Below are 55,125 nucleotides of genomic sequence, written 5' to 3' on the forward strand. Positions count from 1 at the left end.
CTCTCACTGCGGTTGCAGCGCAGCCGCGCCTCGTCGTCCCGGCTGGTGGCGGGCGCCCCGGCCGCTGCGGCGGACTCCGTGCAGGACGCGTCGCCGGTGTGCGCGCCCTCGTCGGCCGGCTGAGCGGACTCAGCGGGGCGCGGGCCGGCCCTTGGGGCGGCGCAGGCCCGCCTCCGTGATCCGGCGGACCAGCTCCTTGGAGCCGATCTGCCGGGCGCCGGCCCGTACCGCGTCCTCGTAGCGCGCTTCGGGTACGTCGTAGTGGTCGCGCTCGAAGGCGCGGGGCGGGCAGCCGATGGACGCGGCGAAGGCGTGGAGCTCCTCGAAGGACACATCGCTGACCAGGTGCGACCAGAGCCGCCCGTGCCCCGGCCAGTCCGGTGGATCGATGTAGACGGTCACGGCCGCAGTATTCCGGTCAGCGCACCGACCGGGGCGACCGCCACAGCGGCCTTCGTGCAGACCCAGTGCGGGTCCGGGCCGAGTTCCGGCTCGACGTCGAGGGCGTGCGGGTCGCCCGCGTCGCAGACCGGGCACAGCGGCCAGCGGCCGTACTCCTCCAGCAGCGCGTCCTGGACGTCCTGGGCGACGAGGCCGACGACGAACTCCGCGCCCTCCGGCCACTGCTCGACCCACCAGCGCCGGTGCGTCACCGCGTCCTCGACCATCGAGACGATCTGCGCCTCGGCCACATCTCCGGCGGCGAGGTCGGCCATGACGAGTGCGCGGGCGGTGTGCAGCGCCTGCTCCAGGGGGTTCGGCTCCATGCAGCCATTGTCCACCCGTACACCGATCCCCCTTTCGCGTTCCGCGTTCCGCGTTCCGCCAGAGGTCGGGACCAAAGGGGGGTTGACGGACACCGGGGTTGAAAATATCTTTCAAAGGTGACCAATGACCTGAAGGAAAGTTTCAGCGCCGAATCGCCGCCCGCCCCAGCAGCCCTCGCGGCCAAGGTGCGGACGCTCGCGCCGTCCATGACCCGCTCCATGCAGCGGGTCGCCGAGGCCGTCGCCGGCGACCCGGCCGGCTGCGCTGCCCTCACGGTCACCGGTCTCGCCGAGCTCACCGGCACCAGCGAGGCGACCGTGGTCCGCACCGCCCGTCTCCTCGGCTACCCCGGCTACCGCGACCTGCGCCTCGCGCTGGCCGGTCTCGCCGCCCACCAGCAGTCCGGCCGGGCGCCCGCCGTCACCGCGGACATAGCGGTCGACGACCCGATCGCCGACGTGGTCGCCAAGCTGGCCTACGACGAGCAGCAGACCCTCGCCGACACCGCAGCCGGGCTCGACACCGTGCAGCTCGGTGCCGTCGTGTCCGCCGCCGCCACCGCCCGCCGGATCGACATCTACGGCGTGGGTGCCTCCTCGCTCGTCGGTCAGGACCTGGCGCAGAAGCTGGCCCGTATCGGCCTGATCGCCCACGCCAACATGGACCCGCACCTCGCGGTGACCAACGCCGTGCAGCTGCGCTCCGGCGACCTGGCCATCGCGATCACCCACTCCGGCTCGACGGGTGACGTCATCGAGCCGCTGCGCGTCGCCTTCGACCGCGGCGCGACGACGGTCGCGATCACGGGCCGCCCCGACGGCCCGGTCACGCAGTACGCCGACCACGTACTGACCACGTCCACGGCCCGCGAGAGCGAGCTGCGCCCGGCCGCCATGTCGAGCCGTACGAGCCAGCTCCTGGTCGTCGACTGCCTGTTCATAGGAGTCGCACAGCGTACGTACGAGACGGCGGCCCCGGCCCTCGCCGCTTCCTACGAGGCGCTGGCCCACCGCCACAACCCCCGCACCACCCGCTGACCAGCGGCACACGCAGACACACAACCGCACCCGCACCCGCACCCGCACCCGCACCCGCAGAACCGTACGAGTTCAAGAAAGCAGAGCCGCTCTCCATGACCTCCCTCACCGACGCCGACGCCACCACTCCCGACGGATACGGCGAACTGCGCGCCCAGCTCGCCACCCTCACCACCGAGGCCTTCCGCCCCGAGCTCGCCGAGATCGATCAGCTGCCCACCTCGGAGATCGCCCGGATCATGAACGGCGAGGACCGGACCGTCCCCGCCGCCGTCGCCGAGCGGCTGCCCGAGATCTCCGCCGCGATCGACGCCACCGCGGCCCGCATGGCGCGCGGCGGCCGGCTGATCTACGCGGGCGCCGGCACCGCGGGCCGGCTCGGCGTGCTGGACGCCAGCGAGTGCCCGCCCACCTTCAACACCGACCCGGCCGATGTGATCGGTCTGATCGCGGGCGGCCCGTCCGCCATGGTCACCGCCGTCGAGGGCGCCGAGGACAGCAAGGAGCTGGCCGCCGCCGACCTCGAAGCGCTGGGCCTCACCGCCGACGACACGGTGGTCGGCATCTCCGCCTCCGGCCGTACGCCGTACGCGATCGGGGCCGTCGAGCACGCCCGCGCCAAGGGCGCCCTGACCATCGGCCTGTCCTGCAACGCGGACTCCGCGCTGGGCGCCGCCGCCGAGCACCCCCTCGAAGTCGTCGTCGGCCCCGAGCTGCTCACCGGCTCCACCCGGCTGAAGGCGGGCACGGCACAGAAGCTCGTCCTCAACATGCTCTCGACGATCACGATGATCCGGCTCGGCAAGACGTACGGAAACCTCATGGTCGACGTCCGCGCCTCCAACGAGAAGCTGCGCGCCCGTTCCCGGCGGATCGTCTCGCTGGCCACCGGCGCCTCCGACCCGGAGATCGAGGCCGCGCTGGCCGCCACCGACGGCGAGGTGAAGAACGCCATCCTCACCATCCTCGGCCAGGTCGACGGCCCCACCGCCGCCACCCTGCTGTCCGCATCGGACGGGCACCTCCGCGCCGCGCTCGCCGCCGCCCCCCGCACCACCTGACCTCCCGCTCCACCTCCGCTCCCCCGCACAGCAAGGCACCACGCACCATGGCTACAGAAGACAAGAACCGCGCCACTGCCGCCGCGATCCTTCCGCTCGTCGGTGGCGCCGCGAACGTCAGCTCCGTTGTCCACTGCATGACCCGGCTCCGGCTCGGTCTGCACGATCGTTCGCTCGTCCAGGACGAGGCACTGAAGGCCGTGCCCGCCGTCATGGGCGTGGTCGAGGACGACACGTACCAGATCGTTCTCGGTCCCGGTACGGTCGCCCGCGTCACCCCGGAGTTCGAGAAGCTCGTCGAGGAGGGCAAGGCCTCGGCCCCCGCCCCGACTGCGGCCCCGACCTCCGCCGCCCCGCTCACCGCGGAGGAACTGGCCGCGCAGGGCGCGGAGATGAAGGCGGCACGGAAGGCGAAGAACGCCACGCCGTTCAAGCTGTTCCTGCGCAAGATCGCCAACATCTTCGTGCCGCTGATCCCGGCCCTGATCGGCTGCGGCATCATCGCGGGCCTGAACGGTCTGCTGGTCAACCTCGGCTGGCTGACGTCGGTCACCCCGGCCCTGGCGGCCATGGCGTCCGGTTTCATGGCGCTGATCGCGGTCTTCGTCGGCTACAACACGGCGAAGGAGTTCGGCGGCACGCCGATCCTCGGCGGTGCGGTCGCGGCCATCATCGTCTTCCCGGGCGTCGCGAACATCGAGGCGTTCGGCCAGAAGCTCTCCCCCGGCCAGGGCGGCGTCCTCGGCGCACTGGGCGCGGCGGTGCTCGCGGTGTACGTGGAGAAGTGGTGCCGCCGCTGGGTGCCGGAGGCGCTGGACGTCCTGGTCACCCCGACCCTGACGGTCCTGGTCTCCGGTCTGGTGACGATCTTCGGCCTGATGTACGTGGCGGGTGAGGTCTCCACCGCGATCGGTACGGCCGCCGACTGGCTGCTGTCCAACGGCGGCGCGGGCGCGGGTCTGATCCTCGGCGGCTTCTTCCTGCCGCTGGTCATGCTGGGCCTGCACCAGGCGCTGATCCCGATCCACACCACGCTGATCGAGCAGCAGGGCTACACGGTCCTGCTCCCGATCCTCGCCATGGCCGGCGCCGGCCAGGTCGGCGCGGCCATCGCGGTCTACTTCCGCCTGCCGCGCAACGAGTCGATCCGCCGGACGATCAAGTCCGCCCTGCCCGCGGGCTTCCTGGGCGTCGGCGAGCCGCTGATCTACGGTGTCTCGCTGCCGCTGGGCCGCCCGTTCATCACGGCGTGTGTGGGTGGTGCCTTCGGCGGCGCGTTCATCGGCTTCTTCAACCAGCTCGGCGACGCGGTGGGCTCCACCGCGATCGGCCCGTCGGGCTGGGCCCTGTTCCCGCTCGTGGACGGCAACCACGGCCTGGGCGTGACGATCGCGATCTACGCGGGCGGCCTGGTCGTCGGCTACCTGGCGGGCTTCGTCGCCACGTACTTCTTCGGCTTCAGCAAGGACCTGCTGGCGGAGTTCAACGTCTCCCAGGAACCGGCCGCCTCCACGATCGCGGCCACCGGCCCGGCCACGGTCGGAGCCGGCCCGGAGACTCCCGCGAAGGAACCTGCGGGGGTCTGACGGACCACGGAACCACGAGAACGGCGGCACCCCGGTGGGGTGCCGCCGTTCCGCTGTCCGCCTCGGACCATCAGCGGCGCTGGGCCGCTTTCCTCAGCGCCCCACGATCGTGTGAGCGACGCACCGACCATCGCGCTCTGTTCACCGGCCGGAGGGAACGGGCTCGACGGAACGGCCCCCCACCCGGACGGTGACGAGCCCGATCCCCCCGCAGCACACCGCCAGCAGCAGAAGCTCGGCGGCCGACGGGGCGGACGCGCTGCCCAGGGCCCAGTCGCCGAGCCGGACGGTGAAGGGGGCGGCCAGTTGCACGGCGGCCGTGAAGACCGGGCCGCGGAGCAGGATCAGCCGGTGCTGTACGAGGTAGGCGGGTGCGTAGACCGCGGCGCCCAGCAGCACGATGCCGCCCGTCGCGGCCAAGGTGGGCGGATGCGCGATGAGCGCGGGCAGGGACATGGGGAGCAGCAGACAGGTGGCAGCGGCGAGGAGCACCGGCAGCACGGCGAGCGGCGGCAGCCCGGACAGCCGTTGCCGGTAGAGGAATCCGTACACCGCGAAGGCGACGGTCGCCGCCGCCACCAGCAGTAGCCCCACCGCGTCCAGATCCCCGGCGTCCGCCCCCAGTGCCGCGTATCCGGCTGCCGCGGCGCAGGCGAGGACCGCCCCCGCCGCCTTGCGCGGCCCGGACCGCTCGCCGAAGAACAGCGCACCGACCGCCACCGAGGCGCACGGCATCAGCGCGACGACGAGGTTGGTGAGCGAGGTGCCGATACGCGGGATGGCGAGGAGCGTGCCGGCCGCGTACCCGGCGAAGCCGAGGAGGCCCAGCAGCCACACGGTCCCCGGCCGCGCGGCGGCCCGCCGCAGGTCGGCCCGGCCACTCGCGGACGACGCGGCGACGGCGGTCAGGACCAGACAGCACACGGCGGTACGGCCCACGGCCACGGTCAGCGGTTCGGTCCCGGTGACGAGGGCCCCGGAAAGCAGCCAGGTCCCGGCGAGCAGCAGCACGAGCACGACCGGCATCGGCGGCCTTTCCTTACGGAGAGAGAAGGGAGAAGACAGGAGATCAGCGGCCGTCCGCGGCGGCTTGGTCCCCGACCATCGCCACCAGCGCCTCGTGCGTCTCCCGGTCCGCCGCCGCGATCAGTCCGCCCGCTCCGGTGTGCAGCGGCTGGCCGTGGATGCCCGTCACCACACAGCCGGCGGCTTCGCACAGCGCGATCCCGGCGGCGAAGTGCACACTGTCGCGCAGGTCGCCGTCGGTGACGTACGCGGCCCTGCGGCCGGCGGCGACCCAGGCCACGGCCAGCGTGGTGGAGACGACGCGCGGCCGGAACCGCTCGACGAACCCCGGGGCGGCAAGGAGGTGGACCGCTCTGAAGTCCGGTGCGTTGGGGAACGGCGGGTCGAGGTTGACGTCGACCAGTCGGGAGCCGGGCGAGGGCGACAACTCCTCGTCCACGCCGTCCTGCCGGACGCGGGCGTACGTGCCGTCGGTCCAGAACACCTCACCGCTGAACGGGTCGGCGGATGCGGCCGCCGTGATGCCGGACCCCACCCGCAGGGCGACGTTCACCGCGACCAGCATGTTCTGCACGGCGTAGTTCAGCGTGCCGCACAGCGGATCGACCAGCCACCTGCGCTCCGCGCCCACCGCACCGCTGTGTCCGCTCTCCTCGCCGGTCACGGCGTCATCGGGGCGGGCGGTCCGCAGCACGTCGAGGATGGCTTTCTCCGCCGCGAGGTCCGCGGCGGTCGCGAAGTCACCGCCGGACTTCTCCACGCGCGACAGTGACGTCCCGTACATGTCTCGGACCACCGCCGCGCCCGCCTGCGCCGCCCCGACCGCCAGTTGCGCATCGCTTGCCGTGCCCATGCTCACCATGCCCGCAGGCTATCGGCGGCCCTCCCCGGCAGCGCCCGGGGTCTGCCCCTCTGCTCCCGCCTGTGGCGCCGCCTGCCGCATCACCGCATTATGTCGTTGGCGACATAATGCGGTGCCCGCATGACCGACTTGCACGTGATCGAGGTCGAACCTGAAGTGCGCACCTGGCTTGAGCTTCTCCCCGGCAAGCAATACCGGAAGGTGGAGGAGTATGCCGAACTACTGGTCGCGCTGGGCACTCGGACGCCCATGCCCTTCGCCCGGCCATTGCGAGACGGCGTGTACGAGCTCCACCCGACACTGGCCGGCGAAGACACCAGGATCACCTATGGGTTCGGCCCGCAGCGCCGCATTGTGCTGCTCACAGTGTTCCGCAAGACCCGGATGCGCGAGACGGCGCAAGTAGCCCGTGCAGTCAGGGCCCGTATGGTGTGCGAGGCCGAGCACGGTCCGGCCCACATGACGCACGGCCGCAGCGAGGAAGGAGACGCGTCATGAACCACACCCGCTGGAAGCTGGCCCGCGAAAGGGAGCTCGCCGACGGCAACGCCGAGTCCCCCGAGGTGCAGGCCGAGCGCGCCGACACCCGTCTGGCCATGGCGTTCGCCAAGGCCGTCTACGACAGGCGCAAGGAACTCGGACTGTCTCAGGCCGAGGTCGCCGACCGCGCCGGACTCACCCAGGCCAAGGTCTCCCGGGTGGAGGGTGCCGACGCCGTACCGACCCTGCTGTTGCTGCGACGACTTGCGCGGGCACTGGACGCATCACTGACCATCGCGCTGGACGACGAACACGAAGAGGTCGCGTTCATCGCCCGCTCCGCGGCCTGATCCAGCCTGACCCAAACGAGAGCCCCCAGCCCGCCGGACGCCCCGGCAGCTCCCGGGGCCCGCCCTCCCCCAGGTCAGGACGAGCGGCCGCCGAACTGCCAGTTGTGGACCTCGATGTCGGCGTAGCGGCCCTGGGTCAGGATGCCGCGGGCCGCGTCCGGGTCCGGGGCCCGGACCAGCGCCGCCGTGCCCAGCCAGGTGGCGCCGTCGTCGGACAGCAGCGGCCCGTAAGCGATCAGCTCGTCCCTGCCCGGCGGCACCTCAAGGTCGACGGCGTGCCCGCCCCCGGCGCCGACGCCGAGCACCAGATAGCGGTTGCCGTCGGTCGGGCCGCCGGGGAAGTCCCACATGGTGCGGCCCAGCGCGTTGCGCCAGCGGCGCAGCAGCACGTCGCGGTAGACACCGGCCTGGTAACCGGGTTCGTCGAAGGCGAACGCGCGGGCGGCGGCCGGATCGGGCACGTCGACGATGTGCACGCTGCCGGTGGGTGTGTCGCCGACGAGGGTCGGCCCCCGGGCGATCATCTCCTTCGCGTACCCGTCCATGTATGTCCAGTGCTCTTCCAGCAGTTCGTCACGCAGCGCCATGGAACCAGGCCGGTCGCGGTGGTAGCAGAGAAACTCCATGCTCGAAGGATCCCTTCGGTACGCGGCCAGGTCGAGCGGGTTTCGCCGATGTCAGCGCGGCAGTTGCCCCTCCCGGTTGATCTCGGTGACCCGCGCCCGCAGTGCGAGCCCCGGCGGGGCCGGGCGGACGGCGTCGGGCGGGCAGTCCCACTCCGCGCCGCCTCCGGGGGGCCGCAGCTGCACATACGGGCCGACCCGCCCCATCACCCGGCCCACCCGGCCGTCCCGCATGTCGAGGGCGAACGCCCCCCGCTCCGGCACGGACGCCTCCGGGCCACAGCCGCCCTCACTTGTCATGTCCGGCCACCCTTCCGTACTGCGCCCCTGTCCCGCTCCTTGAGCTTCATGATCCATTCATTCCACGCTGAGTAACCGAAATGCGTACTCAGCGTGCTTATTCTTCCGTGGTCCCGAAATCGCCACAGGTCACGCACCCCGCACACCGAACCGGAGCTCACCGCGCCGGGCCGGACCGGTGCGTCCGCGCCCGGCCGGACCGGTGCGTCCGCGCCCGGCGCACAGGCGCCGCATATCAACCCACCCCCCCTTACGTATCAACAGTCGAGACGAAACGTCCCATTCCTCAAGACGGTTGATATGTTCCTTCCCTCCTCGCGTGCCAGCCGGGCCACCGAGCGGAAGGTTGTGACAGATGCCGAAGACAGTCATCCACGTGTTCCACGACGACGACGCCTCGATCACCACGGGGACCCGCGTGGCCCAGCGCATCCAGGAGGTCGCCGCCGAGCACGGCACGACCGTCGAGGTCCTGTGCTTCGGCCCGGCCCAGCGCCTCCTCGCCGACGCGGCCCCCTCCGGAGCGAGCGAGGTCTTCAACCGGCAGGTCGACGAGTTGATAGCGGACGGCGTGACCGTGGGCGCCTGCGTCAACGCGGCCCGGGCGGACGGGACCGAGGCCGGGCTCGCCGGGCGCGGGCTGCGCCTGCGGGTGGCCCGGGACGAGTTCCTGCGCTTCACGCTGGAAGGCGCCACCGTCATCACCTTCTGACCCGCACACGGCACAGCACCGTCGACCCGGCGGACACACGGCGGGCCGGGGCCGTGCCCGCGGCGACGAGCGGGACACCACGAACGGCTCCGCCCCCGTGGATCGGGGCGGAGCCGCTCCTCGTGTTCCGGCCGGTGCGTCTACCCGGTCAGGCCTGTCCTGCCCTGCGCCGGCGCATCCACCACATCAGCCCTCCCCCGGCTGCCGCGAGCACGGCGGCGATGCCGATGAAGAGGCCGATGGGGGTGTCGGAGCCCGTGTGGGCCAGGTCGCCCTCGGGGTCCCTGGCCGGCGGGGTGGGCCGGTCGTCGTTGCCGCCCGGCGTACCGGAGGGCGCCGGGGTCGACGGGGTGTCGGTCGGCTTGCCGGTGGGCTTGTCCGTCGGCGTGGGCGTCGGGGTGGGGGTCGGGTCCTCGGCGTCGCCGGGGACGTTGCCGGCGGTGTTCCCGCCGAGCATCACGAAGCCGTCCTTGTCCGCGTCGTCGGTCACCTGCCCGACCGCGAACTGCGCGGTGCGGGGCCTGTACGGGTGCTCGGCGCGGAAGCGCATCGGGTCCATGTTGCGCTTGGGCTGCTTGGAGAAGTCGACGCCGCCCACGATGTAGACCATCACGCCCTCGTCGGTGTCCACGTCGTACTCGAACTCACCGTTGAGGAAGATCTTCCGGTACTCCTGGAACAGCTCGTTCTTGTCCCAGTCCTGGTGGGGTGCGCGCAGCGGCCACTTGGCCACGTCGTTGCTGTTGATGACCTTGTGATAGTCGGTGGGCGACTTGGCGTCCTGCTGGCGGATGTACTCGGCGGCGACGCGTGCGGTGTAGACGCGGCGCAGATCCGCGTACTGCGGAGCCTCGTTGATGATCTCCTCGACCTCGGGGACGATCATCCGGTCGATGACCCGCTGTGCCTCGTCGCGCTCGGCCTTCGTCGGGTTGCAGATCTGCTCGCCGCCCGGATCGGTGGTGAAGTCCTGCGGAGTGGACTTCAGCTTCAGGGGGGCGTCGAGGATGTGGATGCCGCCGTCCTGCTCACGCACCGACGCGGTCTTCGGCTCGATCCAGTTGCGGATCCCGGTGAAGCACGGCCGGCCGTCCACCTTGGGCAGGGACGCCCAGAACCGCTTGCCGAGGTCCGTCTTGGGGTCCATCGCCTTGAAGAAGTCGTGCTTCATCTGGAGATCGGCTTCGAGGAGGACCCGCCCGGCGTCGGTCTTCCCGAACCGGGCGTCCATGACCCGGTCGGGCTCGTCCGGGTTCAGGTTCACCCAGAACTTGTCCGGGGTGAGCGCGAGCCAGGTGAAGAACGCGTCCGAGATGAGCTGGGCCTTCTCCTGGCCGCCCCAGCCGGCCGCGTACTCGTCGTCGACCTGCTTCGCGGAGAACGCGTAGTTCAGGCCCTCGCCCTTGACGGGCTTGCCAATGTAGCGCAGGTCCAGGGTGGAGAAGTCGATCCCACCGGGCCCCTTGGGCATCCGGCCCATGGGGTCGTTCGCCTTGACGCGGTCGAGCTGTTCCTTGAGGGTCTGCGGCGTGGGCGGCGACTGCTTGATCACGGTGTTGCCGCCACCGCGGGAACCGGCGTTCTTCCCCGCGCCGTTGGACAGGAACGGGTCACTGCGCCGGTAGGGGCCGTTCTCGGCCCGCTTCGGCGCCTGCGGCTTGTGGTCGGAGTGGAAGTTGTACGACTTCGCCCGGTCACGGCCCGCCGCGTCCTTGCCGGCCGCGTCCTTCATCTCCTTCATGAACGTGCGGGCCTCGCTCTTCTGCGGCTCGCCGAAGACGAAGGTGTACTTGTATGACTTCCAGCCCTTGTGACGGGCCCACGCCTTGTCGGCCGGCTTCTGGGTCTTGTCCGGCTTGCCGTTGGACTTCATCTCCACGATCTCGCGGGTCTGCTTGTTGTAGGCGTCCAGGACCCGCCTGTACCGAACGATTTTCCCGGTGTTGGGGTCACGCTCGCTGAAGTACACCTCCTTCTGGCAGATCCAGTCGGGGCCGGTCAGGCCCATCTCCTTGACGACCTTCTTCTCGAACGCGTCGCCGCGCGGGTCGTTGCCCTGGTTCGGGATGTACTGCTTGGTCAGGTAGTCGTCGAAGTTCTTCCACGCCTTCTGGGCGTTGAAGCGGGCGTAGATGCGGCGTGGATCGGTGTGCGGGTACTGCTTGTAGTTCTTGCCCGCGGCATCGAGTTCCTTCTGCGTGGGGTTGAGCCCGTCGAACTCCATGCCGGGGTTCACGTAGTCGTACTGGTCCCACAGGTTCTTCGCGCGGGTGTCGTCACGCACGGGAAGGCTCTTCGTGGGAGTGCCCTTGAGGCCGAACAGCTCGTCGCAGCGCTGGCCGGGCTTGAGCGGAGCAGGCGCGGCCTCCGCACTGCCGAGAGAAGGCAGGCCCGTCATAGCCATGACAGAAGCGCAGGCCAGGGCGAGAATGCCGCGGGCCCAGACACGCCGGCGCGGCAGTCGTATGAGGTGGGTCATGTGAATTTCTCCTGGAGGGGCCCAGGATGGGATGGCTGGCCGGGTCAGAGGCCCCCGTGGTCGTTGACACCGGCCGCACCAGCCTAGGCCCCAACTCACAGTGAATGCACAGGGATTCGGACGACGGCGTGTTGTCGTACCGTGCCGTTACGGTGGCAGTCATGACGGAGAACAGCTTCTGGACGTGCCCGCCGCAGGCGCAGGTACGGGGGTCGGGTCAGTACACGGTCACGCTGGTGCTGCCGCCGTTCGCGGATGATGCGACAGAACTGCCGCCCAACGACCCCGAGGCCGCACGGGAGTTCGCCGCGTCCTTCGGGACGGTCGACGCGGTGCTGGAGTACGGCGGCGAGCGGAACATCAGCGACGGCTTCGCCCTGACGACCCGTGACGACCTGGAGTGGATCCAGGTCGGGGTGTGGGGGAACGTGATCGGCATCGCGGATCCCGCCCTGGCCGACGAGGGGAACTCCTGGCCGGTCCTGGAGCAGGTCGGGAACCTCGCGAAACGCTTCCCGGGCGCGAAGATCGTCGGTGCGGCAACGGTCGACTGCGGGGCGGTCCACGAGGAGGCCGCGTGGGTGGTGCCCGGCTTCGAGCCGGTGCACTCCGAGGGCTGGCCGGACGGGGACGGGATGCCGCCGTGGACGCTGGAGGGTGACCCGGGCGCCGTTCTGGAGGCCTGCGGGGTGACGGCGCGGACGGCGAAGGATGCCGATGTCCCGTACGACCCGGAGGACCCGGCGGCCACCTACTGGGGCGGCCTCGGGGAACTGGTCCTCGGCGCCCGACACCCCTGGCGCCGGCCGCAGGTGCGGACATCGGCGTTCCGCGTCCGCCACACCCACGCCGCCACGGATTTGATGGAAGAGGTCTGGATCCCCGGCTGAGGGCCGAGGGCCGGAGTGACAGGGCCGGGCCCGGGACGTGAGCCCCGACCCGGCCTCATCCCGGACAGGCGCACGGGGCCGACCGCGAGCGCCCCGCGCCGATGAGCGGAGGGATCCGTGCCGATGAGCGGAGGGATCCGACAACCGGGCCCCGGGACCCTCCGCTCATCACCGCGGTCGCGTCAGCCCCCGACGTACGCCGCCAGGTGCTCGCCCGTGAGGGTGGAGCGGGCCTCGACGAGGTCCGCCGGCGTGCCCTCGAAGACGACCTTTCCGCCGTCGTGACCGGCACCGGGGCCGAGGTCGATGATCCAGTCGGCGTGCGCCATCACGGCCTGGTGGTGCTCGACGACGATGACGGACTTTCCGGAGTCGACGAGCCGGTCGAGCAGGCCGAGCAGCTGCTCGACATCGGCGAGGTGGAGTCCGGTGGTCGGCTCGTCGAGGACGTAGACCCCGCCCTTGTCGCCCATGTGGGTCGCCAGCTTCAGGCGTTGGCGCTCGCCGCCGGACAGCGTGGTGAGCGGCTGTCCGAGGCTGACGTAGCCGAGGCCGACGTCGGCGAGCCGGTCCAGGATGCGGTGCGCGGCCGGCAGGTGCGCCTCGCCCGCGCCGAAGAACTCCTCGGCCTCGGCCACCGACATCGCGAGGACCTCGCTGATGTCACGGCCGCCGAGCTTGTACTCCAGGACCGCCGGCTGGAACCGCTTGCCCTCGCAGTCCTCGCACGGGGTGGCGACTCCGGCCATCATCGCCAGGTCCATGTAGATGACGCCGGCGCCGTTGCACGTGGGGCAGGCGCCCTCGGAGTTGGCGCTGAACAGCGCCGGCTTCACGCCGTTCTCCTTGGCGAACGCCTTGCGGATCGGGTCGAGCAGTCCCGTGTACGTCGCCGGGTTGCTGCGCCGCGAACCGCGGATCGGGCTCTGGTCGACCGAGACCACGCCCTCCCCCGCCGGGATCGAGCCGTGCACGAGCGAGCTCTTGCCGGAACCGGCCACACCCGTCACGACGACGAGCACCCCGAGCGGGACGTCGACGTCGACCTTGCGCAGGTTGTTCGCCGTCGCGCCGCGGATCTCCATCGCACCGGTGGCCTCGCGCACCGTGTCCTTGACGGCAGCCCGGTCGTCGAAGTGGCGGCCGGTGATCGTGTCGCTCGCCCGCAGCCCCTCGACGGTGCCCTCGAAGCAGACGGTGCCACCGCCCGAACCGGCGCCCGGACCGAGGTCGACGACATGGTCGGCGATCACGATCGTCTCCGGCTTGTGCTCGACGACGAGCACCGTGTTGCCCTTGTCGCGCAGCCGCAGCAGCAGCTTGTTCATCCGCTCGATGTCGTGCGGGTGCAGGCCGATCGTGGGCTCGTCGAAGACGTAGGTGACATCGGTGAGCGAGGAGCCGAGGTGGCGGATCATCTTGACGCGCTGCGCCTCACCGCCCGACAGCGTGCCCGCGGGCCGGTCGAGCGAGAGGTAGCCGAGGCCGATCTCCACGAACGAGTCGAGGGTCTGCTGCAGCGCGTCGAGCAGCGGCGCCACCGACGGCTCCTTGATCCCGCGCACCCATTCGGCGAGGTCCCTGATCTCCATCGCACACGCGTCGGCGATGCTGGTCCGCTTGATCTTCGAGGAGCGGGCGCCCTCGCTCAGCCGCGTGCCGTCGCACTCGGGGCAGGTGGTGAAGGTGACCGCGCGCTCCACGAACGCCCGGATGTGCGGCTGCATCGCCTCCTTGTCCTTGGACAGGAACGACTTCTGGATCTTGGGGATCAGCCCCTCGTACGTGAGGTTGACGCCGTTGACCTTGACCTTGACCGGCTCCCCGTAGAGGAAGTCCCGCAGCTCCTTCTTGGTGTACTTGCGGATCGGCTTGTCCGGGTCGACGAAGCCGGACTGGGCGTAGACCTGCACCGTCCACTGGCTGTCCGACTTCCAGCCGGGGATGGTGAACGCACCCTCGGCGAGCGACTTGGTGTCGTCGTAGAGCTGGCTGAGGTCGATGTCGGAGACCGAGCCCCGGCCCTCGCAGCGCGTACACATGCCGCCGGTGCGCTGGAACGTCGCCTTCTCCGCCTTGGTCCTGTCACCCCGCTCGACGGTGATCGCACCGGTCGCCCGGACCGATGCGGTGTTGAAGGAGTACGCGCTGGGCGGGCCGATGTGCGGCTTGGCGAGCCGGCTGAACAGGATGCGGAGCATCGCGTTGGCGTCGGTGGCGGTGCCGACCGTGGAGCGGGGGTCGGCGCCCATCCGCTGCTGGTCGACGCTGATCGCGGTGGTCAGCCCTTCGAGTACGTCGACCTCGGGCCGCGCCAGCGTGGGCATGAAGCCCTGCACGAAGGCGCTGTACGTCTCGTTGATCAGCCGCTGCGACTCCGCGGCGATCGTGCCGAACACGAGCGAGCTCTTGCCCGATCCGGAGACACCGGTGAACACCGTCAGCCGGCGCTTCGGGAGCTCGACGCTGACGTCCTTGAGGTTGTTCACGCGCGCGCCGTGCACACGGATCAGATCGTGGCTGTCGCCCACGTGCGGCACGGCCGACGCCGTGTCCGCCCTCTTGGCCCTGGTCATCGTCTCTCCATCTGTTGGCGGGACCGCTCTCGCGGTCCCGTCGCCATCGTGCGGGTCACGGCTGTGTGGTCGGGGGCCGGCTCAGCGCCGTTCCTGGATGCGGATCAGGTTGCCTGCGGGGTCGCGGACGGCGAAGTCGCGTACGCCGTATGGCTGCGTGGTCGGCTCCTGGACGATCTCGGAGGTGCCGGCCTGCACCTTCTCGAAGGTGGCGTCGAGGTCGGCCGTGTCCAGGAGGACGCGGGCGAAGGTGCCCTTGGCCATCATCGCGACGACGGTGGCCCGCTCCTCGTCGGTGACCGAGGGATCGGCGTACGGCGGCTCCAGCACGAGGGACGTGCCGGGCTGGTCGGCGGGGCCGACCGTGATCCAGCGCATCGCGCCCTGGCCGACGTCGCCCCGTACCTCGAAGCCGAGCACGTCGCGGTAGAAGGCCAGCGAGGCGTCGGGGTCGTCGTGCGGAAGGAAACTGGAGTGAATGTTGATGTCCATGCCCTTCACGCTAATCCGGCTTCCTGACCGGCGCTTCTCGATTCCTGACCGGTCGTGTCACCTGCTTCTCCAGACACGAAGGCACCCCCGCCCCGGCCTGCTCGGCCCGCTCGGCCTCCTCCGCCTCGCGCCGGTAGACGCTGGGCGGCACCCCGACCAGTTCCGTGAAGCGGGTGCTGAAGGTCCCCAGCGACGAGCAGCCGACCTCGAAGCAGATCTCGGTGACGCTGAGGTCGCCGCGCCGCAGCAGGGCCATCGCCCGCTCGATGCGCCGCGTCATGAGGTAGCCGTACGGGGGCTCCCCGTAGGCGCGCCGGAACTCCCGGCTGAGATGCCCGGCCGACATGTGCACGCCGCGCGCGAGCGCCTCGACGTCCAGCGGCTGCGCGTACTCCCTGTCTATGCGGTCACGGACGCGGCGCAGCCGCGCGAGATCGCTCAGGTGCTGCGCGGGATCGGTTCTGCTGGTCACCTGTGAAAGCGTGCCACGACGGGGCGCGGAATGCCTCGCGTTGCCGCAAGACATCCCGCGCCCCGGTCAGGCTTCGTTGTTGTGAAGGCGAAGGATCAGGCGGGGTCGATCGTCGCCACGATCGTCTGGCGCATCGCGGTGAACGGCGAGGAGTAGCCGCCGCCTTCGAGCGCCGTCGTACGGTCCATGCCGTACTCGTTGAAGTTGAGCGACACGATCTCGTCGACGCTGTCACCGTTCAGGTCGGCTACGAGGATCTCGTCGCCGCCCATCGCCTGGACGTCGGCCACGCTGTACGGGTAGTCATTTCCTGCGGTGAGGATCGAGGGGTCGTACGTGCTGGCGCCGCCGAGCTCGCCCGAGACGATGATGCGCTTGCCGCCGGGACCGTTCGCGAAGGCGGCCGTGTGCGAGTCCGCGATCGTGTACACCCGTGAGTCCTGGCCGTTCGGCCCGAAGGTACGCAGGGAGACCCTGCTCACCATGGTCAGACCGTCGGGACCGGTCAGCCAGCCGGTGAGGCCCCACGGGCCGCCGTCGGTGGATTCGTGGAGCAGCTCACCCGTGCGGCCGTCCCGGATCTGCATCATGGTCTTCAGGGCGCCGGTGGCGTCCTCGACGAACGCGGTGAAGACGACCGCGTGCCCGTCCGCGTAGGGAATGCCGGGCGAGGCGAACGTACCGGCCCGCAGCGGGGCGCCGTAGAGGTCGCCGTCCGTTGCGGACCCCGTCTTCGGGGTGACCTCCCAGTCGAGAGCGCCGGTCCTGGCGTTCAGTGCGACGCCGCCGACCACGCTGGGCTGCATGGAGCCCACGTCGCCGGTGTGCGAGGCGAACTGGGCGTAGAGGTGGCCATCGGCGACCGAGACATCCGCGAAGACGACGTCACCGGCGGACGCCGGGGCGGCGTACTCCCACAGCTTCTTGCCGCTGCCGTTGTAGACGCGCACCTTGTCGGTCGCGACGATGATCTCGGCCTTGCCGTCGCCGTTGACGTCGGCGGCCTGCGCGGAGCGGACGAACTGCCCCTGGCCGTCGATCGTGGTGAGGACCTTGCCCGTACGGGAGTCCAGCACCGCGGTCGCGGAGTCGGCGGCGACGATCGTCTCGTCCCGCTTGTCGCCGTTGACGTCGGCCTTCACGAGCCCGTGCACCTGGCCGGGCACGGTGGCCGTCCACAGCTGCTTCGGCGCCCCCGACACCATCGACGGGCCGTCGTAGGCGAAGACGCCGTTGGACACACCGCCGACGATCAGGTCCTGCTTCTTGTCGCCGGTGATGTCCGTGGACACCGCCGAATAGACCGCGGAACGCAGCGGGAGGAGGTTCTCCTGCTTGCCGCTGCCCAGGTTGTACGTGCGGATGTTCTCGTTCGTGTCGACCGTCCGCAGCCGCCAGCCGCCGTTCTTGCGGAACGGCTGCGCCCACATCTGCGAGGTGACCAGGCCGCGCTTCTCCCAGCGCACCGAGCCGTCCCTGCCGGACAGGACCGCCAGCCGGCCGTAGCGGCTTGCGCTGCGGTTGTCGGCGCTCTCGTAGCCGGCGTCGTCCTTGTACGAGGCGACGACCTTGCCGTCCACCACTTCGAGACCCCAGGCGCCGCCACCGTCATGGCCGTTGGCCTCGTCGCGCTTGACCGTGCGCGACCACAGCTCGCTGCCGTCGTCACCGTTCAGGGCGCGCACGGTGTTGGAGTTGATGAACTGCCCTTCATCCACCGTGGACTCGCTGACCGTGTACTCCGGCCTCGAGCTGCCCTGGAGGTCGCCGATCACCAGGTCGATCGGCAGTGCGTTGATGCGCCGGTCGACGGTGGTGCGGGTGCCGTCGGACAGTGCGTACGAGGCGAGCTCGTAGGCGATGCCCTCGTTCGGGTCCGACTGCTCCAGCGCGACGACGCTCTTGCGGGCCGCGTCGTAGTGCAGCTGCCGCGAGTAGAGGCGGTGGGTGGCCTGCCACTTGACGCTGCCGTCTGCCGTGTCCAGCACCAGGGTGTGGCCGGACGGGTCCGCGGTCGCACTCAGCTTGCGCTGGTCCCAGGAAGCGGCGACCAGTCCGTCGCCCAGCGGCTCCAGGCTCGCCCAGCTCGCGCCGAGGAGGGCGCCCGCGTCGTACGACCAGGTGTCGGCGGGGGTGAGTGCTCCGTCGGCGTACGAGAAGCGGATACCCGTCAGCGTCGTCTTCGAGTCCTGGGGCGCGTTCAGGTTCAGGTACGGCGAGTCCGCGAGCACCAGGGTCTTGCCGACCAGCTTGATGTTGTAGACGCCCGTGTAGAGCTTGGTCCACAGCGTCTTGCCACTCTTGCCGTCCAGGACCGTCACGAAGGTGCCGGTCGGCAGCTTCGAGCCGGGAGCCACGAACGGGCGGTAGGGGTAGGCGCCGACGCTCGCGGTGAAGACCACGTCGTCCACACCGTCACCGGTCAGGTCCCCGGTGGTGTAGCCGTTGTCGGACGCGATGGTGAAGGGGCCGACGGCGTTGGAGCCCATGACGATGCGCGCCGGGTAGGGCTCGGTCTGCCACGGACGGGCGTTCGTGATCTTCCAGTCGGCGTACAGCGAGGCGTTGTCGCGCCGCCACACCTCCTTGCCGTCGGCGGACCGCCGCTGGACGGTGCCGAGCGCGGCGAGGGCGAAGTAGTCGCCGTTCGCGCCCGCCACCGGGGCGGTCGCGATCATCCCGTAGTCGCCCTCCACGGACGACTTCTTGGTGACCTTCCAGGCGCCCGCCGCGTCGGCGGTGACGCCGTCGAGCGACGAGCCGCTGCCGCTGCCGCCCGTCGTGTCCGTGGACGGTGCCGTGGCCGCGTCCTCACGGGTGCCGATGTGCTGCGGGTCGTAACCCTGCGCCTCGGCATCGCCGTACGGGTCGAGCTGGGCGCGCGCGGAGAGGTCGGCGGCCTGGCTGTCCGTGAGCGTCAGCAGACCGTTGCTGTCGTCGCCGTCCGCGGCGAGCGCGGCCGGGGCGGCACTCAGCACCAGTCCGGCGGCCACCAGCATGGAGGCGAGGCGTACGCCTCTTCGGTTGATGTTCCTCATCACGCGGCCTTCGGGGAGAAGCGGATCGCGGAGGCGTCCTTGAGGACGGTCTCGTTGAAGGAGTACTGGAGGGCGTCCGTGCCGGCCTGGTTCTCGACGCCGATGGTGGCCGAGGAGCCCCGCTGCGACGCCTTGGTGCCGATCCCCTTGTACTGGAGGGTGATCGCACCGGTCGCCTCGTCGAAGACGGCCTCGAAGCTGAGGCGCACCGAGGTGTCGGAGACGAGCGCGGCGTTGTTCCAGACGATGGCGAAGGTGCGGTGACCGGCGGTGCCCGTGGTGGCGGTCTGGACGCTGGACTTCTTGTCGAGCGTCAGGTCGTCCCAGAAGGCGGCGACAGCGCCGTTGGGCTGGGCGGCGGCGGGCAGCGCGGTGTTCGCGTAGTCGCCGAGGCGCGGCGACAGGAAGTTCACCAGGCCGTTGGTGGTGATGTTGGCGCTGGTGTAGGAGACGCCGTAGTAGTTCACGGGGAACGGCAGGGCGACGCCCTTGGCGTTCTCGTCACCGCTCAGGGCGACCTTCGTCGTCCCGGTGACCCAGTTGTACGCGGCGGGCGCGCAGGAGTACGTACCGGCGGCGTCGGTGCGCGGCGGCAGCGAGGCCGACACGGTCTCGTTCCCGTCGACGGTGAACGCGCCGGTCCAGTCGCCGTTGCACAGCACCGGGGCGGCGGGCTTCACCGCGAGGTGGAAGGCGCCCTCCGCGACGGACGGGAAGGTGTACGTGCCGTCGGCGCCGCTGGTGACCGCGTCGAGCGGGGCGTCGACGATCCTCACCGTGGCGCCCTTGAGCGGCTTGCCGGTGACGTCCAGGACCGTGCCGGAGACGGCGTGGTGGGCGACCGCGTCGAGCGCGGCGTCCAGCGGCCGGGTCTCGCCGACGGCGACCGTCACCGTGTCGGTGCGGGACGCGAAGCCGTAGCCGGTCGTGGTGACCGTGTACGTACCGGCGGGCAGGTGCAGCTGGTAGCTGCCGTCGGCGACGGTGGTGACCGCACGCGAGATGTCGCCGCTCTGCGCGGTCACGGTGGCGGCCGCGGCCTTGCCGGTGGCCCGGTCGGTCACGGTGCCGGTGATGGTGCCCGCGGTGTGCGGGGCGGCGTCGACGGAGGCCTGGATGTCCAGCTTTCCGCTGCCCCAGACGTTGTTCATCGCCGCGGTGCCGCCGCAGTGGGTGTCGTCGACGTCCGCGGAACCCTGGTCGAGCAGGGCGCGGGTCTCGTCGATCTTGCCGATGAGCGAGGGGGCCGCGGACCACAGCAGGGCGACGGCGCCGGCGACGTGCGGGGTCGCCATCGACGTACCGGAGATGGAGTTGTACGAGTTGCCCGGCCAGGTGGAGCGGACGTTGACGCCCGGGGCGGAGATGTTCGGCTTCATCGAACCGTCGAAGACGGAGGGGCCGAAGCCGGAGAAGTCGGCGATCTTGCCGTCGACGTCATAGGCGCCCACGCCGTAGGAGTCGGCCTGCGAACCGGGCGCGTGGCCGGTCGAGCAGGTCGCGCCGTCACCGTCGTTGCCCGAGGCGAACGCCTCGAAGATCCCGGCCGCGTTCCACGCCTTCACGATGTCCTGGTAGAAGTTCGTGTCACCGCCGCCCCAGGAGTTGTTGACGATGTCGGGCGCCATCTCGGGCTTCGGGTTCTGCCCGTTGTGGTCGGTCGGGGCGAGAATCCACTGACCGGCGGCCAGGAGGAAGGAGTCCGAGCACTCCCTGGCCTCGCAGCCCTTGGCCGCGATCCACTTGGCGCCGGGGGCGACGCCCACACCGCCCTGGCCGACCATGGTGCCCATGGTGTGGGTGCCGTGGCCGTTGTTGTCGCAGGGGGCCTCGGTGGTGCACTGGCCGGTCGCGTCGTACCAGTTGTAGTCGTGGCTGAAGGTGCCGTTGCCCAGGTTGCCCCGGTAGTTGCCCACCAGATCCGGGTGGTCGTACTGCACACCCGAGTCGACGTTGGCGATGACGATCCCGTCACCGCGGTCGTTGTACTGGTCCCAGACCTGATCGGCCTTGATGTCCTTGACGCCCCACTCGGGGGTGACTTCGGTGGCACCGGAGTCCGCGTCGGTCTTCGTGCCGGGCGTCGTGGAGGACTCGATCTCGTCGAGCGCGTAGTGCTGCTCCTTGACGATGCTCGCCACATCGGACCGCTGGGCGAGCTCGTCGACGAGCTTCTGGTCGCCGGTCACCTTGACCGCGTTGTTGATCCAGAACGACTCGTGCCCGACCTTCTTCTTGTCGAGGAAGGCCGCCAGCGACTTCTGCGAGGTGCCGGCCTCGGCCCGCAGCGCGGAGAAGGCCGACTTCGCCTTGTCCTTGTGCGCGCGCTTGCCCCGGGCGGCGGACAGGTCGGCCCGCTGCTTCATGACGACGAAGAAGGTCGACTCCTTCCCCTTGCCGACGGCGACACGGAGGGCGGAGTCGACCTTGGCGGACGGGGCGGGGGTGGCGGTGGATCCGGAACCGGTGGCAGCGGTCGCGGACGGCGCCGCGCCGAGCACGGCCAGGGCCGTGAACGCGGTCGCCGCCCATGCGACGCCGCGGCGCCGGGGGCTTCTGGGTGGGTACATGAGGGAGAACTCCTGCCGAGAGGGGGGTGCAGCAACCCGGCCGGGCCTCCGGAAACCGGGGGCGGCACCGCAAGCTCGGCGAGGTGGTGCGTGAACCTAGGAGGAGCCCGTTACTGGGGTATTACTGGCCGCTTCTTCACGGTGGTTGTCACATGCGCGGGCCGGGCGGTGTCTTCATGCCACACAGGCAGACTTCCAAGGAGAAACACCATGGCACTGCGTATTTCCAAGGCCGAGCTCCCCGCCCAGCTCAAGGACAGCATGATCAAGCAGCTCGGGGCCGTACCCGAGAACGTCGAGGTGCTCTGGCACAGCCCCGGCGTCGCCCGGGACAACCTGGAGTTCGGCGGCAAGGTGGGCGCGTGGGACGCGGCCGAGGCGAGTCTCAAGTCGTTCGCGCACATGGCCGTCGCGGCCCAGGTCGGCTGCAGTTGGTGCCTCGACATCGGGTACTTCCAGGCGCAGAACGCGAACCTGGATCTGACCAAGGCGAGCCAGGTGCCGCGCTGGCGGGAGTCGGAGGTCTTCGAGCCGCTGGAACGGGACGTGCTGGAGTACGCCGAGGCCATGACGAACACGCCGCTGACCGTCACCGACGAGCTGTACGCGGGCCTGCTCGCCCGGCTCGGCCCTGCGGCGATGATCGAGCTCACCGCGTTCATCGCCTACGTCAATCTTGCGACCAGGGCGAACGTGGCGAACGGGGTCGAGTCGCAGGGCTTCTCAGCCGCGTGCGAGATCCCGCTGGCCGGGCGCCCGGAGAAGTCCGGCGTAGCGTCGGCGTCATGACCGAGGACCCGTTCGTCGCGCATCGCAACCTGCTGTTCACGGTCGCCTACGAGATGCTCGGCTCGGCGGCCGACGCGGAGGACGTGCTGCAGGAGTCCTGGCTGCGATGGGCCGCCGTCGACCAGGCACAGGTGAACGACCCGCGGGCCTACCTCGTCCGGATCGTCACCCGACAAGCACTGAACCGGCTGCGCACGGTGTCGCGCAGCCGGGTGGACTACGTGGGCGAGTGGCTGCCGGAACCGCTGCTGACCAGCCCTGATGTCGCCGAGGACGTCGAGCTCGCGGAGAGCGTCTCGATGGCGCTGCTGACCGTGCTGGAGACGCTCGGGCCGACCGAGCGGGCGGTGTTCGTGCTCCGCGAGGTCTTCGACATGCCGTACGGCGAGATCGCCGAGGCCGTCGGGAAGTCCGCGGCCGCGGTACGGCAGACCGCGCGGCGGGCCCGCGAGCACGTGGCGGCCCGGCGGCCGCGGGTGCAGGTCAGCCGTTCCGAGCAACAGGCCGTGGTGGAACAGTTTCTGGCCGCGTTGCGCACCGGTCAGGTACGGGAGCTGATGGAGATCATGGCACCGGATGTGGTGCTGGTCGCCGACGGTGGCGGGATTGCGGCGGCCGCGCTCGCTCCGCTCCACGGGGCCGAACTGGTGGCGGCGGTGCTCGGGCGCGCGAACCAGGTGAAGGGGGTGGTCGAGACGATGCCGCTGTGGCTCAACGGCGCGCCTGCCGGCCGGATCGAGGTCGACGGCGAGCCGGCCGCGGTGAGCCTTGTGGTGGAGGACGGGCTGATCACCCGGGTCTATCTGGTGAGGAACCCGCGGAAGCTGACGCGGCTGGACGAACCTGCCGGAATCTCCCGGTAGACCGACGCCCTGACTGCGGCGGCACTCGGCACCCGGCACCCGGCATCTGCTCGATGCCGGGTGCCGCTGGTCTGCCGTTCTACGGTTGAGTGCTTCTACGCGCGCGCCTCACCACGCCCCCGGCGCGGGTGGCGGCACGACCTCGGGCCGGTCGTTGCAGGTGATGGTGTTCGGCAGCAGCCAGGGGGCGAGCCAGTCGCCGTCGTTGCCGCCGAGGTCCGTAAGGGAGAACTCCGAACCGGTCGCGGGGAAATTGAACGACCCGCAGTTGTTGACGCCGACCGCGCCCACGTTGCGCGCGTCCACGTTCTCGAAGGTCGCGCCACCCGCAGCACGGGCGCTCAGTACCGAGGTGCCGGTGCCGTCGACCCTGATGTCCTTGAAGTGGACGCCCTTGATGCCGTACCGGTCCTTCACCGCCCAGTCGGAGACGAGCATGATCGCGTTGTAGGTGCTGTCGAGGTAGTGGTCACCGGTGACCCGGATGTCGGCGGCGTCGATGCTCTTGTCCAGGGCGAAGATCCAGAGCGCGCCGAGCCCGATGTTCCAGTTCAGCTCGTACGTACCGGCGCGGACCGTCGTGTTGTTCGTGAGGTCCAGCTTCCCGGTGAACGGCTCGGCGCCGAACCGGGAGCCGATGTGCAGGGCGCTGCCCTCGCGGACCGGGTCGGCCACGAGGTTGTTCGAGACGGTGATGTCGGTGCCGCCGTAGATCGCGATGCCGTTGGCGAGGACCGGGGTCTGGACGGTGTTGTGGTCGAAGGTGTTGCGGGCGTTCGCGGTCTTCTCGGACCACATGGCGAGGCCGTCGTCGCCGGAGTTGCGTACGAAGGTGTTCGTCACCCGTGAATCGCTCACACCCGTATGGAAGTTGATGGCATCGGCGATCTGGTCGACGATGATGTTGTCGCTGATCCGCAGGTTCTTCATCGGGCCGTCGAACCACATGCCGACCTTGGTGTGGCTGATGTGCAGGCCCTCGATGGTCGAGTCGCTCATCGCGCCCCCGATGGCGTTGACCTGGTCGGTGTCGATGCGGCTCCGTACGTCGCCCTCGATGGCGAAGCGGGAGAGGTGGACGTTGCGGCTGCCGCCGTCGGCTGCGTCCTTGCCGTAGAAACCGACGCCGGTGTGGGTCGAGCCGTCGGCTGCCGGGGTGTCGAGCGCGACCTCCCGGCCCTTGATCTTCGTGTACCAGTTACCGGCACCGGTGATCGTGACGTCGTCGACGACGATGTGCCGGTCGACCCGGTACGTACCCGGCGGGATGTACACCGTGAGGTGGGTGCGCCCGGCGAAGGCGATGGCCTTGTCGATCGCGTCCGCCGCATCGCGCCGGCCGGTCGGATCGGCCCCGAACGCAAGGACGTTGGCGGCGAGAAGCTCGACGTGCGGGCGCCCGACGAGCTCCGAGTCCAGCAGGTCGACCGTCGTCGACGCGGCCCGGCTGCCGGCCGGGACGGTGAGCCGTACGGTGTCGCCCGCACGGTACGTCCGGCCGAGCAGGAGCCGCTGCTCGTCGTAGAAGTGACTGGGCCGGAACGGCTTCTCCACGACCGGGGCGGGGGTCGTGGCGTCGGGCACGCAGGAGCACTCGGTGATCCACCAGTCGGGGTGGAGCAGCCCGGCGCCGGGGTCGTCGGAGAACGGGTACTGGTTGTACAGCCAGGAGTACTGCGAGGTCAGCGTCATGGTGGAGCGCTTCTTGCCGTTCACCGCGACATCGAGCGGTGCGGTGATCCCGCCGCCGCCCGGGGCGTCCGGAATGCTGTAGCGCACGGTGATCGCGTTGGCCGCCGCCGGGAGCGTGAACTCGACGTACTGGCCCGGGGTCAGCTTGACCGCCTTACGGCCGGACGCCTCGGCGGGGAGCGTGTACGCGGTGCGGTCCGGGCCGATGACCGTCCCGTTCGTGGCCGCGTTCTCGGCCTCCTGCTCGACGAACGCCACCTTCGCGCCCCGGCCCGCGACGAGCGCCGGGTCCAGGGCGGCCCGGGTGACGACGGGGGCCGGGGCGGCGCCCGCCGGCGTCCCGGCGAGCACCCCGAGGCCGACGGCGGCAGCAGTCATCGAGGCAACGGCGGCCGCGCACAGTCCTGTTCGGCGCGGTCTTCGCGCTCTCGCTCCGGCAGCGGTGGTCTTCCATGGCATCGCAGGCCCGTTTCTCTGAGGAGTTCCGAGGAGGAGGGGTGGGGTGGGGAGGGGTGAACGACCAGGACGTCCGGGCGGGGCGGCCGCCGAGAAGGTGAGGCGACAGTAGGACCCGCACGTCCCGCCCCACAAGACTCCCGCTAGGAGATTTTCGCGAGCTTGCCGATTAACTGCACACTCTCATCATGTTTTTGCGTTCACCGGGCCACCTCGTTACGGAAGCCGACCTCGCGCTCAGCGGGCGCCTGGCGGACCTCGTGGGCCTTGCCGGTCTCACGGAGGATCAGCAGGCCAGTGATCGCGATCGCCGCCGAGGTCAGGCCGTGGATGCCGAACGCGGCGGCGATGGAGCCGTGGTGGGCCAGGACGTTGATCATGTCGCCGAACGGGGCGACGGCCTCCATCAGCAGGACCCAGCCCAGGGCCCGGCGGTGGCCCGTCACCAGCAGGATGCCGACGACCAGGCCCATCGCGAATTCACGGATGCCCTTCATGACGAGGAATCCGTCGCCGTCACCGGCGGGCCAGTCCGGCAGGCCAACGCCTGGAGTGGACGCCTCGGGGGCCAGGATGAAGGACAGCCCGAGGTAGAGAACGAACAGGGCGCAGACGGCGGCCAGGACGGTGTTGACGTTCTTCAGCAACATGGTGCTTCTCCTTCGACGTTCGACCTGGGAGCTCGGCGGCCTCGACGGCCGGGCATGGCGCATGGATGCGTGACTGCTCGGAGGAGGGCAGGAGTTCTCCGGCCGCCCTCCCCCGGGTACAGCTGCCGTGTCATGCGTCGATCTGCTCGAAGATGTGCGGGTACGACACGATGTCTTCGGGGAACTCGGCCGCCATGCGCTGAAACTCCGGGCTGCCGAACGCCGCGGCGAGCGCCTCGGTCGACTCCCAGACCGCGACGTTCATCAGAAGCCGGCTGTCCGCCGTTCCCTTGTGCATCCGCAGGGAGACGAATCCCGGCTGAGCCTTCATGAACTCCGCCTGCCTCCGAAAGAGGGCCAGGAACGCTTCGGTCCGCTCCTTCGGGACGAAGAAGGTGTTGGCCAGGACGATGGGTCCGGTCTCCTCCTTGAACTGCGCGAACATCGGCGTACTCGGGTCCAGGCTCTGCAGCTTGGCCATCTTCGGCACTCCCTCTCACTGTCGCTGTTCCCACGGCACCGAGGCCGTCCACCGCCGCACTGGATCCAGCGGCACGCCAACGACCGCGGCAAGGCCAACGCTTGTTGGCCAACCAGTGTTGGCAAACGTAGAGCCATGAATCTGGACTGTCAACACGTGTTGGCCTATGTTTGTTGGCATGACCGGCAGCACGGAGAACCAGCAGGCCGCACGGCGTTCCGACGCCACTCGCGCCGCGATCCTCGCCGCAGCCCGCGAGCGGTTCGCGGCGGACGGCTACGAGAAGGCGACCATCCGGTCCATCGCACGCGACGCGAAGATCGACCCGTCGATGGTGATGCGCTACTACGTCAACAAGGCGGGCCTGTTCGCGGCGGCCGTGGCGATCGACCCGGGGCTGCCGGGCCTTTCCCTCGAACCGCGCGAGGAGATCGGCCGCACGCTGGTGCGCCACTTCCTCACCCTGTGGGAGGAGAACGGCGAGCTCACCGCGCTGATGCGGGTCGGCGCCACCGACCAGGCCGCCGCCGATCGCATGCAGAGCGTGCTGCGCGAGCAGTTGATCCCGCTGGCCCGTCGGCTGGGCCACGAGCCGGAGCAGGCGCAGGCGCGGGCGGCACTGTGCGTCTCGACCGTGCTGGGGCTCGCGCTGACACGCTACGTACTGCGGTTCCCGGCGAGCGTCGCGCTCGGCCGCGAGGAGATCGTGGACTGGCTCGGACCCACGCTCCAGCGGTATCTCACCGCGCCCACGCCCTGAAGAACGCGCCGAAGCGCCTACCTGCGGCCCCGGTCGCGGCGCATGCCCTCAACCCGCCCCTCCCTCACCGAGGCAGCCGCCCCTCCCAGTTCACCTCCGTCACCCGCGCCCGGAGCACGAGCCCCGGCGGCGCCGGCCTGACACAGCCGGGCGGGCAGTCCCACTCCGCTCCCCCACCGGGCGGGCGCAGCTGCACATACGGGCCGACCCGCCCCATCACCCGGCCCACGCGCCCGTCCCGCGCATCGACCGCGAACGACCCGGGCTCCGGCGTACACGCCTCCAGCCCTTCAGCATCAGCCGTCACGACCGGCCCTCTTTCCTTCCAGCACCTGCGACAGCCGCAACGCCGTGGCGAGGTTGCAGCGGCCCAGGTCGAGGAGCGCGACCGGCTCGTCACCCGCGAACGAGACCGGGTCGATCCGCAGCGAGGGCAGCACGACCCCGACCCCCGCGAACCCGCCCCGCAACCGCGCCACCAGCTCCTCCGCCTCCCGCATCCTGCCCGCCACCATGTGCCGCTCCGTAGTCGTCATGATCCATTCCTTCCACTCTGAGTAGTTCCGATGCATACCCAGCGTGGCCAATCCCTCGTTAGCCTGGAAGAGGTGCAGTTCCAACAACGGCACGTGTGCCACAGGGAGTTGTCATGCCAGGTCCCAGAAAGCTCGACCCCTCCTCCTCTCCGCGCGCTCTTCTCGGCGCCGAGCTCCGCCACCGAAGAGAGGAAGCGGGCCTCTCCCAGGCCGAGCTCGGCGCCCCGCTCTTCGTCAGCGGCTCGTTCATCGGACAGCTGGAGTCCGGGGTGCGGCGGATGCAGATGGACCAGGCGGAGAAGTTCGACGAGGTGTTGGGCGCGGACGGTTTCTTCGTACGGAACTGCGCGGCGCTGAAGAAGTCGAAGTACCCGGATCACTTCGCCGAGGCAGCTGAGGCAGAGGCCCGAGCCATAACGATCAAGGAGTACGCGCCTCAGCTCATCCCCGGCCTGCTCCAGTCAGAGACCTACGCGCGGGCGGTGTTCCGGGAGTACCAGCCGACAGCCGTCGCCAGCGCGATCGACGACTTGGTGGCGGCCCGGCTGGAGCGCGCACAACTCCTCGCCGATCCAACTCAGCCAATGTTGTGGGCGGTCCTGGACGAGGCGGTATTACGACGAACAGTTGGCGGACCTGGCGTGATGTCAGGAGCCCTTCACCACGTCGCGACGTTGGTCCAGCAGCATCGAATCATCGTGCAGGTCCTTCCGTTCTCAGCCGGCGGCCATGCCGCAATGGGAGGCGGCCTCAAGCTCATGGCCTTCTCCGATGCGCCTCCACTCGCCTACTTGGACGGGCTCGGAGCGGGACAACTCCTGGACGATCCAGACACGGTCAGCAAGTACGAACTGACCTACGATCTGGTGGTGGCCAGCGCGATCTCACCGGCAGCGTCCCTGGCCTTGATCGAGTCGGTGGCGGAGGATTACGAAAATGAAGCTCAGCGATTCTGACTACGACCTGTCCACGGCGACCTGGCACAAGTCCTCGTACAGCGGCGGCAGCGGCGGGGACTGCCTAGAGGTCGCCACTTGGCGCAAGTCCACCTACAGCGACGGCAGTGGCGGCAACTGCCTCGAAGTCCTCGACGGCGTCCCCGAGATCGTCCCCGTCCGCGACTCCAAGGTGCCCGACGGCCCGGCGCTGGTGTTCCGCGCAGCGACCTGGTCGACCTTCGTGGCCGAACTGAAGAGGTCCTGAGCAGAGCACCTTGTGCAGCGGAACACGTACGGCCCGCCGGGCGAATGCTCGGCGGGCCGTGTCGTGTCGGGATGGTTCGGCGTCAGCTCCGGGCCGCGCGGCGGCGGACCAGCAGGATCGCGCCGGCACCGGCGGCAACGATCGCGGCAGCCGCGCCCGCCAGGGGCAGAGTCGAACCGGAGCCGGTGTTCGCCAGCCCGCCACCGGTGGTCGAGGAGCCCGAGGAGCCCGACGTACCGCTCGTCGCGGAGCCGGTCGTCGCGGAGCCCCCGGTAGAACCGGAACCGCCCGTGGAAGCGGAGCCACCGGCGGACGCAGTGCCGGAACCGCCGTTGGAACCGGAGCCACCCGAGGACGCGGTACCGGAACCACCGGTGGAGGACGTCGAGCCGCTACCGCCAGTCGAGCCGTCACCGCCCGTTGAACCGGACCCGCCCGTGGAACCGGAACCGCCTGTCGAGCCAGTGCCGTTGTCCAGCAGAAGCGTGGCGCTGTCGTTCTTCTTGTTCTTGTCGAACGGGCGCGCCTTCGCTTCGAGGGACACCGAAACCTTGGCCCCGGGAACGGCCTTGTCGATGCGCAGCGTGAGGAGGAAGGGATCAGTGGCGCCCGCCCTCAGGGAGCCATGCGTGTAGGGAACGCAGTTGTAGCTACCGGCGCTGACCTTGCGGCAGCGGACATCCTTCTTCGTCACGGTCGTTCCGGCGGGCACCTTGAGCAGAAACTGGGTCAGCGAGGTTTCGCTGTCGTAGTGGTTCACCCAGGCCGGTCCCGCGTTGGTGAACGTCGCCTCCATCGTGAGCGTCTTACCGACGCGCTCCGTCTCCCGCACCGACATCTGGAAGTCGGCCGTGTTCACCGCATCCACCAACAGATCGGAAGAGTCCCACTCCGAGTCACCGGCCCGGTGCGGGTCAACGCCGGCCACCGGAGTGGTCGAGGGCAGCTCGATCAACTTCATCGCAGGTCCACTACCGGGCCAGTTCTGGGCGTCGCTGTCGTCCAGGGGCTCATAGCTGGAGACCATCGCGTGGGCCCGCTCGTTCAGCGCGTGATCGAGGACGTTCAGCGCCAGAGTCTTCTCTGGCGCGTAAATGCCGCCGGCCTTCACCGTCTGATCGAACTCGCAGATCACGATGTGGGCATCGGATTCGGATTCGACGGCGAGCCCTCGGCGATAGCAGTTGGAGGGCAGCCCGTCCCGGAGGTCCAGCCCTCTGCTGAAGGTGTAGCTCAGGAAGATCTTGTCGCGTGCCTCGGCTCCCTTGTTCGCGAAGGTGACGGGCAGCTCGACGCTGCTGCCGGTCTTCACCCCGGCGAGGGACTTCAGTGGCTGTATGAACAAATCTCCGGCCAGGCGGCCGTCCTCTGCGGAAGCGGGTGCCGCAGCCGCGCCCATGGCGATCAGGGCGATGGCTCCGACCGCGGCGGCGGTTCTGCGCAGCGGGCGGAAGCGGTCGGCAGCAGTTCCGAGCATGGGTGATCCCTTGCAGTGAAGCGATGGATACGTACGGACGAACAACGGGGGAACGACGGTTCCGACACATCAGACGCACCATGACATCGGACGGTTGTACGACAACAACGCCGAAGGAGGCCCGCCCCTCCGCGACAAACGGCTCCACACCTCCCAGGACGGCGCTCACACTCCGGGGCTCAAGCGCCGAGATCTCCGGGCCCGGAAAGTTGGGAGCGAATTGGGCGCGGCAGATGCGACCGGGACGGCCTCGCCTTCATGGACGGGCGCCCATATCTCTCCCAACTCCGCGCCGAGGGTGGGACTTGGGGCGGAGCCCGCACGCGGTTGCGGTGCGGATCCCGACTCGGGGCTCAAGCGTCGAGATCCGAGCGCTCTTTCAGCGGAATGGGTGGAGGGATTGATTCCCACCCACCCTCCCTGCCTGGCGGGTTGACTTTTCGCGATCGACTTGCGACGGACGGTAGCGACGCTCTAGCGTCAGCCAGGACACGACGGCCCCCGCCGGTGCGCAAACACCGAGCAGGGGCCTGACCAGGACGATCGTGAAAGGCGATCCCATGGCTGCCAACCAGCTTAGTGCTGCCCCTGTCTCCCCGCCCGGCCCCGTGCCCACGCACGACCACCCGATGGCGAACCCCGGATACGGCAAGCGTTCCGCACCGGACCAACGCCCCCGCACCGGGCACGACTTCGCCCACCTCCTCCCCCGCGACGCCGCCATCGCCACGTACATCGACGGCCTGTGCGACGGCGCCGACATCTCCGTGAAGATGCTCGCCAAGGTGCTGCCGTACGGACAGTGTGCGCTGCGGACCAGCCTGAACCGGCTCCAGGAGGAAGGGCATCTGCGCCGGGGCAGCGAATGCATCGCGACCGAGGAGGCGCTGCTCTGGGTGACGCGTACGTTCTTCTCCCGCACCTCCCGCGACGACGAGTGGTGGGCGGCGTACACCCGGGGCGACGTACCGCCGGAAACCCAACGGCCCACCCGCTCCCGGTCGTACATCCTGCTTGCCGCACTCGGGGAGGCCGCGCCCACGCTGCCACTGTCCCACGCCCACTGCGTGGAGCTGGAGCCTCAGGTCAACGAATGGTTCGAGCGCGGCTCCACCGAGGCCGAGATCATGTGCGCACTGACCCAGGGACTGCCGGTACCGGTCTACAGCCCATTCCATTTCGTCCGCACGAGGCTGCTCGACAAGCTGCCGCCGGCACGCATCGCCCCCGTCCGCGAGGTCGTCCTGCGGACCCTGGAATGCCGCGAGTGCCGCGCCCCCGGCAGCCCCGAGGCGATGCGGGGCGGCATCTGCGGAGCGTGCCGGGGCAAGCCCGGCGACACACCCAGGGGCCCGGCGGGCGCCGTGCCCGTGCAGGGCGTACGGGCCCGGATGAGCGCGGTACGTGCGGGGCTGATGCCCCGGGAGGAGCGTCCCCAGCGGCGGCCCCTGTCATCGAAGCCCCCCACGGAGGACAAGGCATGACCATTCCCGAACCGGTGACGATCCGCGGGGACGGCGGGTTGGACGTACTGGTCGTCCCTTCCGCTTCTGTCACCGACCCCCGCCTGTCCGCCGCCGACGTCGGTGTCTACATGCGCTGTCAGTGGCTTTCGCTCATCTGCGGCCGGTACGGCGATCTCGACTGGCTGATCACCGAACTCGGCATGCCGGAGGCAGAGACCCGCGACTCCGTCCGGCGTCTCGTCAAGTTCGGCCACCTCCAACTGGCCAGTGCAGCCGAGGTCGCGTCGCATGCTTCGCATGACATGCGCGACGGCATCCGCGCAGCCATCGAGAAGACGGCCGACGACCTCTTGCCGGCCGAACGTGCCGCGGTCGCCCGGTTCAGCGATCTCGTGGACCGGCACCACACACAGGTGGATGCGGTGTACGAAGCGGAACGGAAGCGCTGGCTGACCGGCTTCTAGCGCGGGCCTCCGCCCGCCGGAGCGTCGGAAGCGGCTGCACCGCCCGGGGAAACGCCATCCGCATTCCCTCTCGGCCGGGACCACGGGACACCGGCATGTGCCGTCGCTCCGACACCATCGCCCGAAGGGCGGGCGAGGCGGGCCCGGTGCGGGCGGCCGGTGAACATGAACAGGTCGGGCCGCACGTCCTCGCCGGTCCCGCCCACCACGGTCAGCCCGGTTGCCGCAGTCCTGCGACAAGGAGGGCGACCAGTCGGCGCGCGTCGTAACGGGGGTCGCTGTCGGCCCCGATGCAGAGGTTTCCGATGCCGCGCATGAGCTGGTAGGCGTCCAGGTCGGAGCCGATCTCGCCGGAGGCGGTGGCGGCGTCGAGAAGCCGGTCGCACACCGGCAGGAGGCGATCGACGAAGTAGGCGTGGAGTGCCCCGAAGTCGGCGTTGCCGTTCTGCAGCGCAGCGGCGAGGCCGTGCTTGGTGACCAGGAAGTCGACGAAGAGGTCGAGCCAGCGTTCCAGTGCGGCGTGCGGAGTGGGGGCGGACGCCAGCAGGGCCGGACCGGCCTCGGCGCATGCCTCGACCTGGTGCCGGTAGACGGCGATGACGAGATCCGCCCGCGTCGGGAAGTGGCGGTAGATGGTGGCCGTCCCGACGCCGGCCTCGGCCGCGATGTCGCGTACCGGCGCCTCCACGCCCGACGTGACGAAGACGGTGGCGGCCGCGTCGAGCAGCGCCTCCTTGTTGCGCCGGGCGTCCGCCCGTTTGGGCGGGGTCGCGCGCCCTGCGCCCCGGTCTCCTTCAGTCACCGCGCCATTCCCTCCATTGCCCGCCTTGTTAAACGGGACAGTGTTCCGTATCGTTAAACGGGACAAGGTTCCGCTTGCTCATGATGTCAGAGCAAGGGGCCGACAGCCAAGCCACGGCTGGGTTCGGCCACACCTCACCCGCTATGGAGGAACACGGTCATGCACTACCGCACCTTGGGCAGCACCGGTGTACAGGTCAGCTCCCTCGCGCTCGGCGCGATGAACTTCGGCAGGACGGGGCGCACCACCCAGGACGAGGTCACCGCCCTCGTCGACGCCGCTCTCGAAAACGGCATCAACCTCATCGACACCGCCGACGTGTACAGCGGCGGCGAGTCGGAGGAGCTGCTCGGCAAGGCCATCGCCGGCCGCCGCGACGACATCGTGCTGGCCACGAAGGCGGGCCTGCCGATGGGCGACGGGCCCAACCACCAGGGCAGTTCGCGCCGCTGGCTGATCACCGAGCTGGACAACAGTCTTCGCCGCCTCGGTGTCGACCACGTCGACCTGTACCAGATCCACCGGTGGGACCCGCGCACCAGTGACGAGGAGACGCTGTCGGCGCTGACCGACCTGCAACGGGCGGGAAAGATCCGCTACTTCGGCTCCTCGACGTTCCCCGCGTACCGCATCGCGCAGGCCCAGTCGGCCGCTCGCGAGTATCGCCTGGGCCGGTACGTCACCGAACAGCCGAGCTACTCGATCCTGCAGCGCGGAATCGAGAGCCATGTGCTGCCCGTGGCCGAGCAGTACCGGCTCGGTGTGCTGGTGTGGAGCCCGCTGGCTTCGGGCTGGCTGTCGGGCGCGATCCGTGAGGGACAGGCCGTCACCACCAACCGCTCGGCGTTCATGCCGCAACGCTTCGACACCGCCGTCCCCGCCAACCGGGCCAGGCTCGATGCCGTCGAGCAGTTGGCCGAGGTCGCCGACGAGGCGGGCCTGACCCTGATCCAGCTCGCGCTCGGATTCGTGACCGCGCACCCCGCCGTGACCAGCGCGCTCATCGGCCCCCGCACACTGGACCACCTCCACTCACAGCTCGCCGCCGCCGACACCGTGCTCTCCGCCGACGTGCTGGACGCGATCGACGCGATCGTCGCTCCCGGCACCGACCTGGCCCCGCACGAGAAGCACGACACTCCGCCCGCACTGCTCGACCCGGCGCTGCGGCGCCGCTGACCGTAGGGAGGGGGCTCCGCCGTCCGCGAACGCGCTGCGGCTGACAAACAATGGGGAGAAAATAGTCCGGAACAATGGGGATTAAAAGATGCCGCCTCCGTGGGGGCAGCGCTGATGGTCACAGGTTAGGTAGTTGTGAATCATAAAGATCAGGCAAGGCAGATTCTGAGCCGGTTCGGGTATGTCGTATGGTTCAGGTCGCCGGTGGAGCGCCACCCCTTCTACGGATACTTTCAGGTTTCATTCGTTGGGTGGCGATATGCTGAGCCCCGCGACGAACTGAAGGAACTGTTTGAATCGGCGGTACGTGAGACACCCAAACAGATTGAATGGACATTTAGATCGATCAGGAACTGGATGATCGTACCTACACGTCTAATTCAAGAGGCTGGTCCGGACGGTCAAAACTTTAATGAAGCGATGGATGTGATTCGAGAGAGAGATCAGGAATTCTGTAAGGCAACGGCGGAGGACCTCGAAAGCATCTTTCGGACACTTGCGGAAGCCCCAGCAAGTGATGGCTCGCAATCCGCCTGAACGCAGCGCCTTGATTGCCAAATCTCTGCAGGCCCGATCAGTTGAGAAATGAGTGCGGTTGAGAGCAGTCCGCATTAGCCGCGACGTTTCATGACGGTCCACTCCTCGGCAGGCCGTTCGGGGACAAAGTCCCAGTTCGTACGTGGCGTCCTGGAGGAGGGATTCGGTGACGCGTATGCCGGCGAATTTCTCGGGCAGAGCGAGGACCGCCGCCTTCCCGTCGACGACCGGGGCGCTCTCGTCGTGCTCAGCCTCCTCGGATTCGCCCCCCAACATCCACATCTGCCCTTTCCGGAGAGTTTGTAGTCTCCACTCGCCAGGGAAAGTGCCTCGTTGGTTACTTCTCCGGCCCTACTCGAAGTCATGTCGGACCCGAAACATCCCGACATCCGTGAACGGCGCCCTGTTAGCCCTCGCCCTGCTGGCCCTGGCCGCCGACGCCGTCACGGCCTGCGGCGAGTCCGAGGCCGACTCCGGGCTCCGCCGGAAAACACGCGGCCTCGTCGGCCGCCTCACAGGGTGCCAGCCAGGCGGGCAAGGCGAAGCTGCGCCACCGAAAGCGCCCTTGCTCGCTCCGGACATCGTCACGCCACGGTCGGCGGTTCATCCGAGGGTGGTAACAGATCCCGATTCCGCGTGACCTCACAGCTCGGCCACGGCCACACTCGCCTGTATCGCTTGTACACAGGACGGCCGGGGGGCCGGTCACGGGGGAAGAGGAATGCACCATGAACTCAGGGACGTTCAGAGGCGGTTCAGTACGTCAGGCGCTGCGCACCACCCTCTTGGGGGCGGGCGTGGTCGCGGCCCTGCTGGCAGCCACCGCCTGTCAGCCCTCCGGGGGTGACGACGAGTCCGCCGGCCCGTCCAACTCCGCCCCGGCAGCCGGGAGTCCGTCGAAGGCCGCCGAGCCCTCGGGCGACTCCGGGACCGGGAGCAGCGGCGCGACGGACGAGGCGACCGGGGACAGCGGCGAAACCGGCGGTGGCAACGGCACCAGCCACCAGGACTGCAAGGCCACCGACCTCACGACCGCGGTCGAGCTTCAGGACGCGTCCGGGGAGACCCCCCGCCACTTCCTGCTGACGGTCACCAACGGCAGCACCTCGCCGTGTGTCCTCAACGACGCACCGCTGGTGCGGCTCGGAGCCGGTGACAGCGCTCCGACCGTCGAGCCGCTCGAAGAGCCGGACACCGAGCCCGTGGTCGTCGAGGGAGGCGGTAAGGCGTACGCCGGTCTGTACGTCTTCGGCAACGACGAGGGGGGCGAGGCGGAGTACGACCAGTCCACCCGGTTCACCGCCACCCTGGTCGCCGGTGAGGGCACCGAGCTCAGCGGCACTCTCGTCTTCGGCCTGCCGGGCGGACTCCGCTCCGTCTCCTACGACGACGCGGCGCGGGTGAACGGCTGGGCCAGCACCGAGGGCCTGGCCATGCGCCCGATCAACCAGCTCTGACCGCTCCGCGCAGCGGGCCCGGCGCCGGCGCCCCACCGCCCCGCCGGGCAATGCTCTCTGCCCTCGGAGTACCTGGCCCCGCCCCGTATGTCCCGGGTATACAGGAAAGGTTCACCCCGCCCAGCCCGGAAGGTCACCCGGATGCGCCCGCACGCCTCCAAGCCCGCCCATGACGACGCCGGCACCGATCGTGCGACGGCGAGCAAGCCTTCTCGTACGCCGGAGAGAGCCGCAGGCGCCACGCAGCAGGAGTCGCTCCCGCAGGGGTTGCTCCAGCAGGGGGTGCCCATCCTTCCGCGCGCGGCGGGGAACGCGGCCGTGGTCCAGATGCTGCGTCAGGCGGGCCACCCCGGGGTCGAGGAGGCTCACCAGCACGGCGGGGGCTGCGGGCACGAGTATCAGCAGGACGAGCCGGCCTCGGTGCAGCGCTCCGCCGTGCATGACGTGCTGCGCTCCGCAGGGCAGCCGCTGGACAGCGGAACCCGTACGGACATGGAGGCCCGGTTCGGCGCCGACTTCGCCGACGTACGCATCCACAACGACGGCGCCGCCCGCACCTCCGCCGCCGAGATCGGCGCTCGCGCGTACACCTCGGGAAGCCACATCGTGCTGGGCGACGGCGGGGGCGACCGGCACACCCTGGCCCATGAGCTGACCCACGTCATCCAGCAGCGCCAGGGCCCGGTGAGCGGCAACGACAACGGCGGCGGCCTCAAGGTCTCCGACCCCTCCGACCGGTTCGAACGGGAGGCGGAGGCGCAGGCGACGCGCGTCCTGTCCGGCAGCGCCCCGGTCCGTGCGGCAGCGGAGGCGACGGCCCACGCGCACGGCTCCGGCGAGCCGTCCGTGCAGCGGATGCGCAGCAACAACCCGCACGGCGTCACCGGCGGCGAGCACAACGGGTGGGAGCTGACCGCTCACCACGTCGTCGCCCACTCCCAGCTGACCGGCGCACTGAACTCCATGGACGGCGGGAAGCAGGCGACGCTGCTGCGCCAGGCGGTGCCCGAGGTGATCACCGACACGATGCTGGCGAATCTGAAGGTCAAGATTCCGGCGCACCTGAACAAGGACGACTTCAGGACCAGGTTGCGCGCCGCGCTGGTCAAGAAGGGCGGGGGCGACACGGCCGAGTTCCTGGGGAACAACCTCAAGGAGCTCCGCTATGCCTTCTACGAGTGGCAGGGCGGCAATCAGTTCTTCGGCCCCAACACCAGCCTCCGCGCGGAACCGACCGGTAGCGGGGAGGACACGGACTACGACGGCCTGTCGTTCTCTCCGCTGGGTGCCGCGCGGTTCACGGATCTCACCGCGCTGGGCGACGAGCTGAAGGCCGCGAACGCGGCCGGCGACAAGGATAGGCAGGCCCACCTGCTGCGCCAGATCCTGAGCATCACCGTGAACTCCGCCCCGCGTCCGTTCGACGCCTCGGCCTGGACCGAGGTGACCTCCTTGGCGGAGGTGGACCGGCTGGCCGAAGCCCTGGGCCGGGACCACATGCGGGGCTACACCTACTTCATGATGCGGATGGACGACATCGCGAAGGGGCGGTACACCGGGATCTCCCAGAACGAGGACAGGACGAAGTTCTTCTACTACGGTCAGCCGATCCAGTCGTTGGAGGTCAAGGGCTCGTTCATCTACATCAAGCTGAACACGCAACAGGAAACGGTCGTGACGAAGAAGCAGGTGGCGCTCGCCGAACTCCTGCCCGACGCCCAGCTCCTCGCCGGGAAAATGGAGTTCGACCTGCCCGCCGGTGGTCGCCTCAACAACGGCGCCCTCGCCCTGGACGGATACGCCGGATCGGTCCCCGTCGAGCAGATCTCGCCCACCCGGTTCCGGATGGACCAGAACATCTTCCGGAACCGGAAGCTCGACACGGACGACGCCGGGATGAAGCTGTCCGACTTCTGCGTGCAGGTCGGCGTCCCGACCTCCACCTTCCTGCCCCGCGTTCTGGTGGAGGCCATGGCCTAGGACCGCTCGCCCGGACCGTACGGCAGCACGAGCGCGGAGTCCGCGTGCACGGTGACGCGCACCGGCACGAACTCCGTCGCGTCCACCCGGGATTCGCCCGTGCCGGGGTTCGGCGCATAGCGCGGGTGGGCGCCCGCGCTGATCTGCCAGCGGATGCGGTGGCCTGCGGCGAAGCGGTACGCGGTGGAGCTCATCGGGACGGCGACATGGGCCGGGTCCTCACCTGACGTACGCAACCGGGCGATTCCGTCGCAGACGTTGGTGGAGCGGCCGGCCGCGTCCACGTCGCACAGCCGGGTGAAGACGTCCGCGTGCCCGCTGTCCGTGGACGCGCCGATCCTCGCGGAGACCGCGCCCAGCACCGTGACGGGCTCGGTCAGGACCGGGCCGGTGAAGGTGAGGACGTCGTCGCGGGACTCCAGCGTGCCGTTGTCCCGGGCGCCGGCCGGGAGGGAGAGCAGCGGGCCGCCGAGGGAGGGCGTCGGGTCGGCGGGGTCGTGGCGGAAGGCGGCCAGGGGGGCGGTGTCCGTGGGCGGCTGCCGGGTGAGGTGGCCGTCGGCGGTCGGGAACCAGGAGGTGGTGGCCGGGTCGAGCGGCCACGCGTCGAGGTCCTGCCACGCCGCGTCCGCGCCGCCCATGTGCACGCGTACGGGGGTGGGGCGCAGCTCCGAGGGGTCGTCGCACAGGTGGGCGCGGAGCCAGGCCAGGCTCTCGGCGAACACTTCGGGCCAGCCCTGCTGCAGGGCGGAGGCGTGGGTCCAGGGGCCGGCGAGCAGGGCCGTCTCGCCGCCTGCCGCGCGCAGCCGTGCGTACTGCGCGAAGGTCTGGTCGACGAGGGCGTCGTGCCAGCCGGTGACGAGGGCGGTGGGGATGCCCGGACGGTCGGCGGCCCCGGCCGCCGACGCTCCCCGCCAGTACGGGTCGTCCGCGTCCGGGTGCGTCATCACGGCGTCGAGCCAGGGCACCTCCTGCCCGAGTGCGGCCGTGTAGGCCCCCTTGAGCGGACGGGTGTTGACGATGTCCTTCAGGTGGCGCTTCAGCCGCAGCGTCGCCTTGATGAACGGCCCCATGCCGCGGTGCTGGTACGTCATCCCGGCGCCGACGAGCAGCGCGTTCTCCAGGTGGAGCACGCCGTCGGTGTGGAAGAGGGCGTACGGGTCGTGCAGGCCGACCTGGACCACCATGGCCTTCAGTTCCGGCGGCGGGTCCAGGGCGAGCGCCCACTGGACGTAGCCGAGGTAGCTGGGTCCGACGGTGCCCAGGGTGCCGTTGAACCAGGGCTGTTCGCGCAGCCAGTTCACCGTGGCGAGGCCGTCTGCGGCCTCGTTGCGCCAGAGGTCGAAGGTGCCGCCCGAGCCGCCGGTGCCGCGGCAGCTCTGGAGGATCACGTGGAAGCCCTGTTCGGCGAAGAGGATCCCGTACTGGGGGGACCAGGGCACGCCCCGGCCGTAGGGCGAGCGCACGAGGAGGGTGGGGAAGTCGCCCGCCTCGCGGGGGAAGTAGTGGTCCGTGATCAGGGGGCTGCCGTCGGCGGCGGGGACCGTCAGCCCCGGCTCCCAGCCGACCCGGTGGCGTCTCGCCGGGAGCCCGCGCCAGGTGGCCCGCATCATCCGGGCGGAGAGCGGGGGCTTCGCGGCCGACGGCGTCCGGGCGGGCCTCTGCAGGGCGTCGTGCGTGCGTGATGTCATCGTTCGCCTCCATCGCTCCACTCATTCTCGTACTGTGTACGAGAATAGACGATGCTTGGATGAGCGGGACAGCAGCCGCAGCAGTGAGGAAGGGAACGGCAGGATCGTGACCCGTGCCGAAGGGGCGGGCGCCACCGGCGTCGACCCCCGAGAACTCTGGCTGACCCCGGACCGGCCCCGCCGGGGGCGCAGGCCCGCCTTCAGCCGCGAGGCGATCACGGTGGCGGCCGTCGCCCTGGCCGACGCCGAGGGAATCGAAGCGGTCACCATGCGGCGGGTCGCCGCCGAGGTGGGCGCCGGCGTCATGTCGCTCTACAGCTACGCCCCCGACAAGGAGACGCTGCTGGACCTGATGATCGACCACGTCAACGGCGAACTGTCCGCGTCCGCTCCGCTCACCGGCGACTGGCGGGCCGACCTCAAGGCCATCGGGCACCTCCAGCGCGACCACATGCTCCGCCACCCCTGGCTGGCCACGGCGGTCCCCGCCCGCCGGACGCTCGGCCCCCGCACCCTCGCCTTCCTGGAGCACGCTCTGGCCGCCCTGCGGCCCAGCGGTCTCGACGGCGGCGCCCGGCTTGAGGTCTTTGCCCAGCTCACCGCGTTCGTGGCCGGGCACGTGGCCCACGAGGTGGCGCAGGCCGAGGCCGCCCTGTCGCCGGACCGCGCCGCGGCCGAGGCGCTCTACCTCACCACCGTCGCGGCGGACGGCCACCACCCGGAACTGGCGGAGGCTCTCGCCTCGGCCGCCCGCCCGGTCACCCCCGACGCCACGTTCGCCCGCTTCCTGAACCGGCTGGTGGACGGGCTGGACGCGGACTGACCGGGCGGGCCCGGCCCGTACATACGACGACACCGGCCCCCGGGGACGAATCCCCGGGGGCCGGTGTCATGTACTGCTGTGCAGGAACTACCGATCCGTCAGGATCAGAAGTCCATGTCACCGCCCGGCATGCCGCCCGGAGCGCCGCCGGCAGCGGCCTTCTCCGGCTTGTCGGCGATGACGGCCTCGGTGGTGAGGAAGAGCGCGGCGATGGACGCGGCGTTCTGCAGGGCGGAGCGCGTGACCTTCGCCGGGTCGAGAATGCCCTCGGCGATCATGTCGACGTACTCGCCGGTCGCGGCGTTGAGGCCGTGACCGATCGGCAGGTTGCGCACCTTCTCGACGACGACGCCACCCTCGAGACCACCGTTGACGGCGATCTGCTTGAGCGGAGCCTCCAGCGCCAGCTTGACGGCGTTGGCGCCGGTCGCCTCGTCACCCGTGAGCTCGAGCTTCTCGAAGACGGCCGAGGCCTGGAGCAGAGCCACGCCACCACCGGCGACGATGCCCTCCTCGACGGCGGCCTTGGCGTTGCGCACCGCGTCCTCGATGCGGTGCTTGCGCTCCTTGAGCTCGACCTCGGTCGCGGCACCGGCCTTGATGACGGCCACGCCGCCGGCCAGCTTCGCGAGGCGCTCCTGGAGCTTCTCGCGGTCGTAGTCCGAGTCGGAGTTCTCGATCTCGGCGCGGATCTGGTTGACGCGACCCTGAACCTGGTCGCTGTCACCGGAGCCGTCGACGATCGTCGTCTCGTCCTTGGTGATGACGACCTTGCGGGCGCGGCCGAGCAGGTCGAGACCGGCGTTCTCCAGCTTGAGGCCGACCTCCTCGGAGATGACGGTGCCACCGGTGAGGATGGCGATGTCGCCGAGCATGGCCTTGCGGCGGTCACCGAAGCCCGGGGCCTTGACGGCGACGGACTTGAAGGTGCCACGGATCTTGTTGACGACCAGGGTCGACAGGGCCTCGCCCTCGACGTCCTCGGCGATGATCAGCAGCGGCTTGCCGGACTGCATGACCTTCTCCAGCAGCGGAAGGAGGTCCTTCACGTTGCTGATCTTCGAGTTCACGATCAGGATGTACGGGTCGTCCAGGGACGACTCCATGCGCTCCATGTCCGTGGCGAAGTACGCCGAGATGTAGCCCTTGTCGAAGCGCATACCCTCGGTGAGCTCCAGCTCCAGACCGAAGGTCTGGGACTCCTCGACGGTGATGACGCCTTCCTTGCCGACCTTGTCCATGGCCTCGGCGATGAGCTCGCCGATCTGGGTGTCAGCGGCGGAGATGGAGGCGGTCGAAGCGATCTGCTCCTTGGTCTCCACGTCCTTGGCCTGCTCCAGGAGGGCGGCGGAGACGGCCTCGACGGCCTTCTCGATGCCCCGCTTGAGAGCCATCGGGTTGGCGCCTGCGGCCACGTTGCGAAGGCCCTCGCGGACGAGCGCCTGAGCGAGAACGGTGGCGGTGGTCGTACCGTCGCCGGCGACGTCGTCCGTCTTCTTGGCGACCTCCTTGACCAGCTCCGCACCGATCTTCTCGTACGGGTCCTCCAGCTCGATCTCCTTGGCGATGGAAACACCATCGTTGGTGATCGTGGGGGCGCCCCACTTCTTCTCAAGGACGACGTTGCGGCCCTTGGGGCCGAGGGTGACCTTGACGGCGTCGGCGAGCTGGTTCATGCCGCGCTCAAGACCGCGCCGGGCCTCCTCGTCGAAGGCGATGATCTTGGCCATATGAAGTGGTCCTCCCGGACAGGGGTGGATTTCTCCGGACCGAGTGGCGCCCGCGACGGACGGCCTGCGTGCCTACCGGTTCCTTGCCCCGGAGGCCTGCGGGCCTCACCGGCCCGGTCCAAGTTTCTGTCACTCTCACCCAGAGAGTGCTAACCAATAATTAGCACTCGACCCCCGAGAGTGCAAGCGTCCCCCTCGGAGTGTGGACAGCCACAGGCGGCACGCCCCCCTCGGAGCGTGGACAGCCACAGGCGGCACGCCCCCCTCGGAGCGTGGACAGCCACAGAGGGCACGGCGGAAGCGGCCCGGGACGCGCGAAGGGCCCGTACCTGTGGGGTACGGGCCCTCCGTGCGTGAGTAGTGTCGTCGACCGACTGCGTCGAACCCGGCCGGGCTCAGCCGACGGCGAGCTTGACCATGTCCGCCTGCGGCCCCTTCTGGCCCTGCGAGATCTCGAATTCAACTCGCTGACCCTCTTCGAGGGTGCGGTACCCGTCCATCTGGATCGCGCTGTAGTGGACGAAAACATCCGCACCACCGTCGACCGCGATGAAGCCGTACCCCTTCTCCGCGTTGAACCACTTGACGGTGCCCTGAGCCATGCCTAACTCCCCTATTACTGGCCCTTGCACGGGACCACACTTCGCGGACCCGGGTCAGAACTCACCCTCCGACAGGAGAGGGTGTGTGCGCCGGAACGCGTCGACCGCGGCCGAATGTATCTGCCCAACTGCCCTCTGCAACAGGTCAATCGGACGAGAATTCTGGGCAGCACCGATCGCCTCAATATGGGGATTTCGTGAGAATCCAGGGCAAGTCCGGCCAGGCAAAGGCGACTTATGGCGCAAGGGGCTCACGTACTTTGGCTGCTTCTTGTCGTGGCCAGGCGCATTCTCATATGCGGGTGGCACGGGCAGCGGAGGGGACTTCCCTCACCCTATCGCGCTCAACCATGCAGAATTGCCCCCTCCGCTTCTGTCGCAGAGGGGGCAATTCCGGTGACACGGTGGAGTCGGGCCGGCCCCGACCGGGGGCTCGGCCCGCGGGCTCAGCAGCCGCCGGCGACCGCCGGGATGATCGAGACACCGGCGCCGTCCGGGGTGACCGCGTCCAGGCCGCCCTCGAAGCGCACGTCGTCGTCGTTGACGTACACGTTCACGAAGCGGCGCAGCTTGCCCTGGTCGTCCAGGACGCGGGCGGCGATGCCCGGGTGGTCCTTCTCCAGGGACTCGATGACCTGGGAGAGGGTCGCGCCCTCGGCCGGGACCTCGGCCTGGCCGCCCGTGTAGGTGCGGAGGATGGTGGGGATACGGACCTTGACGCTCATGGTGGGTGCCCTTCCTGGAGTCTCGGGTGGTCGGGAGCTGCTCAGCTGGTGGTGGCGAGTCCGGCGGCGCGGAAGGCTTCCAGGCTCGGCCGGATCGTGGCGCTCGCCTGCGAGGTGGCGGCCACCGCGTCCAGCGTCTTGAGGCCGTCACCGGTGTTCAGGACGACGGTGGTGAGCGACGGGTCCAGCAGGCCGGCCTCGATCAGCTTCTTCGTCACGCCGACCGTCACCCCGCCCGCGGTCTCGGCGAAGATGCCCTCGGTGCGGGCCAGCAGCTTGATCGCGTCGACGACCTGCTCGTCGTTGACGTCGTCGACGGCGCCACCGGTGCGGCGGGCGATGTCCAGGACGTACGGGCCGTCGGCCGGGTTGCCGATCGCCAGGGACTTGGCGATCGTGTTCGGCTTCTGCGGCCGCACCACGTCGTGACCGGCCTTGAAGGCGGAGGAGACCGGGGAGCAGCCCTCGGCCTGGGCGCCGAAGATCTTGTACGGCTTGTCCTCGACCAGGCCGAGCTTGATCAGCTCCTGGAGACCCTTGTCGATCTTCGTGAGCTGGGAGCCGGACGCGATCGGGATGACGATCTGGTCGGGCAGCCGCCAGCCGAGCTGCTCGCAGATCTCGTACGCGAGGGTCTTGGACCCTTCGCCGTAGTACGGGCGCAGGTTGACGTTGACGAAGCCCCAGCCCTCGCCGAGCGGGTCGCCGATGAGCTCGGAGCAGAAGCGGTTGACGTCGTCGTAGTTGCCCTCGATGCCGACCAGCTCACCGCCGTACACAGCGGCCATGACGACCTTGCCCTGCTCCAGGTCGTGCGGGATGAACACGCAGCTGCGCAGACCGGCACGGGCGGCGGCGGCACCGACGGCGCCGGCGAGGTTGCCGGTGGAGGAGCAGGACAGGGTGGTGAATCCGAAGGCGCGGGCGGCCTCGACGGCGATCGCGACGACGCGGTCCTTGAAGGAGTGCGTCGGGTTGCCGGAGTCGTCCTTGACGTACAGACCGCCGGTGACGCCCAGCTCGCGGGCGAGGTTGTCGGCCTTGACCAGCTTGGTGAAGCCGGGGTTGATGTTGGGCTTGTCCGCGACATCGGACGGGACCGGCAGCAGCGGCGCGTAGCGCCAGATGTTGTTGGGTCCGGCCTCGATGCGCTTCTTCAGCTCGTCCGGGGAGCCGCTCGGCAGGTCGTACGCCACTTCGAGCGGCCCGAAACAGGACGCGCAGGCGAAAATCGGACCGAGTGCGAATCGCTCTCCGCATTCGCGGCAGGAAAGCGCCGCGGCGGGACCGAGGTCCACGGAAGATTCGGTGTTTGCTGCAACAGTCTCAACAGCCATGATGGCGAGGCCCTTTCTCCTCATCTTCCTCGCGACGCATTTCGTCACGAGACGGAATTGGCACCTTCCCCACCTGACCTCGCGGTCGGCGGGAGGGTTGCCGGGACTTCAACGGGCCGTTCCCTCTGTCCCTCTGGATGAGCGCTGTGGCACTGGACCATGGATCCAGGCGTTTATCGGCGGACGGACCCCGGCATGCGACGGCCATCTGCGTTGTTCAAGACTGTAACCGAAGCACCGGACTGTTGAGATAGTCGTCCGTACCGCGAGATGGATCACATACAGGGAGTATCGACCGTGCTGGAAGAGGTCGAACGCTGGCTGACCAGGCGTTCCTGGTCAGCCGCCGACCGTCCGCTGGACCGTCTGCTGGACGCCAGGAACGGCGCGCACGGGCCGGGCGTGAGTGTGGTGCTGCCTGCGCTGAACGAGGCCGAGACGGTCGGGGACATCGTCACGACGATCCGGCGCGAGCTCATGGAGAAGGTCCGGCTGGTCGACGAGCTCGTGGTGATCGACTCCGGCTCGACGGACGCCACCACCGAGGTCGCCCGCCGGGCGGGCGCCCGGGTCGTCCACCGCGACGCGATCCTCCCCCGCGTCCCCGCCGCCCCCGGCAAGGGCGAGGTGCTCTGGCGGTCGCTCCTGGTGACCGGCGGCGACATCGTGTGCTTCATCGACGCGGACCTGAAGGACTTCTCGGCGGACTTCGTCTCCGGCATCGTCGGCCCGCTGCTGACCGACCCGGACGTGCAGTTCGTCAAGGCGATGTACGACCGCCCGCTCGGCAACACGGCAGGTCAGGGCGGTCGTGTGACCGAGCTGGTGGCCCGGCCGCTGCTCAATCTGCACTGGCCGCAGCTGGCCGGCTTCGTCCAGCCGCTGGGCGGCGAGTACGCCGTGCGCCGCTCGCTCCTGGAGCGGCTGCCCTTCCCGGTCGGTTACGGAGTGGAGCTGGGCCTGCTCGTCGACGCCCTGCACACCGTCGGCCTGGACGCGCTCGCCCAGGTGGACGTCGGGGTCAGGATCCACCGCCACCAGGACGGCCAGGCGCTCGGACGGATGGCGGCCGCCATCTACCGCACCGCCCAGCTGCGGCTCTCCAGGGGGCATCTGGTCCGCCCGTCGCTGACGCAGTTCGAGCGCGGCGAGCACGGTTTCGTCCCGCGCACGTATGCGGTGGACACGGAGGAGCGGCCGCCGATGCGGGAGATCGAGGAGTACCTTTCACGCCGCGCGGCGTGACACCGGCCGACTTCGCACGTTTGGACGCTTCACGATCGGGCTAGATTCCGCCCATGGTCTCCGAGCACGCCCTCCAGCCCGCTGCCCAGGTCCTCGTCGCGTCCAACCGCGGCCCGGTCTCGTACACGCTGCGCGAGGACGGCTCGCTCGACGCCAAACGCGGCGGTGGCGGGCTCGTCTCCGGCCTGAGCGCCGTGGACGACAAGACATGGGTCTGCGCCGCCCTCGGGGACGGTGACCGCGAGGCGGTGCGGCGCGGGGTCGGCGAACCGGGCGTCCGGATGCTCGACATCGACGCGGACGTGCACGCCGACGCGTACAACGGCATCGCCAACTCGGTGCTCTGGTTCGTCCACCACCTGCTCTACCAGACCCCCGTCGAGCCCGTCTTCGACGCGGAGTTCCGCCGGCAGTGGGCCTCCTTCGAGACGTACAACCGGGCCTTCGCCGCGGCGCTCGCCGAGGAGGCGGGCGAGGGCGCGGCGGTCCTCGTGCAGGACTACCACCTGGCCCTGGTGCCCGGCATGCTCCGCGAGCTCCGCCCCGACCTGCGGATCGGCCACTTCTCGCACACCCCGTGGGCGCCCGTCGACTACTTCCGGCTGCTGCCCGACGACATCGCCGAACAGCTCCTGCACGGCATCCTCGGCGCCGACCGGGCCGCCTTCCTGACCCGCCGCTGGGCGGACGCGTTCATCGGCTGCTGTACGGAGATCCTCGGCGGCACGGGCCACACCCGGATCGGGGTGCACGGCCTCGGCGCCGACGCGGACTTCCTGCGCCGCCGCTCCCACGAGGCGGACGTGGACGAGCGGATGGCGGCGCTGCGGGAGCAGGTGGGCCCCGGCCGGAAGACGATCGTGCGGGTGGACCGTACGGAACTCTCCAAGAACATCGTCCGCGGGATGCTCGCCTACCGCGCCCTGCTCGACGGGCGGCCCGAGTGGCGCGGTCGCGTCGTCCACATCGCGTTCGCCTACCCCTCGCGCCAGGACCTGGCGGTCTACCGGGAGTACACCGCCGAGGTGCAGCGCGTCGCCGACGGGATCAACTCTGCGTACGGCACGGCCGACTGGACCCCGGTCGTCCTCCACGTCAAGGACGACTTCGCCCGCTCGCTGGCGGCGTACCGGCTGGCGGACGTCGCACTCGTCAACCCGATCCGGGACGGGATGAACCTGGTCGCCAAGGAGGTCCCGGTCGTCTCCGACGACGGCTGCGCGCTGGTGCTGTCGCGGGAGGCGGGGGCGTACGAGGAGCTGGGCACCGACGCGATCACGGTGAACCCGTACGACGTGTCCGCCACCGCCGACGCACTGCACGAGGCGCTGACGATGGCGGACGACGAGCGGGCGGCCCGCACGAAGCGGCTGGCCGCGGCGGCCACCGCGCTGCCGCCGCAGCAGTGGTTCCTGGACCAGCTAGAGGCGCTGCGCCAGGGCTGACAGGAACGCCACGACGGCCCCGGGTCCGGGCAGCGACAGATCGGCGCGCTCGGCCAGTTCGGGCACTTCCGCGCCGCTGCACACCAGCAGGCCGGGGGTGCCGTCGGGGCCTTCGGTGCGGAGCTTCTCCACGGCGGCGTACGCGGCGAGGTCGCCCAGGTCGTCGCCCGCGTAGAGCACGGACTCGGCGCCGGTCTCGTGCACGTACTGGGTGAGTGCCACGCCCTTGTCCATGCCGGAGGGGCGCAACTCCAGGACCAGTCGGCCCGGTTCGACGATCAGGCCGTGCCGGGCGGCGAGCTCGCCCAGGGGGCCGCGCAGGGCCTCGAAGGCGGCCTGCGGGTCGGCGGCGCGGCGGGTGTGGACGGCGAGCGCCTGGCCCTTCTCCTCTATCCAGGTGCCGTGCCAGGAGTCGAACCTGTCGAGTACGCCGGGGAGTTCGGCCCGGACGGCGGCGACGCCGGGGTGCGGGGCGGGGGCGCGTACGGTGCCGGAGACGGCGTCCCAGCGTTCGGCGCCGTAGTGGCCGAGGACGACGAGATGGTCCAGTCCCGCGACCCCGGCGAAGCCGCCGTGGCGGACCGCGACCCCGGCCGGGCGGCCGGTGATCACGGCGATCGACGCGACCTTGGGGGCGAGTGCGGCCAGCGCCTCGACGGCGCCGGGGTGGGCACGGGCCTGTTCGGGGTCCGGGACGATGTCGGCGAGCGTTCCGTCGAAATCGAGCGCGATGACGGCGCGGTCGGGCCGGGCGAGGAGCGCGGCGAGGCCCTCCTGTCCGGCGGAGGTGGTCGGGGCCGGCAGGGGTGGGGTGTGCGGGTGGCTGCCCATGCCTTGAGCCTATAGGCGGTGGCCTGTGTGTGGAGGGGCTGCCGCGGGGGACTGACCGGCCGCCGGGGCTCCGCCCCGAACCCCGCTCCTCAATCGCCGGAGGGGCTTGACTTGTCCGCCTCCGAAATCGGCGGTGGGGATCGGGACTTGGAGCTTATGGTGTCCGCCTCCGAGGAAGGCCCACTCTGTGCTCGATACACCGATACACCGGCTTCTGCTACGGCGACAGACCTGGATGTACATGCTGTACACCCTCCTGCTGCCGCTCGCGCATAGTCTGATCCTGGTTCTGCAGTACGTCATGAAAGCCGCGCAGGACCACGGTCACCAGGAACTCGGACCCCTGCTCCTGCTGGCCGCGCTCGCCGTGGTCGCCGTGGCCGGTCCCGGCTTCGAGCGGATACGTGTCCGGTTCTGGCTGGGTGAGGAGATCGGCCGCCGTGACGGGGACAACCGCTTCTTCCGCCATGCCGCGTTCTTCGTACTCAACATGCTCGTGGGCGCGCTCGGGTTCCTCGCCGTGGCCGGCTGGCTGCTCGTCTCCGCGCGCAACCTCACGTATCCGGTGTGGGGTTGGCGCCCCTACCCGGACCCGGCCTGGGGCGGCCCACACCCGATCGGGGTGGTCGCCCTGCACTTCGCGGCAGGCGTGGTGACCTTCTTCGCCGGTCCGTGGGTCATCGTGCGGCTGGCGGGGCTGCAGGTCCGCCTGGTGCGGCGGTTCATCGGTTCGGGTCAGGCCGGCTGACCGGCCGCGCCGGTGTGGCGGACCACTGCGGCGGTGTAGCCGTGCGGAACGGCCACCATGTCCACGGCCCGGTCCACGATGATCCCCGGCCCCACGCACCCGCCGCGCATCACCGCGCGGCCCCCGGCCGTCCTGCGGGCCGTCCGCCGTGCTGCAGGCGCCGCGTCCGGGGCACCGTCCTCGGCGAGCAGGGACGCGCCTGCTCCCACCGTCGTTCCGGAAAGCGCGTAGACGACCAGATCGCCGCACCGGTCCCAGGAGAAGTGCACCGGCTCCGCCCCCTCCGCAGCCGCCACGCTGTCGTGCAGCCGTGCGCACAGCGGACAGGTCCCGTCCAGGACGGCGATCCGGCCGGGTGGACACCCGAGGCGGGCGGCGGCGAGCAGCCTCAGCCCACCACGGACCACGGCGAACCGGCGTCGCGCCGCGCCCGGTTCGAGCCCGTCGTACACCCCGTGCTCCGCCGCGGTGAGTGCGTCGGCGCCGGCGGCCTCGGCGGCCGGGCCCTGTTCGGACAGCAGCAGGGTCCACACCTGAGCCCCCTCGACCGGCCGACCGGGCCGCCCGGGAGGCGCGGTGAGGTCGAGCACGGTCCCGGGAAGGAGACGGCCGTACGGTTTCGCGGCTCCCCCGGCCCAGGGCGATGGCCTCATCGGGAGGGGCGACGGCCTGCTCGCCCGCATCCGTTCCGGCGTCCAGCGGTAGGGGGGTTCACCGGCGGGCCCGGTGCCGGATGTCACCGCCGCCCCCGCCGGGCCTCCCGGACGCGTCGCAGGCGGTTCACCGTCACCGGGTCCGCCTGCAGCGCCCGCCGGTCGTCCAGCAGGGCGTTCAGCAGTTGGTAGTAGCGGGTCGGGGAGATGCCGAGCTGTTCCCTGATCGCCCGCTCCTTCGCCCCGGGGCCCGCCCACGACTGCCGCTCGACCGCCAGGACCGCGCGGTCCCGGTCGGACAGCGGGGCGGCGTCGTCGGGGCCTTCGGGGCCGTTCGGGGGGAGGGCGGTCATATCAGCCAATATATTGCGCGGGCGGATCGGGCACAGGACCGGCAGACGGGCCCGGCCGCGGGCCCGGCCACTACTCCGCGCTCTCCGCGGCCGTCGACTCCTGCGCGATGCGTTCGAGCACGCTCTCCGGGTTCGCGCCCGGCTCGACGGCCTTGCCGATGTTCTCCTTGATCGACTCACTGGCTGCGGCCCAGGACGTCTTGCCGAAGGGGTAGAACTCCGCGTCCGGCAGCGTGGCCAGGAACTTGTGCAGCGGCTTGAACTTGGCGTCGTCCTCCATCGCGGCGGACGCGCTGTCGGTGACCGGCAGCATGTCGTACTTATCGGCGAACTCGATCACGTTCTTGTCGCTGAACATGAAGTCGAAGAACTTGCCCGCCTCGACCCGGTGGCCGCCCTCCTTGAACCCCATGATCCAGTCGGCGACGCCCATCGACCCGGTGGTGGGCCCGTCGGGCCCCGGCAGCTGCACCATGCCGACGTTCACGCCCTGCTTCTGAGCCTCTTCCATCAGGGTCGGGTGGCCGTTGAGCATGCCGACGTCGCCCTTGCTGAACGCCGCGAAGGCCTTGGCCCGGTCGAGCCTGCCGGGGGCGACGGGGCCGACGAGACCCTTGTCGACGAGGTTCGACTTCAGCCAGTCGAAGGTCTTGATGTTCTCGGCGGAGTCGATGTCGTACGAGCCGACGTCATCGGTGTAGCCGCCGCCACCGCTGAGCAGCCACATCAGGGTCTCGGCCTGGGACTCCTCCTGGCCCAGCGGCAGCGCGATCGGGTACGTCACCCCGCGCTGCTTGAGCACCGCCGCGTCGGCGGCTATGTCGTTCCAGGTGCGCGGGGCCTTGAGGCCCGCCTGGCGGAAGAGGTCCTTGTTGTAGAAGAGCAGCCGGGTGCTGGCCACGAACGGCAGCCCGTACTGGACGCGGCTGTACCGGCCGGCCTCGGCGAGCTTCGGCAGGAAGTTGGCCTGGGTGGGGATGCTGAGCATCTGGTCGGCGGAGTAGAGCTTGCCGGCCTTGGCGTAGTCCGCGTACGCGCCGATCTGGGCGATGTCGGGGGCGTCCCCGGCCTTGACCATCTCGGCGACCTTGCGGTCGACGTCCGTCCACGGATAGACGGTCACGTCGACCTTGATGCCGGGGTGGGACGCCTCGAAGCTCCGGGCGATCCCGTCCCAGTAGGTGTCGGACTTGTTGGCCTCGCCGGTGCCGTAGTCGGCCGCGACCAGTTTCAGCGTGACATCGTCCGAGCCGGTCCCGCCGCAGCCGGCGAGCGTGGCCGTCATCCCCAGTGCGGCGACAGCCGCCGTCAGTCCCAAGTAACGCCGCTGCACAGCCCAGTCCGTCCTCGTAGATTGCGCCACCCGCGGATCCCACGTCGGCATGGGGCCCTTCGGATGAGCTGCGATTCTGCACCACCCCGGACATGAGGTCTAGACCATCGGGGTACCACTTCCGCAGCACAGCAGCATTGCACGGCACGCGGAGGGGCTGCTAAGGAGGTCTCGGCCGGGTACATCCGGCCCGTCCTTATTGGTCCAGACCGCCATGTTCACGGCGTCCGCCCTGTCGGACACCCTCCCCCGCATACGGTGTCACCCAGCCGCAAGGAGCCGTCCCGCATGTCCCGTACCGCATCAGAAATCGCCACCCAGCCCAGCTGCTGGCGTCGTGCCGCAGAGGCGGGCGCGGCCTTCGACGGGCTGCCGCGTCCGGGCGAGCGGGTCGCCGTGACCGGGTGCGGCACCTCCTGGTTCATGGCCATCGCCTACGCAGCGCTGCGGGAGGCGGCCGGGCAGGGCGAGACGGACGCCTACGCCTCCTCGGAGTTCCCGGCCGGGCGGGCGTACGACCGGGTCGTGGCGATCACCCGCTCGGGCACGACGAGCGAGGTGCTGGCGCTGCTGGGCGAGCTGCGCGGCAAGGTCGCCACGGTCGCGCTGACCGCCGACCCGAAGACGCCGGTCATGGAGGCCGCCGACACGGTGGCCGTACTGGACTGGGCGGACGAGGAGTCGGTCGTCCAGACCCGGTTCGCCACCACCGCGCTCGCCTTCCTGCGGGCCGGGCTGGAGGCGGCGGGCCCGCTCCCGGCCGGCGTGAAGACGGTCGCCGAGGCCGCCGTCGACGCGGAGCTGGCGGTGACCGAGCCGCTGGACGAGACGGTGGTCGCGGCCGAGCAGTGGACGTTCCTGGGGCGCGGCTGGACCTACGGGCTCGCCCAGGAGGCCGGGCTGAAGATGCGCGAGGCGGCGGGCGCCTGGACCGAGTCGTACCCCGCGATGGAGTACCGGCACGGCCCGATCGCGATCACCGGCCCGAACCGGGTGGCATGGGTCTTCGGCGCGCTGCCCGAAGGGCTCGCAGGCGAGGTCGCGGCGGTCGGCGGGACGCTGGTCGCCCACCGGTCGGCGGACCCGATGGCCGACCTGATCCGGGCGCAGCGGCTCGCCGTGGTCCTGGCGGAGTCGAAGGGTTACGACCCGGACCACCCGCGCAACCTGTCGCGCAGCGTGATCCTGCCCGCGTAGTCGGCGTGGTCGGTGTCGGGCGCGACGGGTCGGCTGGGCGTCGCGCCCCATGTCGGCGGGTTGCCGCCGGGTTGTGACCCCGATTTTGTATGGATGCGCAACAAACAGCGATAGTGGACTAGACCTTTTGGGGTTCGTCGGGCGAAACTGTTTCCCGTGAAACACGTCATCGCCCTCGATGTGGGCGGCACCGGAATGAAGGCCGCACTGGTCGGGGCAGATGGCGCCCTGCTCCACGAGGCTCGGCGCGCGACCGGCAGAGAGCGCGGCGCCGACGCCGTCGTGGAGTCGGTCCTCGCCTTCGCGGCGGATCTGCGCGCGTACGGCGAGGAACACCTCGGCGAGAGCGCCCTCGCGGCCGGCGTCGCTGTGCCCGGCATCGTCGACGCCGAGAAGGGGATCGCCGTCTACGCGGCGAACCTGGGCTGGCGCGACGTACCGATGCGCCAACTGCTCGGCGAACGGCTCGGTGGCGTACCCGTGGCCCTCGGCCACGACGTCAGGACCGGCGGCCTCGCCGAGGGCCGGATCGGTGCGGGCAAGGGCGCCGACCGCTTCTTCTTCGTGCCGCTGGGCACCGGGATCGCCGGCGCCATCGGCATCGCCGGCACCATCGAGGCGGGCGCCCACGGCTACGCGGGCGAGATCGGCCACATCGTGGTCCGGCCGGACGGCCCGGACTGCCCCTGCGGCCAGCGCGGCTGCCTGGAGACGCTGGCCTCGGCGGCCGCCGTCAGCCGGGCCTGGGCCGCCGCATCCGGCGACCCGGAGGCGGACGCCGCCGACTGCGCCAAGGCCGTCGAATCGGGCGACCCGAAGGCCGTCGCGGTATGGCTCGACGCCGTCGACGCGCTCTCCGCAGGACTGGTCACCGCCCTCACCCTGCTGGACCCCCGCACGATCATCATCGGTGGCGGTCTCGCCGAGGCCGGGGAAACCTTGTTCACACCACTCCGTGCGGCCGTCGAGGAACGCGTCACGTTCCAGAAGCTGCCCCACATCGTCCCGGCGGCCCTCGGGGACACCGCCGGATGCCTGGGCGCAGGGCTGCTCGCCTGGGATCTTCTCTCCACGGAGGTATCCGCCTGATGGCCGGACGCGCAGAAAGCACCGTTCTCGCAGGTGCCCGGGTGGTACTCCCCACCGGCACGGTCGAGAACGGCCGGGTGATCGTCGAGGGCACCCGCATCGCCGGCAGTTCGGCGGAGGGCGCCCGGACCGTCGACCTGTCCGGCCACTGGATCGTTCCCGGCTTCGTGGACATGCACAACCACGGCGGCGGCGGCGCTTCCTTCACCTCCGGCACCGTGGACGAGGTCCTCACCGGCGTCCGCACCCACCGCGAGCACGGCACCACCACCCTGGTCGCCTCCACCGTCACCGGCGAGATGGACTTCCTCGCCGAACGGGCCGGCATCCTCTCCGAGCTCGTCGAGCAGGGCGACCTGGCCGGCATCCACTTCGAGGGCCCCTTCATCTCCCCGTGCCGCAAGGGCGCCCACAGCGAGGGCCTGCTGCGCCACCCGGACCCGGCCGAGGTCCGCAAGCTGATGGACGCGGCACGCGGCACCGCGAAGATGTTCACGCTCGCCACCGAGCTGCCCGGCGGCATCGACTCCGTACGGCTGCTCGCCGAGCACGGCGTCATCGCCGCGATCGGCCACACCGACGCCACGTACGAGCAGACCGTCGAGGCGATCGACGCCGGCGCCACCGTCGCCACGCACCTCTACAACGCGATGCCGGGCATCGGCCACCGCGCACCCGGCCCCATCGCCGCCCTCCTGGAGGACGAGCGGATCACCGTCGAGCTCATCAACGACGGCACACATCTGCACCCGGCCGCCCTGGAGCTCGCCTACCACCACGCGGGCGCCCACCGCGTCGCGCTCATCACCGACGCGATGGACGCGGCCGGCTTCGGCGACGGCCAGTACCAGCTCGGCCCGCTCGCCGTCGAGGTCAAGGACGGCGTCGCCCGGCTCGTCGAGGGCGGCTCCATCGCGGGCTCCACCCTCACCCTGGACACCGCTTTCCACCGGGCCGTCACCATCGACCGGATCCCGGTCGGCGACGTGGTGCAGTCCATCTCCGCCAACCCGGCCCGGCTCCTCGGGGTGTACGACCGGGTCGGCTCGCTGGAGCCCGGAAAGGACGCCGACCTCGTCGTCCTGGACGAGGACTTCCGCCTCAAGGGCGTCATGCGCCAGGGCGAGTGGATCGTCTCGCCGCAGGCCGGCTGACCGCCGCGGGCACCGGCCCGCATACGTAACGAAGAGACAGCGGTTGGTCCGGGCATCT

At 70.1% G+C, this 55,125-nt stretch carries 55 protein-coding genes and 1 riboswitch (1 of these 56 running past the window's edge); of the genes, 25 read left to right on the forward strand and 30 right to left on the reverse strand.

The annotated features are described in order from the left end of the window. A protein-coding gene (locus OG912_RS14160; protein WP_327713432.1) for a Cmx/CmrA family chloramphenicol efflux MFS transporter crosses the window boundary here: on the forward strand, positions 1–123 show its final stretch. 1,119 nt of this gene lie to the left of the window's left edge; the window shows 123 of its 1,242 coding nt (coding positions 1,120–1,242); its start codon lies off the left edge, out of view; the stop codon is at positions 121–123. A gap of 6 nt (positions 124–129) precedes the next feature. Here OG912_RS14160 and OG912_RS14165 read toward each other — a convergent pair whose 3' ends face one another. Beyond that, complete coding sequence (locus OG912_RS14165; protein ID WP_326737819.1) at positions 130–402, reverse strand: DUF4031 domain-containing protein; 273 nt, start codon at positions 400–402, stop codon at positions 130–132. Next, positions 399–767, reverse strand: coding sequence for a hypothetical protein (locus OG912_RS14170; RefSeq protein WP_326737818.1), 369 nt, complete (start codon positions 765–767; stop codon positions 399–401). The genes OG912_RS14165 and OG912_RS14170 overlap by 4 nt, the downstream gene beginning before the upstream one ends. A gap of 117 nt (positions 768–884) precedes the next feature. On the opposite strand from OG912_RS14170, the gene OG912_RS14175 reads away from it, so the two are divergent. The 3 genes from OG912_RS14175 to OG912_RS14185 all read left to right on the forward strand — a co-directional run bounded on the left by OG912_RS14175 (position 885) and on the right by OG912_RS14185 (position 4,452). After that, positions 885–1,805, forward strand: a complete 921-nt coding sequence (locus OG912_RS14175; protein ID WP_327709640.1) for a MurR/RpiR family transcriptional regulator — start codon at positions 885–887, stop codon at positions 1,803–1,805. Positions 1,806–1,900: 95 nt separating this feature from the next. Beyond that, entirely contained in the window at positions 1,901–2,866 is a 966-nt protein-coding gene (gene murQ / locus OG912_RS14180; protein WP_326737816.1) for an N-acetylmuramic acid 6-phosphate etherase, read from the forward strand. 47 nt (positions 2,867–2,913) lie between these two features. Then, on the forward strand, positions 2,914–4,452 hold the full coding sequence (locus OG912_RS14185) for a PTS transporter subunit EIIC (protein WP_326737815.1): 1,539 nt from the start codon (positions 2,914–2,916) through the stop codon (positions 4,450–4,452). A gap of 141 nt (positions 4,453–4,593) precedes the next feature. On the opposite strand, the gene OG912_RS14190 is transcribed toward OG912_RS14185, so the two are convergent. Both OG912_RS14190 and OG912_RS14195 read right to left on the reverse strand, forming a co-directional pair. Then, positions 4,594–5,478 (reverse strand): EamA family transporter, encoded by an 885-nt coding sequence (locus OG912_RS14190; RefSeq protein ID WP_327709641.1) that lies wholly within the window; start codon positions 5,476–5,478, stop codon positions 4,594–4,596. 43 nt (positions 5,479–5,521) lie between these two features. Then, a complete protein-coding gene (locus tag OG912_RS14195; RefSeq protein ID WP_327709643.1) occupies positions 5,522–6,340 on the reverse strand; it encodes an inositol monophosphatase family protein in 819 nt (272 codons plus the stop codon). Positions 6,341–6,460: 120 nt separating this feature from the next. On the opposite strand from OG912_RS14195, the gene OG912_RS14200 reads away from it, so the two are divergent. Both OG912_RS14200 and OG912_RS14205 read left to right on the forward strand, forming a co-directional pair. Next, a complete protein-coding gene (locus OG912_RS14200; RefSeq protein WP_327709644.1) occupies positions 6,461–6,838 on the forward strand; it encodes a type II toxin-antitoxin system RelE/ParE family toxin in 378 nt (125 codons plus the stop codon). After that, positions 6,835–7,170 carry a helix-turn-helix domain-containing protein gene (locus OG912_RS14205; protein WP_327709645.1) on the forward strand — a complete coding sequence of 112 codons (336 nt, stop codon included), beginning with the start codon at positions 6,835–6,837 and terminating at the stop codon, positions 7,168–7,170. Before OG912_RS14200 ends, OG912_RS14205 begins: the two co-directional genes overlap by 4 nt. Before the next feature lie 74 nt (positions 7,171–7,244). On the opposite strand, the gene OG912_RS14210 is transcribed toward OG912_RS14205, so the two are convergent. After that, positions 7,245–7,796 (reverse strand): YciI family protein, encoded by a 552-nt coding sequence (locus OG912_RS14210; RefSeq protein ID WP_327709646.1) that lies wholly within the window; start codon positions 7,794–7,796, stop codon positions 7,245–7,247. A gap of 51 nt (positions 7,797–7,847) precedes the next feature. Continuing rightward, positions 7,848–8,093 carry a hypothetical protein gene (locus OG912_RS14215; RefSeq protein ID WP_327709647.1) on the reverse strand — a complete coding sequence of 82 codons (246 nt, stop codon included), beginning with the start codon at positions 8,091–8,093 and terminating at the stop codon, positions 7,848–7,850. Between the two features lie 355 nt (positions 8,094–8,448). Between OG912_RS14215 and OG912_RS14220 the strand changes: the two genes are divergently transcribed. Beyond that, the gene (locus OG912_RS14220; protein WP_327709648.1) at positions 8,449–8,805 is read left to right on the forward strand and encodes a hypothetical protein; all 357 of its coding nucleotides are present in this window, start codon (positions 8,449–8,451) and stop codon (positions 8,803–8,805) included. Between the two features lie 148 nt (positions 8,806–8,953). Here the strand turns inward: OG912_RS14220 and OG912_RS14225 are convergent, their stop codons facing one another. Beyond that, positions 8,954–11,284, reverse strand: coding sequence for an LPXTG cell wall anchor domain-containing protein (locus OG912_RS14225; RefSeq protein WP_327709649.1), 2,331 nt, complete (start codon positions 11,282–11,284; stop codon positions 8,954–8,956). 161 nt (positions 11,285–11,445) lie between these two features. On the opposite strand from OG912_RS14225, the gene OG912_RS14230 reads away from it, so the two are divergent. Next, on the forward strand, positions 11,446–12,174 hold the full coding sequence (locus OG912_RS14230; protein ID WP_327709650.1) for a DUF6333 family protein: 729 nt from the start codon (positions 11,446–11,448) through the stop codon (positions 12,172–12,174). A gap of 182 nt (positions 12,175–12,356) precedes the next feature. Here OG912_RS14230 and OG912_RS14235 read toward each other — a convergent pair whose 3' ends face one another. From OG912_RS14235 to OG912_RS14255, 5 genes are all read right to left on the reverse strand, one after another. After that, positions 12,357–14,750, reverse strand: a complete 2,394-nt coding sequence (locus tag OG912_RS14235; protein ID WP_327709651.1) for an excinuclease ABC subunit UvrA — start codon at positions 14,748–14,750, stop codon at positions 12,357–12,359. A gap of 81 nt (positions 14,751–14,831) precedes the next feature. After that, a complete protein-coding gene (locus tag OG912_RS14240) occupies positions 14,832–15,242 on the reverse strand; it encodes a VOC family protein (protein WP_326737802.1) in 411 nt (136 codons plus the stop codon). 10 nt (positions 15,243–15,252) lie between these two features. Continuing rightward, the gene (locus OG912_RS14245; RefSeq protein ID WP_327709653.1) at positions 15,253–15,714 is read right to left on the reverse strand and encodes a helix-turn-helix transcriptional regulator; all 462 of its coding nucleotides are present in this window, start codon (positions 15,712–15,714) and stop codon (positions 15,253–15,255) included. 95 nt (positions 15,715–15,809) lie between these two features. Further along, entirely contained in the window at positions 15,810–18,752 is a 2,943-nt protein-coding gene (locus OG912_RS14250; protein WP_327709654.1) for an FG-GAP-like repeat-containing protein, read from the reverse strand. Then, positions 18,752–21,322: a S8 family serine peptidase gene (locus OG912_RS14255; protein ID WP_327709655.1), complete on the reverse strand. Its 2,571-nt coding sequence runs from the start codon at positions 21,320–21,322 to the stop codon at positions 18,752–18,754. The genes OG912_RS14250 and OG912_RS14255 overlap by 1 nt, the downstream gene beginning before the upstream one ends. A 210-nt stretch (positions 21,323–21,532) precedes the next feature. On the opposite strand from OG912_RS14255, the gene OG912_RS14260 reads away from it, so the two are divergent. Both OG912_RS14260 and OG912_RS14265 read left to right on the forward strand, forming a co-directional pair. Continuing rightward, positions 21,533–22,111, forward strand: a complete 579-nt coding sequence (locus OG912_RS14260; protein ID WP_327709656.1) for a carboxymuconolactone decarboxylase family protein — start codon at positions 21,533–21,535, stop codon at positions 22,109–22,111. Next, positions 22,108–22,974, forward strand: a complete 867-nt coding sequence (locus tag OG912_RS14265; RefSeq protein WP_327709657.1) for an RNA polymerase sigma-70 factor — start codon at positions 22,108–22,110, stop codon at positions 22,972–22,974. The genes OG912_RS14260 and OG912_RS14265 overlap by 4 nt, the downstream gene beginning before the upstream one ends. Before the next feature lie 108 nt (positions 22,975–23,082). On the opposite strand, the gene OG912_RS14270 is transcribed toward OG912_RS14265, so the two are convergent. The 3 genes from OG912_RS14270 to OG912_RS14280 form a co-directional block, all read right to left on the reverse strand. Continuing rightward, complete coding sequence (locus tag OG912_RS14270) at positions 23,083–25,125, reverse strand: glycosyl hydrolase family 28-related protein (RefSeq protein WP_443060973.1); 2,043 nt, start codon at positions 25,123–25,125, stop codon at positions 23,083–23,085. A gap of 197 nt (positions 25,126–25,322) precedes the next feature. After that, on the reverse strand, positions 25,323–25,772 hold the full coding sequence (locus tag OG912_RS14275; protein WP_327709659.1) for a DUF4267 domain-containing protein: 450 nt from the start codon (positions 25,770–25,772) through the stop codon (positions 25,323–25,325). Positions 25,773–25,902: 130 nt separating this feature from the next. Next, positions 25,903–26,253, reverse strand: coding sequence for an antibiotic biosynthesis monooxygenase family protein (locus OG912_RS14280; protein ID WP_326737793.1), 351 nt, complete (start codon positions 26,251–26,253; stop codon positions 25,903–25,905). Positions 26,254–26,431: 178 nt separating this feature from the next. Here OG912_RS14280 and OG912_RS14285 point away from each other — a divergent pair, with 178 nt between their 5' ends. Further along, complete coding sequence (locus tag OG912_RS14285) at positions 26,432–27,013, forward strand: TetR/AcrR family transcriptional regulator (RefSeq protein WP_326737792.1); 582 nt, start codon at positions 26,432–26,434, stop codon at positions 27,011–27,013. A 64-nt stretch (positions 27,014–27,077) separates the two neighbouring features. Here the strand turns inward: OG912_RS14285 and OG912_RS14290 are convergent, their stop codons facing one another. Both OG912_RS14290 and OG912_RS14295 read right to left on the reverse strand, forming a co-directional pair. Further along, the gene (locus tag OG912_RS14290) at positions 27,078–27,320 is read right to left on the reverse strand and encodes a hypothetical protein (protein ID WP_326737791.1); all 243 of its coding nucleotides are present in this window, start codon (positions 27,318–27,320) and stop codon (positions 27,078–27,080) included. Further along, positions 27,310–27,549, reverse strand: a complete 240-nt coding sequence (locus tag OG912_RS14295; protein ID WP_327709660.1) for a hypothetical protein — start codon at positions 27,547–27,549, stop codon at positions 27,310–27,312. The genes OG912_RS14290 and OG912_RS14295 overlap by 11 nt, the downstream gene beginning before the upstream one ends. A 113-nt stretch (positions 27,550–27,662) precedes the next feature. Between OG912_RS14295 and OG912_RS14300 the strand changes: the two genes are divergently transcribed. Beyond that, a complete protein-coding gene (locus OG912_RS14300) occupies positions 27,663–28,505 on the forward strand; it encodes a helix-turn-helix domain-containing protein (protein ID WP_327709661.1) in 843 nt (280 codons plus the stop codon). After that, positions 28,486–28,752 carry a DUF397 domain-containing protein gene (locus OG912_RS14305; RefSeq protein WP_327709662.1) on the forward strand — a complete coding sequence of 89 codons (267 nt, stop codon included), beginning with the start codon at positions 28,486–28,488 and terminating at the stop codon, positions 28,750–28,752. The genes OG912_RS14300 and OG912_RS14305 overlap by 20 nt, the downstream gene beginning before the upstream one ends. Before the next feature lie 82 nt (positions 28,753–28,834). Here the strand turns inward: OG912_RS14305 and OG912_RS14310 are convergent, their stop codons facing one another. Continuing rightward, positions 28,835–30,229 (reverse strand): hypothetical protein, encoded by a 1,395-nt coding sequence (locus tag OG912_RS14310; RefSeq protein ID WP_327709663.1) that lies wholly within the window; start codon positions 30,227–30,229, stop codon positions 28,835–28,837. Positions 30,230–30,789: 560 nt separating this feature from the next. Here OG912_RS14310 and OG912_RS14315 point away from each other — a divergent pair. Both OG912_RS14315 and OG912_RS14320 read left to right on the forward strand, forming a co-directional pair. Then, positions 30,790–31,713 carry a hypothetical protein gene (locus tag OG912_RS14315; RefSeq protein WP_443060974.1) on the forward strand — a complete coding sequence of 308 codons (924 nt, stop codon included), beginning with the start codon at positions 30,790–30,792 and terminating at the stop codon, positions 31,711–31,713. Then, positions 31,710–32,159: a hypothetical protein gene (locus tag OG912_RS14320; protein ID WP_327709664.1), complete on the forward strand. Its 450-nt coding sequence runs from the start codon at positions 31,710–31,712 to the stop codon at positions 32,157–32,159. Before OG912_RS14315 ends, OG912_RS14320 begins: the two co-directional genes overlap by 4 nt. 211 nt (positions 32,160–32,370) lie before the next feature. Here the strand turns inward: OG912_RS14320 and OG912_RS14325 are convergent, their stop codons facing one another. Next, a complete protein-coding gene (locus tag OG912_RS14325) occupies positions 32,371–32,961 on the reverse strand; it encodes a TetR/AcrR family transcriptional regulator (protein ID WP_327709665.1) in 591 nt (196 codons plus the stop codon). A gap of 159 nt (positions 32,962–33,120) precedes the next feature. On the opposite strand from OG912_RS14325, the gene OG912_RS14330 reads away from it, so the two are divergent. Further along, the gene (locus OG912_RS14330) at positions 33,121–34,140 is read left to right on the forward strand and encodes an aldo/keto reductase (RefSeq protein ID WP_327709666.1); all 1,020 of its coding nucleotides are present in this window, start codon (positions 33,121–33,123) and stop codon (positions 34,138–34,140) included. A gap of 375 nt (positions 34,141–34,515) precedes the next feature. On the opposite strand, the gene OG912_RS14335 is transcribed toward OG912_RS14330, so the two are convergent. Beyond that, on the reverse strand, positions 34,516–34,959 hold the full coding sequence (locus tag OG912_RS14335; protein ID WP_327709667.1) for a DUF6461 domain-containing protein: 444 nt from the start codon (positions 34,957–34,959) through the stop codon (positions 34,516–34,518). 124 nt (positions 34,960–35,083) lie between these two features. Then, positions 35,084–35,284 (reverse strand): hypothetical protein, encoded by a 201-nt coding sequence (locus tag OG912_RS14340; protein WP_327709668.1) that lies wholly within the window; start codon positions 35,282–35,284, stop codon positions 35,084–35,086. A gap of 121 nt (positions 35,285–35,405) precedes the next feature. Between OG912_RS14340 and OG912_RS14345 the strand changes: the two genes are divergently transcribed. Together OG912_RS14345 and OG912_RS14350 are read left to right on the forward strand one after the other, a co-directional pair. Next, positions 35,406–36,134: a DUF4232 domain-containing protein gene (locus tag OG912_RS14345; RefSeq protein WP_327709669.1), complete on the forward strand. Its 729-nt coding sequence runs from the start codon at positions 35,406–35,408 to the stop codon at positions 36,132–36,134. A gap of 141 nt (positions 36,135–36,275) precedes the next feature. Continuing rightward, positions 36,276–38,114 carry an eCIS core domain-containing protein gene (locus OG912_RS14350; protein WP_443060975.1) on the forward strand — a complete coding sequence of 613 codons (1,839 nt, stop codon included), beginning with the start codon at positions 36,276–36,278 and terminating at the stop codon, positions 38,112–38,114. Here OG912_RS14350 and OG912_RS14355 read toward each other — a convergent pair. Beyond that, positions 38,111–39,802, reverse strand: coding sequence for a CocE/NonD family hydrolase (locus OG912_RS14355; protein ID WP_327709670.1), 1,692 nt, complete (start codon positions 39,800–39,802; stop codon positions 38,111–38,113). The genes OG912_RS14350 and OG912_RS14355 overlap by 4 nt on opposite strands. Positions 39,803–39,908: 106 nt before the next feature. Between OG912_RS14355 and OG912_RS14360 the strand changes: the two genes are divergently transcribed. Continuing rightward, positions 39,909–40,625, forward strand: coding sequence for a TetR/AcrR family transcriptional regulator (locus OG912_RS14360; RefSeq protein WP_327709671.1), 717 nt, complete (start codon positions 39,909–39,911; stop codon positions 40,623–40,625). 104 nt (positions 40,626–40,729) lie between these two features. On the opposite strand, the gene groL is transcribed toward OG912_RS14360, so the two are convergent. The 4 genes from groL to thrC all read right to left on the reverse strand — a co-directional run bounded on the left by groL (position 40,730) and on the right by thrC (position 45,019). Beyond that, a complete protein-coding gene (gene groL, locus OG912_RS14365; protein ID WP_326737779.1) occupies positions 40,730–42,355 on the reverse strand; it encodes a chaperonin GroEL in 1,626 nt (541 codons plus the stop codon). Between the two features lie 395 nt (positions 42,356–42,750). After that, positions 42,751–42,957, reverse strand: a complete 207-nt coding sequence (locus OG912_RS14370; protein WP_003967346.1) for a cold-shock protein — start codon at positions 42,955–42,957, stop codon at positions 42,751–42,753. Positions 42,958–43,403: 446 nt separating this feature from the next. Then, on the reverse strand, positions 43,404–43,682 hold the full coding sequence (locus OG912_RS14375) for a MoaD/ThiS family protein (protein WP_136329746.1): 279 nt from the start codon (positions 43,680–43,682) through the stop codon (positions 43,404–43,406). A 41-nt stretch (positions 43,683–43,723) separates the two neighbouring features. Next, positions 43,724–45,019, reverse strand: coding sequence for a threonine synthase (gene thrC / locus OG912_RS14380; RefSeq protein WP_327709672.1), 1,296 nt, complete (start codon positions 45,017–45,019; stop codon positions 43,724–43,726). Between the two features lie 17 nt (positions 45,020–45,036). Continuing rightward, positions 45,037–45,163, reverse strand: a riboswitch (SAM riboswitch). A 153-nt stretch (positions 45,164–45,316) separates the two neighbouring features. Here thrC and OG912_RS14385 point away from each other — a divergent pair. Together OG912_RS14385 and OG912_RS14390 are read left to right on the forward strand one after the other, a co-directional pair. Beyond that, entirely contained in the window at positions 45,317–46,264 is a 948-nt protein-coding gene (locus OG912_RS14385; protein WP_327709673.1) for a glucosyl-3-phosphoglycerate synthase, read from the forward strand. A 53-nt stretch (positions 46,265–46,317) separates the two neighbouring features. Next, entirely contained in the window at positions 46,318–47,709 is a 1,392-nt protein-coding gene (locus OG912_RS14390; RefSeq protein WP_327709674.1) for an alpha,alpha-trehalose-phosphate synthase (UDP-forming), read from the forward strand. On the opposite strand, the gene otsB is transcribed toward OG912_RS14390, so the two are convergent. After that, positions 47,686–48,540 (reverse strand): trehalose-phosphatase, encoded by an 855-nt coding sequence (gene otsB / locus OG912_RS14395; RefSeq protein ID WP_327709675.1) that lies wholly within the window; start codon positions 48,538–48,540, stop codon positions 47,686–47,688. The genes OG912_RS14390 and otsB overlap by 24 nt on opposite strands. 241 nt (positions 48,541–48,781) lie before the next feature. Here otsB and OG912_RS14400 point away from each other — a divergent pair, with 241 nt between their 5' ends. Further along, the gene (locus tag OG912_RS14400; protein WP_327709676.1) at positions 48,782–49,288 is read left to right on the forward strand and encodes a sensor domain-containing protein; all 507 of its coding nucleotides are present in this window, start codon (positions 48,782–48,784) and stop codon (positions 49,286–49,288) included. On the opposite strand, the gene OG912_RS14405 is transcribed toward OG912_RS14400, so the two are convergent. The 3 genes from OG912_RS14405 to OG912_RS14415 form a co-directional block, all read right to left on the reverse strand. Further along, positions 49,276–49,821, reverse strand: a complete 546-nt coding sequence (locus tag OG912_RS14405; protein ID WP_327709677.1) for a hypothetical protein — start codon at positions 49,819–49,821, stop codon at positions 49,276–49,278. The two genes, OG912_RS14400 and OG912_RS14405, sit on opposite strands and share 13 nt — an antisense overlap. A gap of 203 nt (positions 49,822–50,024) precedes the next feature. Further along, positions 50,025–50,294 (reverse strand): DUF3263 domain-containing protein, encoded by a 270-nt coding sequence (locus tag OG912_RS14410; RefSeq protein WP_327709678.1) that lies wholly within the window; start codon positions 50,292–50,294, stop codon positions 50,025–50,027. 70 nt (positions 50,295–50,364) lie between these two features. Next, positions 50,365–51,627 (reverse strand): extracellular solute-binding protein, encoded by a 1,263-nt coding sequence (locus tag OG912_RS14415; RefSeq protein ID WP_443060976.1) that lies wholly within the window; start codon positions 51,625–51,627, stop codon positions 50,365–50,367. 288 nt (positions 51,628–51,915) lie between these two features. Here OG912_RS14415 and OG912_RS14420 point away from each other — a divergent pair, with 288 nt between their 5' ends. The 3 genes from OG912_RS14420 to nagA all read left to right on the forward strand — a co-directional run bounded on the left by OG912_RS14420 (position 51,916) and on the right by nagA (position 55,067). After that, a complete protein-coding gene (locus OG912_RS14420) occupies positions 51,916–52,824 on the forward strand; it encodes an SIS domain-containing protein (protein ID WP_327709679.1) in 909 nt (302 codons plus the stop codon). A 156-nt stretch (positions 52,825–52,980) separates the two neighbouring features. Then, positions 52,981–53,913, forward strand: a complete 933-nt coding sequence (locus OG912_RS14425) for an ROK family protein (protein ID WP_326737772.1) — start codon at positions 52,981–52,983, stop codon at positions 53,911–53,913. After that, positions 53,913–55,067 carry an N-acetylglucosamine-6-phosphate deacetylase gene (gene nagA / locus OG912_RS14430; RefSeq protein ID WP_326737771.1) on the forward strand — a complete coding sequence of 385 codons (1,155 nt, stop codon included), beginning with the start codon at positions 53,913–53,915 and terminating at the stop codon, positions 55,065–55,067. The genes OG912_RS14425 and nagA overlap by 1 nt, the downstream gene beginning before the upstream one ends. Positions 55,068–55,125 lie beyond the last annotated feature (58 nt).

Source organism: Streptomyces sp. NBC_00464, assembly GCF_036013915.1.
In the GTDB taxonomy this organism is placed as follows: Bacteria; Actinomycetota; Actinomycetes; order Streptomycetales; family Streptomycetaceae; genus Streptomyces.

Excerpts from the sequence above, each read along its gene's own strand:
- OG912_RS14170 (WP_326737818.1), bottom strand. The coding sequence starts at position 767 with ATGGAGCCGAACCCCCTGGAGCAGGCGCTGCACACCGCCCGCGCACTC.
- murQ (WP_326737816.1), top strand. The coding sequence starts at position 1,901 with ATGACCTCCCTCACCGACGCCGACGCCACCACTCCCGACGGATACGGC.
- OG912_RS14185 (WP_326737815.1), top strand. The coding sequence starts at position 2,914 with ATGGCTACAGAAGACAAGAACCGCGCCACTGCCGCCGCGATCCTTCCG.
- OG912_RS14190 (WP_327709641.1), bottom strand. The coding sequence starts at position 5,478 with ATGCCGGTCGTGCTCGTGCTGCTGCTCGCCGGGACCTGGCTGCTTTCC.
- OG912_RS14195 (WP_327709643.1), bottom strand. The coding sequence starts at position 6,340 with ATGGTGAGCATGGGCACGGCAAGCGATGCGCAACTGGCGGTCGGGGCG.
- OG912_RS14200 (WP_327709644.1), top strand. The coding sequence starts at position 6,461 with ATGACCGACTTGCACGTGATCGAGGTCGAACCTGAAGTGCGCACCTGG.
- OG912_RS14205 (WP_327709645.1), top strand. The coding sequence starts at position 6,835 with ATGAACCACACCCGCTGGAAGCTGGCCCGCGAAAGGGAGCTCGCCGAC.
- OG912_RS14210 (WP_327709646.1), bottom strand. The coding sequence starts at position 7,796 with ATGGAGTTTCTCTGCTACCACCGCGACCGGCCTGGTTCCATGGCGCTG.
- OG912_RS14215 (WP_327709647.1), bottom strand. The coding sequence starts at position 8,093 with ATGACAAGTGAGGGCGGCTGTGGCCCGGAGGCGTCCGTGCCGGAGCGG.
- OG912_RS14220 (WP_327709648.1), top strand. The coding sequence starts at position 8,449 with ATGCCGAAGACAGTCATCCACGTGTTCCACGACGACGACGCCTCGATC.
- OG912_RS14225 (WP_327709649.1), bottom strand. The coding sequence starts at position 11,284 with ATGACCCACCTCATACGACTGCCGCGCCGGCGTGTCTGGGCCCGCGGC.
- OG912_RS14230 (WP_327709650.1), top strand. The coding sequence starts at position 11,446 with ATGACGGAGAACAGCTTCTGGACGTGCCCGCCGCAGGCGCAGGTACGG.
- OG912_RS14235 (WP_327709651.1), bottom strand. The coding sequence starts at position 14,750 with ATGACCAGGGCCAAGAGGGCGGACACGGCGTCGGCCGTGCCGCACGTG.
- OG912_RS14240 (WP_326737802.1), bottom strand. The coding sequence starts at position 15,242 with ATGGACATCAACATTCACTCCAGTTTCCTTCCGCACGACGACCCCGAC.
- OG912_RS14250 (WP_327709654.1), bottom strand. The coding sequence starts at position 18,752 with ATGAGGAACATCAACCGAAGAGGCGTACGCCTCGCCTCCATGCTGGTG.
- OG912_RS14255 (WP_327709655.1), bottom strand. The coding sequence starts at position 21,322 with ATGTACCCACCCAGAAGCCCCCGGCGCCGCGGCGTCGCATGGGCGGCG.
- OG912_RS14260 (WP_327709656.1), top strand. The coding sequence starts at position 21,533 with ATGGCACTGCGTATTTCCAAGGCCGAGCTCCCCGCCCAGCTCAAGGAC.
- OG912_RS14265 (WP_327709657.1), top strand. The coding sequence starts at position 22,108 with ATGACCGAGGACCCGTTCGTCGCGCATCGCAACCTGCTGTTCACGGTC.
- OG912_RS14270 (WP_443060973.1), bottom strand. The coding sequence starts at position 25,125 with ATGCCATGGAAGACCACCGCTGCCGGAGCGAGAGCGCGAAGACCGCGC.
- OG912_RS14275 (WP_327709659.1), bottom strand. The coding sequence starts at position 25,772 with ATGTTGCTGAAGAACGTCAACACCGTCCTGGCCGCCGTCTGCGCCCTG.
- OG912_RS14280 (WP_326737793.1), bottom strand. The coding sequence starts at position 26,253 with ATGGCCAAGCTGCAGAGCCTGGACCCGAGTACGCCGATGTTCGCGCAG.
- OG912_RS14285 (WP_326737792.1), top strand. The coding sequence starts at position 26,432 with ATGACCGGCAGCACGGAGAACCAGCAGGCCGCACGGCGTTCCGACGCC.
- OG912_RS14295 (WP_327709660.1), bottom strand. The coding sequence starts at position 27,549 with ATGACGACTACGGAGCGGCACATGGTGGCGGGCAGGATGCGGGAGGCG.
- OG912_RS14300 (WP_327709661.1), top strand. The coding sequence starts at position 27,663 with ATGCCAGGTCCCAGAAAGCTCGACCCCTCCTCCTCTCCGCGCGCTCTT.
- OG912_RS14305 (WP_327709662.1), top strand. The coding sequence starts at position 28,486 with ATGAAGCTCAGCGATTCTGACTACGACCTGTCCACGGCGACCTGGCAC.
- OG912_RS14310 (WP_327709663.1), bottom strand. The coding sequence starts at position 30,229 with ATGCTCGGAACTGCTGCCGACCGCTTCCGCCCGCTGCGCAGAACCGCC.
- OG912_RS14315 (WP_443060974.1), top strand. The coding sequence starts at position 30,790 with ATGGCTGCCAACCAGCTTAGTGCTGCCCCTGTCTCCCCGCCCGGCCCC.
- OG912_RS14320 (WP_327709664.1), top strand. The coding sequence starts at position 31,710 with ATGACCATTCCCGAACCGGTGACGATCCGCGGGGACGGCGGGTTGGAC.
- OG912_RS14330 (WP_327709666.1), top strand. The coding sequence starts at position 33,121 with ATGCACTACCGCACCTTGGGCAGCACCGGTGTACAGGTCAGCTCCCTC.
- OG912_RS14335 (WP_327709667.1), bottom strand. The coding sequence starts at position 34,959 with ATGTGGATGTTGGGGGGCGAATCCGAGGAGGCTGAGCACGACGAGAGC.
- OG912_RS14340 (WP_327709668.1), bottom strand. The coding sequence starts at position 35,284 with ATGAACCGCCGACCGTGGCGTGACGATGTCCGGAGCGAGCAAGGGCGC.
- OG912_RS14345 (WP_327709669.1), top strand. The coding sequence starts at position 35,406 with ATGAACTCAGGGACGTTCAGAGGCGGTTCAGTACGTCAGGCGCTGCGC.
- OG912_RS14350 (WP_443060975.1), top strand. The coding sequence starts at position 36,276 with ATGCGCCCGCACGCCTCCAAGCCCGCCCATGACGACGCCGGCACCGAT.
- OG912_RS14355 (WP_327709670.1), bottom strand. The coding sequence starts at position 39,802 with ATGACATCACGCACGCACGACGCCCTGCAGAGGCCCGCCCGGACGCCG.
- groL (WP_326737779.1), bottom strand. The coding sequence starts at position 42,355 with ATGGCCAAGATCATCGCCTTCGACGAGGAGGCCCGGCGCGGTCTTGAG.
- OG912_RS14370 (WP_003967346.1), bottom strand. The coding sequence starts at position 42,957 with ATGGCTCAGGGCACCGTCAAGTGGTTCAACGCGGAGAAGGGGTACGGC.
- OG912_RS14375 (WP_136329746.1), bottom strand. The coding sequence starts at position 43,682 with ATGAGCGTCAAGGTCCGTATCCCCACCATCCTCCGCACCTACACGGGC.
- thrC (WP_327709672.1), bottom strand. The coding sequence starts at position 45,019 with ATGGCTGTTGAGACTGTTGCAGCAAACACCGAATCTTCCGTGGACCTC.
- OG912_RS14390 (WP_327709674.1), top strand. The coding sequence starts at position 46,318 with ATGGTCTCCGAGCACGCCCTCCAGCCCGCTGCCCAGGTCCTCGTCGCG.
- otsB (WP_327709675.1), bottom strand. The coding sequence starts at position 48,540 with ATGGGCAGCCACCCGCACACCCCACCCCTGCCGGCCCCGACCACCTCC.
- OG912_RS14400 (WP_327709676.1), top strand. The coding sequence starts at position 48,782 with ATGCTGTACACCCTCCTGCTGCCGCTCGCGCATAGTCTGATCCTGGTT.
- OG912_RS14410 (WP_327709678.1), bottom strand. The coding sequence starts at position 50,294 with ATGACCGCCCTCCCCCCGAACGGCCCCGAAGGCCCCGACGACGCCGCC.
- OG912_RS14420 (WP_327709679.1), top strand. The coding sequence starts at position 51,916 with ATGTCCCGTACCGCATCAGAAATCGCCACCCAGCCCAGCTGCTGGCGT.
- nagA (WP_326737771.1), top strand. The coding sequence starts at position 53,913 with ATGGCCGGACGCGCAGAAAGCACCGTTCTCGCAGGTGCCCGGGTGGTA.